The sequence below is a fragment of the Sphingomonas astragali genome (assembly GCF_051400615.1).
Taxonomy (GTDB): Bacteria; Pseudomonadota; Alphaproteobacteria; order Sphingomonadales; family Sphingomonadaceae; genus Sphingomonas.
Map to the genome: position 1 here is coordinate 976849 of NZ_JBLFFH010000002.1, position 57671 is coordinate 1034519.

The following is a 57671-nucleotide window of genomic DNA, read 5'->3' on the forward strand; positions in this document are numbered from 1 at the left end:
GGGACTCGACAACAGCGGCACCATCGACCTGCCGAGCGGCGGCACGATCGACGTCACGAACGACGTCGTGAACACCGCCGACATCACCGCCGACGCTCCGACCGTGATCGACATCGGCGGCAACCTCGACAACAGCGGCACGATCGATCCCGGTGGCGGCAGCCTCACCGTCATCGGCGAGACGGAGAACAGCGGCACGATCACCTCGGAAACCCCGGTCGATATCGCGACCGGGGGACTCGACAACAGCGGCACCATCGACCTGCCGAGCGGCGGCACGATCGACGTCACGAACGACGTCGTGAACACCGAAGAGATCACGACCGATGCCCCCGTCACGATCGACATCGGCGGCAATCTCGACAATCGCGGCACCGCTGATATCGGCGGCGGCGGCACGGTCGATGTCGGCGGCAACGTCGCCAACAGCGGCGACCTCATCGTCTCGGATGGCGGGACCGCCATCACCGTCGGCGGCAATGTCGTCAACGACGGCACCATAGATCTCAACGGCCCCGGCAACACGCTCGACGTTGGCGGCGACCTCGCCAACAACGACACGATCGACGTGACCGACAGCGATGCGGTGGTCACCGTCGACGGCACGCTCACCAACCAGGGCGTCATCGCCGGAGGCGGCGGCGCTGCCGTGATCGACGCGGGCCAGGGCCTCGTCAACAACGGCACCATCGATCTCAGCGGCGGCGGCGCGGGCGACAGCCTGACCATAGTCGGCAACGTGACCGGCAACGGCACCGTCCTCGTCGATGCCGACATCAGCGCCACAGGCGGCACCGCCGATACGGTGGTGGTCGACGGCACGCTCGGCGGCACGGTCGATACCGAGATCAACAATCTCGGCGGGCCGATCACCTCGCCACCGCAGGAAGGATCGGGGGCGACGGTCATTACGGCGACGGGCGGCTCCAACGCCACCTTCACGCTCAACGAGCCGTTCGGCTATGCCGCGATCGGCCCGTGGCGGTACGAGCTGGCGCAAAGCGGCGGCGAGGTCCGGCTGGCCCCACGCTTCGACGACGAGGACGGAACGCCTCTCGCCGCGCTTACGCCTTCGGCGGCCGGCGCCACCGTCGCGCCCGATGCGGTGCTCGGGATCACCGACATGCTGCTGCCGCACATCCGCGAGCGCGAAGGCCAGGCGCTGATCTCCAGCCACGGCATCAGCGGCTGGATGCGGATCGAGGGAAGCCGCAGCCGGCTCGACGGCAAGGACTATCGCGTGGGCTATCGGCAGCGCACCGGCATCGCCCAGATCGGCTTCGGCGTCGCCCAGCCGGCGTCCGGGGGCGACATGCTGATGTTCGGCGGCACGGCCGGTCTGGTCCGCGGCAACTGGCATCCGCGCCTGCGCAGCGCCCGCGCCGATCTCGACATCGACGGCTATGCCTTCGGCCTCTACGCCACCTGGTTCGAGAAGGCCGATCAATCCGGCGGCTGGTATGTCGATCTCGCCACCCAGATGGGGATGTTCGACTTCGACCTCGACGTCCCCGCCGCCCGCGTCGCCAAATATGACGGGAACAGCCTCGCCGCATCGCTGGAGGTCGGCTACATCCTGCAGACGGGCGGCTGGCGGATCGAGCCGAGGGCACGCTTCACCTATCTCTCCAGCGACGTCGACGGCTTCCTGGGCGCGGACGGCCTGGAGGCGCAGGCCAACCGGAACGACCGCTACCGCGGCCGCCTCGCGGTGCGCACATCGAGCGACATGCCGATGGGGAACATGGTGCTGACGCCGGCGGTCACCCTCGGCGTGTCCTACGACCTGAAGCGGGACCGCGGCGTGCTGGTCGGCTTCGACAGCTTGGAGACCAATGCTCCCCGAACAGTGGCGGAAGGCTCCGCCGGCCTCAGCCTGCGCCTCGGCAACGGCTCCATGATCTTCGCCGAAGGACAGGGGCGCCTCGGGAGCGGCTATTGGCAGGCGGGCGTACGAGGCGGCGTCAGCTTCCGCTGGTGAGGCGCGGCATGGCGGCCCGTTGATCTGGCTGACGGAGCGGCGCTGCAAGCGCGCGCCGCTCCCGGAACGCGCGCCCGTCGGCTTCATCGGCAAAAGGTCGGCAAGCGGTCGGCAAGCAGTCAGCGCCACATCCTTTCTGATGGGCGCTCCGGTGCCTTTCCTGTGCGGCGGCATCCCGAACGGGCTGCAAGCGCAAGCAGGAGGCCGCAGTGAAGACAATATTGTTTGCCGTGGGGGGAAGTTTATTCGCCATAGTTTCCCATGTCTCTGCAACGGCTCAAAGTGCAGATTCGATCATCGTCACCGACATCAACGTTCGCTACGGCGATCTCGACCTGACGAGCAAACCAGGTGCCGAGACGATGCTGGCGCGGCTGGACAAGGCGGCGGCGAAGGCCTGTGGCCGCAAGCCGATGTCGGCGATGAGCTGGGACGCAATGGCGCAGGCAAGAGCGCATGAACACCGCAGGTGCAAGGCGGCGGCTATCGAGAACGCCACGATGAAGCTCGGCGCACCGCTGGTGCGCGCGGCATGGCTGCGCAGGACGAAGGCCATCCAGTCCGCCGCCGAAACCCGCTGAGGCGAGCGCCCGGCGATCTCCGGCTCGCTCGACCTGGAGGAGGGGCGGTGCTCCTTGGCCGCCCATCCTTCAGGTCATCGGCTCTTCCCGCGGCGAATTCGAGCGCATACAGGCGCAGGTTCGCGTGTGCAGAAGTCCGGCTGACGACGCGCGATCCAGTAATCGAGCATACCCGTCCGTTCCGCGATAGCGATGAAGCGCGGATCGGATCTCATCGGCGCAGCAGCGTCGCCGAACAGGAAAGCGCGCGAATAGCCGTTGCCGCCGGTCCTCACGAACGATTCTTCGGCTTCAGCCAGGCTGCGCCGGGACCGTTCGGGATATATGCGTTCCGCCAACGCAAACGCCGCGTCCAGGTCGCCGATCGCAGACAAGCCGGTCAGGCACGCCGCTATCGCCGGCTCGCGAAACAGCCGATCCCCGTCACATTCCGACCGGGCCCGGTCGATGTCGGCCGGCGCTCGCGTGCGATGCGCGACGAGGATGGTACGGATCGGCTGCTCGCGGCCTGGCGGTTCGATGATCGGTCCCGCGACCGGATCCTGAAGCAGCCCCGCGGCCTCTTCCATCCGGCCACCCGCCACCAACCCTCTGAAACGGAGTTCGATGAATATGGGATTGCGGCGCCAGTAGAGCTGGCCGGCCCGGATCAGGGGGGCGGTGTCGGGCTGGCCGGCGCGCTGCGACAATTCCAGATGGTAGAGGTAAAGTCCCGCCTTGGCCGATTGGAACGGATCGGCAGCATGGGCGCTGGCCCTGAGCGCCCCCGCCTCATCGAGTCGGCCCGCTTCGCTGAGGAGGGTTCCCAGATGGGTCGGGAGCCAGGGCGAGCGCGAATCCGCGGCGAGCCCCTGTCGCAGCAGATCCTCGCATTGTGCGGGCGTTGCCGTTGCCGACAGAAGGCAGGCAGGCAGGTAGGATTCGCCGAAGCGCGGCAGCAACTCGCGCGCCCGTGCAGCCGCAGCGCGCGCAGGACCAATCAGTGCCCGACGTTCGAGCTCCGGCGTGTCGCGATGCGAAAAGACCTCATGGCTCCTGAGCGCGAATGCGAGCTGGGCGACTCCCGACGGAGGCACCGCAGCAAGCGTCTCGCGCGCGGCGTCCAGCCCACCACGCGCATCTTCGCTGAGAAGCGCGCGAAGCACGCCTGCCCTTGCCCTGGGATCGGCCTCGCGGTTTATGAACGGGATCGCCGGGGTGATCGCGCCGGCTACGCCTCCGGCGACATAGTCGGGAAGCCTGTGCCTTTCGGCCACGGGTATCTCGAACAGGCGCGAGTAGACCGTGATCCCTCCTTCGACCTGATCGACGCGGGCAAAGGCGCGGATGACACCCCCTTCCTGCCGAACCGTGCCGGTGACCACATAGTCGGCGCCGAGCGCTCGACCGACATCCGCGGGGTTGTTGTCCGCCCTGGCCGGGAGCGGCGCAGTCGAGGCAAGCGGCAGACCGACGCGGTTCAACGCGGCGGCCGTCGCTGCCCCGATGCTCTTGCCGAACAGATGCACCTCTTCGCCGCTGTTGAGGCTCGTGAAAGGAAGGACGGCGAAGGTCGGCGAGGAAATCCGATCGTCCCGCGGCAGCAATCTGTATCCAAAGAAGAAAATGCCGAGCGCGAGGAGGGCGAGGCCGATTCCGATCGGCCCCGCACGCTGGCTGAACCATGCCGCCATGCCGCCCTCGACCGTAACAGGCGCACCGGTCGGCACTTCGCTGAGCCGATAACCCACCCGGGGAACCGTTTCGAGCGTTATGCCCCGCATCCGCTCGGTGAGACGGCGGACCTTGGCGAGACAGCGGTTGATCGCATCCTCCCCCACCACTCGCCCTTCCCAGCAGAGATGGATCAGCTCGTCGCGGCTCACCACCTCACCGCGTCGCCTGGCAAGCGCCACCAGCACCTGCATCACGCGCGGCTCGACCATCTCCCGCGTGCCGTCCAGGACGATCTCCCGCGTCGAAGGCCGCACCTCGGCGCCGCCGAGCGTGAACTCCGGCTCGCGCGCAAGGTTGACCCGGAAACCGTCCTGCATGTCATCCATGCGCCGGAGGCCAGCATAGCTGGTGAAAAGGGGCCGCCGATCTCAACCTGAGCATCCCGCCATGGCTGCCGATCCCCGCCAGAGTCCGATGCGAGGATAGGCGCAAGCCGGATGCGCAACAACCGCGCAAACTCGGTTGCTTGCGTCAGCCGCCGCCGCCCCGCAGCACGGGCGTCAGCACAGTCTCCATCGCGGCATAGCCGGCCTCGGTCGGATGCACGCCGTCGGAGGCCAGGCCCGGCTTCATCGCCCCTGAAGCATCGGCGAGCGCCGGGTGATAGTCGACCCAGGTCGCGCCGATCCGAGCCGCATAGCTCTTGAGCCAGCGGTTGAGCGATGCGATCGGCGCCTTGACGTCCAAACCCGGCCGCCACGGGAAGGCGGCGGCGGGCGGGATCGAGGCGAGGATCACATGGATGCCGTTGGCCCTCGCCAGCGTCGTCATCGCGCGGAAATTGTCGCGCATCGCCTCCTCGGTCATCGGCCCGGTATTGCCGGCGATGTCGTTGGTGCCCGCCATGATATGAACCGCCCTGGGCTTCAGGTCGATCACGTCGGGCTGGAAACGCACCAGCATCTGCGGCGTCGTCTGGCCGCCGATGCCGCGCCCGATGCGCCCCGGGATGAAGAAGCCGGGACGCTTGTCGCGCCAGCCCTCGGTGATCGAATCGCCCATGAAGACGATATCGACCGGTCTGCCCGAGGCGAGCAGCGCCGCATTGTCGTCGCGATAGCGGAAGAGATGGCCGAAATCCTCACGCAGCAGCCGCTGCCAGCGCTCGTCCCAGCTTTCCTCCCGAGCCGGCGCGGTTTGGCCGCACGCCCCATTCGCGGCGAAGGGCAGCGCCAGTCCGCCCAGCAACAGCTTTCTACGATCGATCTCATGGCTTCTCCGGTTTGGCACGGCCCGGCGAGCTACGCAAGATTTATACAATTAGTTGACAAATACGTTTTTAGATAAAATATTCCAAATAAAATCAGAATCCATGTTGGGAGGAACGGTATGGGAGGCGGAACATTCCGGCGGTTGCTCGCGGCAAGCGCTCTCGGCGCGGCGGTCGCCGCGCCGGCTTTCGCCCAGGAGGCCGGGCCTCCGGCCGATGACGCCCAGTCCGCCGGAGCCGGCGACATCATTGTCACCGCCCAGCGTCGCGCCGAGCGGCTGCAGGACGTTCCGCTCTCGGTCGTCGCGGTCGGCCCGGAGCGGCTGGAGAACCTGCGCTACAACGATTCGAGCGACATCCAGTACCTGGTCCCCGGCGTCACCGCCGGCGCCACCGCGGGGCCGCGCAACTTCGGCTTCTTCGTACGCGGCATCGGCACCACCAGCTTCTCCTCGGAAGGGATCGAGGCGAGCACCGCCTATGTGCTCGACGGCGTCGTGCTCGGCCAGTCGGGCGCGTCGGTCACCGACCTGCCCGACGTCGAGCGGATCGAGGTGCTGCGCGGCCCCCAGGGTACGCTGTTCGGCAAGAACGCGAGCGCGGGCGTCATCAACATCGTCACCCGCCGCCCGTCCGACACCTTCGAGGTCCGCGCCAGCGCGAGCTGGGGCTGGCCCCATGACGACCAGCGCTACAGCGTCTACGTCTCCGGTCCGATCACCGAGGGGACGCGCTTCTCCCTCTCCGGTCGGCGCAACGTGCGCGGCGGCTATATCGAGAACGTCCACGACGGCCGCCGCCTCAACGACCGCGACGAATACGGCCTGCGCGGCAAGCTCGAGTTCAACCCGACCTCGGACCTGCGCGTCACGATGATCGGCGACTATTTCGAACGCAACGCCAATTGCTGCATCTGGACGCTCTACGACGTCGGCACCCCGCCGGGTATCAACGAGGCGCTGTCGCTCGCCGCCGGCATCGATCCCGGCATCGGCAACCAGCAGCAGAACGTCGACGGCGACGTCTTCTCCGACGCCAAGAGCTACGGCGCCTCGATCCAGGCCGACTGGAGCTTCGGCGGCGGCTACACGCTGACCTCGATCAGCGCGCTGAGGCACTGGCAGAGCTACGACGGGCTCGACTCGGACTCCTCGCCGCTCGACCTGCTCGACACCAATTACGCCCGGTTCAAGCAGGGCCAGTTCACCCAGGAACTGCGCCTCGCGTCCCCCACCGGCGACCTGATCGACTATGTCGTCGGCCTCTATTATTTCGAATCCGACGTCGTCTCCCAGTCGCACCAGATCTATCCGGCGATCCCGCTGCCGTTCTGGACGCGCCAGGTGCGGATCGGCTCGACGATGCGCAACGTCGCCGCGTTCGGCCAGGCCAACCTCAACCTCACCGACCGGTTCCGCCTGATCGCCGGCGCGCGCGTGCTGCGCGAGACGATCGACGTCGACAAGCGCCGCTTCGATCCGCGCTTCGGCGTCTCCGACAGCGCATCCGCGCGCAAGGAGAGCGAGGCGCTCGTCTGGCGCGGCGGCGCGCAATATGACTTCACGCCGGACATCAACGCCTTCGCCACGGTGACGCGCGGGTTCAAGGGCGGCGGCTTCGACACCAACATCGGCAGCCCGATCCTGCGCGAGGTCGCGCCGGAGCGTCCGACCAACTACGAGATCGGCCTGCGCACGTCGTGGCCGGACATCGGCCTCACCTTCAACGTCACCGGCTTCCACACCCGCATCCGCGACTATCAGGTCGCCGGGCGCGACGCGACCACCGGCACCTATCCCATCACCAACAGCGACGCGCGCACCCAGGGCGTCGAGGTCGACGTGAGCCTTAGGCCGCGCGGCACCAACCTGACGCTCACCACCAACGGCTCCTATGTCGATGCCGAATGGGGCGACTTCGCCAACGCCCCCTGCTTCGGCGGGCAGACCGCCACCGAGGGCTGCGTCGGCGGGCAGCAGGACCTGACCGGCGAGCCCCTGCCCTATTCGCCCAAATGGCAGCTCGCGTTCGGCGGCAACTATGTCGCGCCGCTCGCCAGCGGGCTCAACCTGACGTTCGACCTCGGCGTCTCCTACCGGTCGAGCCACCTCGTCTCCTTCCCCAACAACCCGCGCGCGCGGCAGGACGGCTATGCGCTGGTCAACGGCGCGATCGGGCTCGCCGGCGACAGGGATCGCTGGCGCGTCGCGGTCTACGCCCGCAACCTGTTCGACCAGGAGTTCATCTCGACGATCTTCTCGACGCCGTTCGGCAACGCCCGCAGCCTCAGTGCCTTCCGCACCTATGAATCGCGCCGGTCGGTCGGCGTCTCGCTCGATGTCAATTTCTAGGGCTTGCCCGCTTGCTGTTGAAGCATGTGCTCCCGCGCAGGCGGGAGCCCAGGAGCCACAAGCGTCGTCGCGAGAGACCCTGGGTTCCCGCCTGCGCGGGAACACGGGCTTCCGTTTCGAGAGGGCCGATCCCAGGCCCACCTCGGGGACACCGCGGCTGCTCGCCGGCATCAGCTTCGTCACCTTCGCCGAGCTGCCCGACTGGTCGAGCGGCCCCCGCGGATCGCCGGCGAAGGTCTATGCGGCGATCAAGGCGGCCGGCTATGAAGCGGTCCAGACGCTCGATCCCGCCGTCGCGCGCGAGGCGGGATTGATCCCGACCGGCCTCGCCCGAGCCTTCGGCCTGGATCAGCTCCGCGACGTCATCCGTCGCTGGCGCGATGCGGGATGCGACTGCACCACCGTCCAGCTCGGCACCGGCTTCGAGAGCGACGACGAGATGGCGCGGCTCGCGGAGGGCCTGCTCGACATCGCCGAGGCCGAGCGGCACCCGGTCTATCTCGAAACCCACCGCGCGACGATGACGCAGGACATCCGGCGCACGCTCGACCTGGTCGAACGCTTCCCGGAGCTGCGCTTCAACGGCGACTTCGGCCATTGGTACATCGGCCACGAGCTCCCCTACGGCGATCTCGACGCGAAGCTCGAGGCGATGCGCCCGATCTTCGCGCGCACGCGGTTCCTGCACCTGCGCGTCTCCTCGGGCGCTTTCGGCCAGCTCACCGCGAGCGGTGCTCCGGAGGTCCTCGACCACTACAAGCGGATGTGGCGCGCGTGCTTCGAGGGCTTCCTCGCCACGGCGCGGCCGGGCGACCATTTCGCGGTCCATCCCGAGCTGCTGCCGCCGCGCACCGGCTACCCCCGGATGATCCCCGGCCCCGACGGCGCGCTCCGCGAGGAGAGCGACCGCTGGGCCGAAGCGCGCGTCCTGATCGACGTCGCGCGCGACTGTTTCGCCGAAGCACAGGAGCTTGCGGATGCTTGATATCGGGGGCGACCGTTTCGTCGACCGTCACGGCCGGCAGGTGCTGCTGCGCGGCGTCAACCTCGGCGGCGACTGCAAGATTCCAGCGGGGATCGCCGGCACGCACCTGCCCGACGATTTCTCCGACCATCGCACGGTCAGCTTCGTCGGCCGCCCGTTCCCGCTGGCCGAGGCCGACGCGCATCTCGACCGCATCCGGCGCTGGGGCTTCAACACGCTGCGGCTGCTGACGACCTGGGAAGCGGTCGCCCACGCCGGCCCCGGCGAGCGCGACGAGGCCTATCTCGACTATCTGCGCGAGGTCTGCCGCCGCGCCGCCGCGCGCGGCCTGTTCGTCTTCATCGACTTCCACCAGGACGTGTGGTCGCGCATGACCGGCGGCGACGGCGCGCCCGGCTGGACCTTCGACCTGGTCGGGCTCGACCTCACCAGGTTCCACGCCGCCGACGCCGCCCATCTGATGCAGCCGCGCTACGATCCCGCGATCGGCGGGCGGCAGGACGCCTATCCGCAGATGAGCTGGAGCCGCAACTACCGTATGCCCGCCAACGGGATCATGTGGACGCTGTTCTTCGGCGCGCGCACCTTCCTTCCCGGCTTCAAGATCGGCGGCGAGAGCGTCCAGGACCTGCTCCAGGGCGACTATCTCGGCGCGCTCCATGCCGTCGCGGAACGGGTGGCGGACATTCCCGAGGTGATCGGCTTCGACACGCTCAACGAGCCCTCGACCGGCTTCATCGGCGAGCCGCTCGACCGGCGCCACGAGGTGCGCGACGCCGCGCATCCCGAGCCGGTCCGCGCCGGCTGGGCGATGAGCGCGCTCGACATGCTGCGCCTGGCAAGCGGCGAGGCGATCGACCTCCCCGTCTACGCCTTCACCGCGGAGCGGCTGAACATCGAGCGGATCGGCAGCAAGGTCGCCAACCCGGACCGCATCCCGATCTGGAGACCGGACGTCCGCTGCCCCTTCGCCGCCGCCGGCCTCTACGAAGGCGACCGCGCGCTGGAGCCCGATCATTTCCGCAAGGTCGACGGCCGCACGATCGACGCCGACCGCGATCACATGCTGCCCTTCTTCCACGCCGTGGCCGAGACGATGCGGGGCGTGCGCCCCGACTGGCTGCTCTTCGCCGAGCTCAACCCCTACAAGACCGGGATGGGGCACAAATTCCCCGCCGGAATGCCGCCGCGCACGGTGAACGCCAGCCATTGGTATGATCTCTACGCGCTGGTCACCAAGACCTATCCCGACGAGGTCGCCGCGGGCGCGCCCGAATGGTATGCGCAGCAGCTCGCCGTCGTGAAGGCCGCGGCCGACACGCTCGGGCCCGAGGGCGCGCCGACGCTGATCGGCGAGTTCGGCCTGCCCTTCGACCTCGACGAGGGCGCCGCCTATGCCGCCTGGGCAGCGGGCGACCGCGGACCCGGACCCTGGGCGCGGCACGTGAGGGCGCTCACCAACATGTACGACACGCTGGACCGGCTCCTGCTCAGCGCCACCCAGTGGAACTACACCGCCTCCAACCGGAACGATGCCGCGGTCGGCGACGCATGGAACCAGGAGGATCTGTCGATCTACAGCGCCGACCAGGCGACCGGCGACAATGATCCCGACAGCGGCGGCCGCGCCGTCGCCGGCTTCGCCCGTCCCTATGCGCGCGCCGTCCAGGGCCGGCTGATCGAGCAGCATTTCGATGCCGCGGCGTGCCGCTTCCGCATCGTCTTCGATGCCGATCCCGCGATCGATGCGCCGACGGAGATCGTCGTGCCGCCGGCCCGGTTTCCCGGCAGGATCGCAGTCACGGCGCCCGGCTGCGAACGGCTCGCCGATCCCGCTCCGGGCGTGATCGCCTTGCGAGCCGTCGACACGGGCCGGCGACAGATCGAGGTCGTCGCCGCCGAAAAGGCAGGCTAATGATCCGTGCCATTGCGCAAACTCGCGACATTTCTATTATTCCGACAATGAATAGATCAATTCCATCGGTTTCGACCTTCACCGACCCATCGATCGTCGCCCCCGTCGACCCGGAGAGCAACCCCACCCAGGCGGTGTATTACTGGCTGCTGCGCGACATCATCCGCGGGGTGTTCGAGCCGCTGGAGCGCCTCAAGATCGAGCAACTCGTCACCTTCTACAAGATCGGCCACAGCCCGGTGCGGGAAGCGATCCTGCTGCTGTCGACCACCGGCCTGGTGGTGCACGAGCACCAGAAGGGCCACCGCGTCGCTCCCATCTCGCGCGCCGAATACAAGGACTTGATCGGCGTCTATCGCCGCATCTACCGCCTGACCTTGGAGATGGCGCTGGAGAATGGCGACGACGCCTGGGAAGAGGCCGTCGTTATCCAGCTTCACCGTTCGCTCAAGGTGCCCAAGCTGTTCGACAGTCCCGAGCATCGCGAGATGTGGCAGCGTGCTTACGGCAACCTCCATCACACCTTGCTGTCGGGCTGCGGATCGCCGCTGATGATCCGGCTGTGGACCGATCTCGGCCATCGGCTCGAGCGTTACGTCAATCTCTTCGCCGATTTCGAGGTCGACCTGAAGCTCGACCACCACTCTATGCACCGCGAGATCGTCGATGCGCTGATGCACCGCGACGCGACGCGGCTGGAGACGCTGGTCAGCGAATATTTCGCGATGGGCGAGAGCTTCCACAAGACGATCGCCACCGCGCTGGCCGCGAGGGAAGCCAAGCCGCGAGGCGTGAGCCCGGTCGACCCGCAGGCACCGCGCAAGCGCGGCCGCCCGCGCAAAGCGCAGACCAATATTTGATATTTTTATAGATTTTTAGAAAAAATCTATCTATCTCTCCCCAAAAATATCGGGGAGAGAATGATGTCGCGCGAGGACGCCAGGCCGCTGCAAAAGCTCGGCTTCAAGGGCATGGTCGGTTTCACGGTCGGCGACTATGCCTTCAATCTCTACTGGCAGAGTGTCTCGCTCTTCCTCCTCTTCTACTACACCGATGCGGTCGGGCTGAGCGCCGGGGTCGCGGGCCTCATCTACATGATCGCCTCGATCTTCGACGCCGTGATCGATCCGGTGATGGGCGCGATCGCCGACCGCACGCGCACGCGCTGGGGCCGCTACCGGCCTTATATCCTGTTCGGCGGCCCCTTCATCGGCCTCGCCTTCCTGCTGCTCTACTACAGGCCGCCGCTGGAGGGCGCCGGGCTCGCGATCTGGATGCTCGCCGCGCACATCATCTTCCGCATCGCCTACACCGTCTCGTCGATCCCCTACACGTCGATGTCGGCACGGATCACCACCAGCTCGGCCGAGCGCAACTCGATCGCGGGCGGGCGCATCATCTTCGCGACGCTCGGCGGATTGACCGTCGCCGGCCTCACCCAGCCGCTCGCGCGCTATTTCGGCAACGGCGATCTCGCCCACGGCTTCCTGATGGCGGCCGGCGTGTTCGCGGTGATCGCGACGCTGGTCATGCCGATCGTCTTCTTCGCGACCCGCGAGCCGCCCGAGACCGGCACGGAGGTCGTGCCGCACGGCATCTCCGGCTATTGGCGGGCCCTCGCCCACAATCGGGCGCTCTGGACGATGCTGATCGGCGTCTGCACCGGCACCATCTGCGCGACGGCGCTGGGCAAGTCGGTCCTCTATTACTTCAAATACTACATCGGCAACGAAGGGGCGGCTGCGACCTCGCTCGCGATCTGCACCGCGGCGGGATTGGTCATCGTGCCCGTCTGGATGGCGGTGACCCGGCGGATCGGCAAGCGCAACGCCTGGTTCGCCGCGATCGTCTGGGGGCTGGTCGGCCTCGCCGGCTTCGCGCTGATCGACATCCGCACCGTTCCGATGGCGATCGGCTTCTTCCTGTGGATGCAGGTGACGGCGTTGGGGCTCGCGCTCGGCTTCTGGTCGATCCTGCCCGATACGGTCGAATATGGCGAGCTCAAGACCGGGAGCCGCGCCGAATCCTTCGTGTTCGGGCTCGGCCAGTTCTTCCTCAAGGTAGCGCTGGGGCTGGGCGCCGGCCTCTACGGCTGGCTGCTCGGGCTGGTCGGCTACCGCGCCAACGTGCCGCAGACCGTCGAGACGCTGGCGAACCTCAAGCTGCTGATGATCGTGCTTCCCACGCTGGGCCTGATCGCGGCGGGCGCGGCGATGATCCTCTATCCGATCCGCGGACGGATGCATGACGAGATCGTCGAGGAATTGGCGCGGCGGCGGTTGTCTTCGGAGACGGTCGCCTGAGCCGGCACGCACTGTCCCTCTCCCTCTGGGAGAGGGAAGGAGCCGCCGAAGGCGGCGGGAGGGTGAGGGGGACTGCGGCCCGCGACGGGTCGCCCTCACCCTCCCACCCGGCTGCGCCGAGCGGACCCCTCCCTCTCCCAAAGGGAGGGAGGCGAATACCTCCGCCTACGCCCCGCTCGTAATCAAAAACTGCCGCTCGGGATCGTCCTGCGGCACCGCATCCCCGGCCGGGCCATAGGTCCGCGCGCCGTCAGGGGCGTATTGCAGGATATAGGCCTTGCGCACCGTCCCCGGCCTCAGGTTCGGACCCGTCCGATGCGGCGTGAGCGAGGAGAAGAGGATGATGTCCCCCGCCTTCCCCGGAACCGGCACCGCCTCCGTCGCCTCCTCCAGGCATTTGAGCCCGATCGGCGTCAGCCAATGCTCCAGCGTGCCGAGCCGGTGCAGTCCCGGGGCGATCCACGGGCAGCCGTTCTCCTCGTCGACATCGACCAGCGGGATCCAGAAGGTCAGATACTGCTGCGGCTCGATGAAGGTGTAGCCGTTGTCCTGATGCCAGGGGAATTCCTGCACCTTGCCGGTCTTCTTGTAGACCGACTGGTCCCAATAGAGGCGGACATCGGGCCCGATCAGGTCGCGGCAGATGTCGGCGATCACCGGATGCGCCGCGAACGCGCGCAGCACCGGCGACTGCCGCACGACATGCGCGGTGAAGGTGATCGTGCCGACGTCGGTCAGCCGGTAGCTGCCGCCCTGCTGCTCGGCGACAAAGGCCTCGTAGGCCGCCTCGATCGGGTCGATCGCCGCAACCACCTCGGCGAGCTCGGCAGGCGAGAAGGCCTGCTCGATGCGAATGAAGCCGTCGCGGTCGAACGCCTCGGCCTGCTCGCGGGTCAGCCGCCTGAGCGGCCGGTCGGCAGGCACGTCGACCCAGGTGAAACCGGTGCTGCGCGGATGCGGCTTGGGCATGTGGTCGGTCTGCATGAAGTCTCTCCGGGTCAGGCGGGAAGAAGGTTGGCGCTGCGCCGCGCGGGCACCCAGCGGTTGACCGGCGCGAGCCGCGCCTCGGCCTCCGCGTTGACGGGCCGAGTGCCGGCCTGAGCATAGTGGTAGACCATCGCCGAGCGGCGATAGTCGGCGACATTGTCGGTCGAGCGGTGCATCAGGAAGCTGTGGAAGAACAGCACGTCGCCGGGCTCCATCAGCGCGCATTGCTCGGCCGACGTGTCCTCGGAGACGATCTCGAGATAGCCCTGCAGTGTCTCCGGCCGGCGATCGGGCACATGCTCGAAGATCGCGCCCGTCCGGTGCGACCCCGGCAGCACCCACAGGCAGCCGTTCTCCACCGTCGCCCGGCTGAGCGCGACCCACACGCCGACCTGCGGCTGCCGGTCGAAGCGGAAGTAGAAGCCGTCCTGATGCCAGGGCTGGCCGATCACGCCGGGGTTCTTGAAGATGAACTGGCTCTGGAAACAGTCGATGTCCTCGCCGAGCAGCGCCGCCACCCGATCGGTGATCAGCGGATCGAGCGCCAGCGCCCGTGCGGCGCCGACGGCGTGGCAGTTGAAGACCTTGGCGATATAGTCCTCGGGATCGCGCGCGACCGGGCTCGGCGCCGTCTCCGGATAGATCAGCAGGCCGTCGCCCGTGACGTAGATGCGCTCGCCTTCGTGCGCCGCCGGCGGATCGGCCGCGATCGCGGCGATCGTCTCCCGCTCGATCTCCTCGACGCGTGCTCTGGGGATCAGGCCGCGCTGGAAGAAGAAGCCTTGCTCGCGCCAGGCCCGAAGGGATGCGGGCTCAGCCATAATTCCTCTCCTATTTTATCGAATCATTTATATTTTATCTCTTTCTATATATTTTCAGAAGAGGGCACAACGGCGAATTGCGCCACCCTCTCGCGAAAGGCGGCGCGACGACAGGATCACGATTAACGGATGAGGGGCCGCCCCCCTCCCGGCCTGGAGTCCGTCCGCTTTAAGCGGATTTAAGCGGAAACGATGGGGCTCCTGCGAAGGCAGGAGTCCTGGATCACGGGCGTATCGCGTGCCGCCCGAGCTCCTGCCTTCGCAGGAGCACTGACGCTACATCGATCCGAATTGGGGAGAGTCTAATAGGCGAAGCTAAGCGTGGCGATGACACTGCGCGGTGGGGCATGGAAAGCCTGACCCCACATCAGGCTGGCGAGATATTTGTGGTCGGTGACGTTGCGGACGTTCACCGTCGCACGCACGTGATCGACCAAACGGATGCCCGCCATCAGGTCGACCACCGCATAGTCCTTCTGCTTCAGGACGACGTCGCCCGTGACGATTCCGACGCCCTGCACGCCGGAGTCGGCATAGCTGATCGCGTTCTGCCAGCGCAGCTGGGCGCCGAGCTTCAGGTCCCTGAGCTCGGGAACCGCATAGGTGGTCGCGAGCTTGAACGTCTGCGTCGGCAGCCAGGTCCGCGCGGGATCGCCGTTCCCGTCATCGAGGTCGAGATAGGTGTAGCCGCCGCTCAGCGTCCAGCGATCGGTGACGCGTCCGGCGACCTCGATCTCGAAGCCCTTCGATGTGGTGTCGACGCCGACATAGTAGCTGTCGCCGACCTGGCCAGGCCCGTTCGGATCGGTGAACTGGCCGGCGATCTCGGCCAGGCCCTTCTGCTTCGCCCGAAACACCGCCGCGGTGGCGTAGAGCCGCTTGTCGAACCACTCGCTCTTGATGCCAGCCTCGATGCTGCTGCCCTTGGCCGGGTCGAGCTTGCGGTTGCCGGCGTCCACCTCGACCTGCGGGTTGAAGATGTCGGTATAGCTCGCATAGAGCGAGACGTTGGGGGTGAGGTCGAGGACAGCGCCGATGTAGGGGCTGACGGCACTGTCGTCGCGCGACTGGTCGACGCCGTAGGAGTCACCGGTCGTCTTCAGCCACATCGCACTGGCGCCGACCACAGCCTTCAGATTGTCGGCCAGGTTGAGGTGCGCGGCGCCATAGACGCGGGTCAGCCGGTCGCTGTAGTCGGCAGCGAGATAGGGCGCGTCATAGTTGGGCTCCGCCACCTGCACCCGGCCCCAGTCCTGCACCGCGGGAAAGGCGATCTCGTCAAGCGCGGAGGCCTCATATTCGAGCGCATCGGACCGCGCGGTCGACACCCCGAAGGCGAGCTTGTGCTCCCGGCCGAACAGCGTGACCGGGCCCGACGCGTAGAAATCGCCGAGATAGCGATCATAGGTGGAGGGATAGAGGCCCGACGATCCGCCGACATCGAGGCCCGTCGTCCGGTCGGGATAGCCGAAGGCGTAGAGCAGCTTCGCACTCTCCTCGAAGCGCTTGTAGGTGAAGATGCCCTTCGCCGACCAGCCGCCGGCGAATTGATAGCCGAGCTCGGCAAAGGCAGTCTGGTCGGTCACGTTCCAATAGGTCCAGTCTGCCGAGGTCGAGGCGGACCGCCGATAGTCGATCCGCGTCCCGTCCGAATAGGTGAGCGGCAGCGCCCCCCACAGCACGCCGTCGGCGTCATTGTCCTGACGGGTATAGCCGACCGTCGCGGTGAGCCGCGGAGTCACGTTCCACGAGACGATCGCGCCGTAGACGTCGCGGTCGACATGATTGTAGTCGAGGTACGAATCCTTGTCCTCATGCGCGAAGATCAGCCGCGCCTTCAGCGTGCCGGCCTCGTTCAATGGGCCGGAGATATCCGCCTCGACACGCTTCCGGTCCCAGGAACCGAGCATCGCCGACGCGCTCGCCTGGAAGCTATCGGTCGGCCGCTTGCGCACATAGTTGATCGTGGCGGAGGGATTGCCGACCCCGGTCATGATCGCGTTGGCGCCGCGGATCGCCTCCACCCGCTCGAACAGCGCGGTGTCGAGATCGCCGAACTGGATTCCCCAGATCAGCGGCAGGCCGATGCCGTCGACCTGGAAGTTGGTGATGTCGAACCCGCGCGCGTTGAAATAGGTGCGATCGGTCTCGACGCGCTCGACGTTGATGCCGACCGTCTGGTCCAACAGGTCGTTGACGTTGGTCAGCGCGAAATCCTCGATGCGCTGACGGTCGACGACGGTGACCGATTGCGGCGTTTCCCTGAGCGACAGCGACAGGCCGGTCGCCGAGCTGCTCTGCGCCTGCGCGGTACCGGTCACGATGATGTCGGTCCTGAGCTGTTCGTCCCCATCCTCTGCGGGATCGGCGGCCGAGGCATGGGCCGCGGCAGGCAGGATCAGCGTCGATGCCAGGAGGATGGAACCGAACCAATGCTTCATCTGCGCTAATCCCTCGCTCGACCGCGGCATCCGCACCGCGGGCGCGTCGCTAGGGGATTGCACTAATGCAAGTCAATATCATTATCATTAGAGGCTTTGGCTGGATATCCCCTCTTCCATTGGGAGAGGGACAGTGGGACCCCCAACAAATCGCTTCCCTAATAGGATTTGCTCTGCTTGACGCGGGCGGCTGCCGCAGCGCGGCCGCGGAGATGAGTGGACCAAAGTGAACGAATGAACCGCGACTCCCTTCACTTTGACGCCACGGCCGAGCCGTACCTGGAGCCGCAATCGCGCGATCTCGCGGCGCTGGCCGAGCGTGGCCGCGGCCGGCATCTGATCGGGCGCACCGGCCGGGATTTCTCGTCCAACGACTACCTCGCCCTCGCCGCTTCCCCTGCCCTGGCGGTTGCCGCCACGGAGGCGCTGGAGCGGGGCGTGCCGCTCGGCTCGGGCGGATCGCGGCTGCTGCGCGGCAACCATCCCGAGCATGAAGCGCTGGAGGAGGAGGCGGCGCGCTTCTTCGGCAGCGAGGCGGCGTTGTTCTTCTCGAGCGGTTACGCCGCCAACGCCGCATTGCTGGCGACGCTGCCGCAACGCGGCGACCTCGTCGTCCACGACGCGCTGGTCCATGCCAGCGCCCATGAAGGAATGCGTCTCGGCCGGGCCGAGGTGCGCATCGCCGCCCACAACGACGTCGACGCCTTCGCCGACGCGATCGCCGCCTGGCGCCGCGACGGCGGCACCGGCCGCGTCTGGATCGCGGTCGAGAGCCTCTACAGCATGGACGGCGACCGGGCGCCGCTCGACGCGCTCGCCGAGCTGGCGGACATGCACGAGGCGATGCTGCTGATCGACGAGGCTCATGCCACCGGCGTGTTCGGGCCCGACGGACGCGGGCTCGCCGCGCATCTCGACGGACACGACAACGTCATCGCGCTCCGCACCTGCGGCAAGGCGCTCGGCTGCGAGGGGGCGCTGCTGTGCGGCCCCCGGATCATGCGCGACTTCCTGATCAACCGGGGCCGGGCCTTCATCTTCTCGACCGCTCCCTCGCCGCTGATCGCGGCCTCGGTCCGCGCGGCATTGCGCCTGCTCGCCGCCGAGCCCGAGCGCCGCGAGCGGCTGCACGCGCTGGTCGCCCATGCCCATGACGCGCTGGTGCCGCTCGGCGCGGTCGGCAGCGGCGCGCAGATCCTGCCGGTGATCCTCGGCGACGACGCCCGCGCGATGGAGGTCGCGGCGGCGGTGCAGGCGGCGGGCTTCGACGTGCGCGGCATCCGCCCGCCGACCGTCCCCGCCGGCACCGCGCGGCTGCGCGTCTCGCTGACGCTCAACGTGACAAGCGAGGACGTGACCGCCCTCGCCGCCGTGCTCGCACAGGCGCTGCGATGAACCGCGCGATCGTCGTCACCGGCACCGACACCGACGTCGGCAAGACCGTGCTCGCCGCCGCGCTCGCCGGCGCGCTGGGCGCCGCCTATTGGAAGCCGGTGCAGGCGGGGCTCGACGGCGGCAGCGACGCCGAACGGGTGGCCGCGCTCGCCGGCCTGCCGCCCGAGCGCATCCTTCCCGAATCCTATCGTCTCGCCACCCCATGCTCCCCGCATCGCTCGGCCGAGATCGACGGCATCGAGATCGACGCCGCCCGCCTCGATCCGCCGGGCGACCGTCCACTCGTGATCGAAGGTGCCGGCGGCGTGCTGGTGCCGGTCACCCGCAACCTGCTCTACGCCGACCTGTTCGCGCGCTGGGCATTGCCGACGGTGCTGGTCGCGCGGACCGCGCTCGGCACGATCAACCACAGTCTGCTCTCGCTGGAGGCGCTGCGGGCACGCCGGGTCCCGGTGCTCGGCATCGCCTTCGTCGGCGAGGCGAACGAGGACAGCGAGGCGACCATCGCCGCGATCGGCAAAGTGCGCCGCCTCGGCCGCCTGCCCCTCCTCGACCCGCTCGACCGCGCCTCCCTCGCCTCCGCCTTCGCCGCCAACTTCGACCTTGCGGACTTCACGGCATGAGCTCGCCCGTCTGGCATCCCTTCACCCAGCACGGCCTCGGCGAGCCGATCCCCCTGGTGGAGCGCGCCGAAGGGGCGGCGCTCCACACCCGCGACGGCCGGCGCGTGATCGACGCCATCTCGTCCTGGTGGGTGACGACGCACGGCCATGGCCATCCGCGCATCATGGCCGCGATCGCCGAGCAGGCGGGGAAGCTCGACCAGATCATCTTCGCCGGCTGGACGCACGAGCCGGCCGAGACGCTGGCGCACGGCCTCACGGCGATCATGCCGGCCGAGCTCCGCTACGTCTTCTTCTCCGACAGCGGCTCGACCAGCGTCGAGGTGGCGCTCAAGATGGCGCTCGGCTTCTGGGCCAACACCGGCCACCCACGCCATCGCATCGTGGTGATGGAGCATAGCTATCACGGCGATACGATCGGCACGATGTCGGTCGGCGCGCGCGGCGTGTTCAACCAGCCCTATCAGCCGCTGCTGTTCGACGTCGCCACCGTCCCCTTCCCCGAAGCCGGCCGCGAACAGATCACGCTCGACGCGCTGGAGGCGCATTGCCGCGAGCAGCCGGCCGCCTTCATCGTCGAACCGCTGATCCTCGGCGCCGGCGGGATGAAGACCTATTCCCCCGCCCTCCTCGCCGAGATGCGCGCGATCTGTGCCCGGTACGACGTCCTGTTCATCGCCGACGAGGTGATGACCGGCTGGGGCCGTACCGGCACGCTGCTCGCCTGCGAGCAGGCCGGCGTGGTGCCGGACATCCTGTGCCTGTCGAAGGGCCTCACCGGTGGCGCGCTGCCGCTGGCGGTGACGCTCGCCACCGCACCGATCTTCGAGGCGCATCGCTCGACCGATCGCGCGCGGATGTTCTTCCACTCCTCCAGCTACACCGCCAACCCGATCGCCTGCGCCGCCGCCAACGCCAACCTCGCGATCTGGCGCGAGGAGCCGGTGCTGGAGCGCGTCGCCGGCCTGGGCGGGCGTCAGCAGGCAAGGCTCGACCGGCTCGCCGGCCACCCGCTGGTGCAGAACCCGCGCCGCCGCGGCACCATCGCCGCCTTGGAGATCGCGGACCGGACCGGCAACTATCTCTCGGCGATCGCGCCGCGCCTGCTGGCCTTCGCCCGCGAGCGCGACGTGCTGCTGCGCCCGCTCGGCAACACGCTCTACGTGATGCCGCCCTATTGCATCGACGACGCCGACCTCGATGCCATCTATTCGGTGGCGGAGGAGTTTCTCGCCTCCGCACTCTAACCGTCACCCCCGGCGACGGCCGGGGTCAGGCGGCAAGCTCAGCGTTCGAGCTTCTTGTCCAGCACATGCGACACGGTGGACCCGCCCTTCGCCGGGGTGACGGGACGGGAGGCTAGGCCGCCGCCCGCGTGAAGCGGAAGCGGTCGCGGATGCGGCGGTTGAAGAAGCCGCCCTTGGACGAGGCGCGCCGCATCGCCTCCACCACCGACGGCGGCACCCCGTGATAGCTGTAGCGCCGCCCGCTCACGAACTCGATGTCGAGCCGGTGCGCGGCGGCATCATAGTCGAAGTGGCGGATCACGCTCGACGGCATGTGCCAAAAACGCGCGCGAAGGCGCCGTGTTTCGGCACCCTCCTGCCGCTTGGGAGTTGGGATTGCTCGGCAGCCGGACAGCGTAGCTTTTCATGGTCTCCCTGCTTCCCCAGCCCGACGTCAGCGAAGCCGAGCGCGAGCGCGGGCTGCGCCTGCGTTTCCTCAGGCGCCGCGCCCGCGAAAAATCGCGTCGCGCCCCCCTCCGTTCAGCGCCGGTCAACCTTTGATTTGCGAGGGCGATCAAGCCGTTCGGACCGGACCCCAACGCGGTTTCGGAACGTTTCGACGCTTGCACGGCCGATCATGTTCTGTCTTAGTCGGCCGTCCGGAGGATAATATGAACCAGACTCCTACTCGTCGCCGCGGCAAGGTGGTCGCCGCGGTCCTTGCCAGTGCTGTCCTGCTCGCTTCCTGCGCGACCGCGACGACCTATCATCCCGCGACGGGCAGCGGCTTCTCGCGCACCGGCTTCAGCGACATGCAGATCGAGCCGAACCGGTTCCGCGTGACCTTCGCCGGAAACAGCTATACTTCGCGCGAGACCGTCGAGCGCTACCTGCTCTATCGCGCCGCCGAGCTGACGCTCGACCAGGGCTACGATTATTTCATCGTCTCCGATCGCGATACCGACAAGCAGACCCGTACCTATACGACGCCGAGCTACGGCGGCTGGGCCGGCTTCGGTTATTGGGGTCCGCGTTGGCGCTACTACGGCCGCGGCTTCGGCTGGCGTTCGTGGGATCCGTGGTGGGGTGACCCCTTCTGGGACCGTACGATCGACGTGAATACCGTCGAGCGCTACGAGGCGACCGCAGAGATCGTGCTGGGCCGCGGCCGCAAGCCCGCCGACAACATTCGTGCCTTCGACGCCCATGCCGTCATGGAACGGCTCGGTCCGACGATCAAATTCCCCGAACAGCGCAAGTAATCGGGGCGAGCAGCACTAAAATGAAGGGCCGGGAGGAGAACTCCCGGCCCTTTTTTCTCGATCCTCCCCGGCACGGGGAGGGGGACCAGCCGAAGGCTGGTGGAGGGGGAGCGCGGCAGACGATCCACTCGCGGCGAGCCCCCTCCACCACCGCCTTCGGCGGCGGTCCCCCTCCCCGTGCCGGGGAGGATTTAACTTATAGCGCTCCGTGGCAGTGCTTGTACTTGCGCCCCGACCCGCAGGGGCACGGCGCATTGCGGCTGACCACGCCCTTCCAGCTCTCCGGATCCTCGCCCAGCACCGTCTCGGCCTGCGGCTGCGGGACGGCAAGCGGCGGCAGCGTCGCCGCGATCAGCCCGGCGCTGCCCGCATCCCAGTCGGCCGAATTGTCCTCGCCGGTGAAGGGATCGAGGTGGCTGGTGATGAAGTCCGGCAGCTCGGGCAGGTCAGGCGGCGGCTGCAGGCGGAACTGGGCGTGCGCCAGCGTGCGCGTCACGTCCTCGCGGATGTTGCCGAGCATCCGCTCGAACATCGCGAAGGCCTCCTGCTTGTATTCGTTGATCGGCGTCTTCTGCGCGTAGGCGCGCAGGTGCACCACCTGCCGCAACGCGTCGAGCATCGCGAGATGCTCCTTCCAGTGATGGTCGAGATGCTGGAGCAGGATCGATTTCTCGACCCCGATCCAGGTCTGCTCGTCGAGCTCGGCCGCCTTCGCGTTGACGTGCGCGTCGGCCATCTCGCGGATGCGCTCCTCGATCATCTCGGGATCGACCGTATCCTCCTTCAGCCAGTCGTCGACCGGCACCTCGATGCCGAGCGTGTCGCGCACCTGCGCCTTCAGCCCCTCGACGTCCCACTGCTCGGGATAGCTGCCGACCGGACACGCCTCGCCGACGATCGCATTGACCGTCTCGGCGCGCATGTCGACGACCACCTCGTCGACCGTTTCCGCATCCATGATGTCGGCGCGCTGCTCGTAGATGACCTTGCGCTGGTCGTTCATCACGTCGTCGTATTCGACGACCTGCTTGCGGATGTCGTAGTTGCGCGCCTCGACCTTCTTCTGCGCGGTCTCGATCGCCTTGGTCAGCCACTTGGAGCCGATCGCCTCGCCCTCGGCCATGTTCGACCGCATCATCCGCGCGAACAAGGTGTCGGGGCCGAAGATGCGCAGCAGGTCGTCGTCGAGGCTGAGGTAGAAGCGGCTGAGCCCCGGGTCGCCCTGGCGGCCCGAACGGCCGCGCAGCTGGTTGTCGATGCGGCGGCTCTCGTGGCGCTCGGTGCCGAGCACGAACAGCCCGCCCGCGGCGAGCACCTGCTCCTTCTCGGCCGCGACCTCAGCCTTGATCCGCTCGATCGCCGCATCGCGTTCCGGCCCCTCCGGCATCCCGGCAAGCTCGTCGTTGATGCGGAACTCGACGTTGCCGCCCAGCTGGATGTCGGTGCCGCGCCCGGCCATGTTGGTCGAGACGGTCACCGCGCCGAGCCGGCCCGCCTGCGCCACGATATGCGCTTCGCTCTCATGGAAGCGGGCGTTCAGCACCTCGTGCTTCACCTTCTCCTGGCGGAGGAACTCGCTGAGCAGCTCGGACTTCTCGATCGAGACCGTGCCGACCAGCACCGGCTGGCCCTTTTCGGCATGTTCCTTGATCCTCTTCGCAATCGCTTTGAACTTGTCCTGCGTATCCTTGTAGAACTCGTCCTCCTCGTCGATGCGCTGGACCGGCACGTTGGTGGGGATCGTCACCACGTTCATCTTGTAGATGTCATAGAACTCCGCCGCCTCGGTCGCCGCGGTGCCGGTCATGCCCGACAGCTTCGGATACATGCGGAAGTAGTTCTGGAAGGTGATCGAGGCGAGCGTCTGGTTCTCGGGCTCGATGTTGACGCCTTCCTTGGCCTCCACCGCCTGGTGCAGGCCGTCCGACCAGCGCCGGCCATCCATCATGCGGCCGGTGAACTCGTCGATGATGATGACCTTGCCGTCCTTGACGATGTAATCGGTATCGCGCTTGAACATCATGTTCGCGCGCAGCGCCTGGTTGAGGTGGTGCACCACCTGCGTGTTCTCGAAATCGTAGAGGTTGGCGCCCTGGAGCAGCCCGGCGGCCTCGAGCATCCGCTCGGCCTTCTCGGTGCCGTCCTCGGTGAGGATGATCGACTTCTGCTTCTCGTCCTTCTCGTAATCGTCGGACGTGAGCTGCTTCACGATCGCATCGACCGAGATGTAGAGCTCGGACTTGTCGTCGGTGGGGCCCGAGATGATCAGCGGGGTGCGCGCCTCGTCGATCAGGATCGAGTCCACCTCGTCGACGATTCCGTAGTTGAACGGCCGCTGCACCATCGCCTCGCGGTCGTACTTCATGTTGTCGCGCAGGTAATCGAAGCCGAACTCGTTGTTGGTGCCGTAGGTGATGTCGGAGTGATAAGCCTCGCGCCGCTCATGGTCGCTGAGGTTGGGCACGATCACGCCGACGCTGAGCCCCAGGAAGCGGTAGATCTGTCCCATCCATTCGGCGTCGCGGCGGGCGAGATAGTCGTTGACGGTGACGACGTGCACGCCGGTCTGCGGCAGCGCGTTGAGATAGGTCGCCAGCGTCGCCACCAGCGTCTTGCCCTCGCCGGTGCGCATCTCGGCGATCTCGCCGCGGTGGAGCACGATGCCGCCGATCATCTGCACGTCGAAGTGGCGCATCCCCAGCACGCGCACGCTCGCCTCGCGCACCGTGGCGAAGGCCTCGGGCAGGATGGCGTCGAGCTTCTCGCCATTCTCCAGCCGCTCGCGGAAGCGCGCGGTCTGCTGGGCGAGCTCCTCGTCCGACATCGCCTGCATCGCCGGCTCGAAGCCGTTGATCTTGTCGACGGTGCCGCGCAGCGACTTGACGTAACGGTCGTTGGACGACCCGAACAGGGACTTGGCAATACCGCCGAACATGAGCGTAGACCTCTGAAATATGAGGCGCTGCCCCGCTAAGGGCGCGCCAGGATCAAGCCGAATTGGAAAAGCCGGCGCCGATGCGCCCGCCTGGAGCTATTCGCGCCGGCGCTCCGGCACGAGGCGGCTGAAGGAAACCAGCGGCCGCTTCGTCAGCACCAGCGCTGCCGGCGCAACATAGCCGCGCGGACGCGGCGCCACGACGCGGTTCATCGCCAGTGCATAGGCCCGCACCGCCGCAGCGCGCGTACCGCCGACCGCGACATCGGCGACCTGCGAGGCGACCACCATCTCCGGCGCGCGCACGACAGCGGTCCGGACGGTACCGGTGATGCCGCAGATCAGCGCGCTCAGGAGAAGGAACAATTCCGTCATCTCAAGTCAGCGCGACATAGTGACGCTCCAGCGTATCGTCCAATCTTTTGTCAGTATCATGACTCCCAATCGCGAGGACGGCCGGCACTCGAATGCATCGCCCGGCCGCGTGAAAGCGAAGGAGTCGCACTCTATTCGTTCACTTTGCTCCACTGACCCCGCAGCCGCGTTCTGGGGCGGCTGCCGGCGAACCCAAGCAAGGCAAATCCTATTAGGAAAGCGATTTGTCGGAGCGGGAAACGACATGTCTTGAGGCAATCCAAATCGGCTGTAGGGGAACGGACATGACTCGCTCGCCCCTCGCCCCTGCCTCGATCCCCGAGCCCGCCCCGATTCCCGGCGTCACCGTCCGCGTCGCCCGCGCGCGCTACAAGGTGTGGGACCGCTGCGACCTCACCTTCGTCACGCTCGACGAGGGCACCGCCGTCGCCGGGGTGCTGACGCAGAGCCGCTGTCCCTCGCCCGAGGTCGAATGGTGCCGCAAGGCGCTGGTGCTGGGCCGGGCGCGGGCGCTGGTGGTGAACGCGGGCAATTCCAACGCCTTCACCGGCAACCGCGGCCGCGCCGCGGTCGAGGCGATCGCGGCGCGCGCCGCGGCGCATCTCGGCTGCGCGCCGTCGGACGTGTTCGTCGCCTCGACCGGCGTGATCGGCGTGCCGCTCCCCGTCGACAAGGCGGAATCGGGCCTCGACGCCGCCTTCGCCGCAGAGCCCTGCTCCTGGGGCGCGGCCGCCGAGACGATCATGACCACCGACACCTTCGCCAAAGTCGCCGAGCGGCGCGCGACCATCGGCGGCCAGGACGTGCGGCTGGTCGGCGTCATCAAGGGCTCGGGCATGATCGCGCCGGACATGGCGACGATGCTCGGCTTCATCTTCACCGACGCCGCGGTGGAGCCAGCCTTCCTCCAGGCGGCGCTGTCGGCGGCGAATCGCAAGACCTTCTCGTGCATCACCGTCGACAGCGACACCTCGACCAGCGACACCGTGCTCGCCTTCGCCACCGGCAAGGCCGGCAACGCGCCGCTGGCCAGCGAGGAGGACGAAGACGCTTCCGCCTTCGTCGCCGTGCTGTCGGAGCTGTGCATGGAGCTCGCCCAGCTCGTCGTCCGCGACGGTGAAGGCGCATCGAAGCTGATCGAAATCACCGTCGAGGGCGCCGAAAGCGACCGCTCCGCCCACCGCATCGCGATGAGCATCGCCAACTCGCCGCTGGTCAAGACCGCGATCGCCGGCGAGGACGCCAACTGGGGCCGCGTGGTGATGGCCGTCGGCAAGGCCGGCGAGCCCGCCGAGCGCGATCGGCTCGCCATCCGCTTCGGCGACACCCAGGTGGCGAAGAACGGCCTCGCGCTCGAAGGCTATGACGAGGCCCCCGTCGCCGCGCATCTCAAGGGCCGGGAGATCAGCATCGGCGTCGACCTGGGTCTCGGCGAAGGCCGCGCCACGGTTTGGACGTGCGACCTGACCCACGGCTACATCTCGATCAATGCCGACTACCGGAGCTGAGCGCCATGCTGACGATCTGGGGCCGGCTCAACTCGCACAATGTGAAGAAGGTGGTGTGGCTCGCGGAGGAGCTCGGCCTCGACTATGTCCGCCACGACGTCGGCGGGCAGTTCGGCATGGACGACGCCTATCGCGCCAAGAACCCCAACGCGCTGATCCCGACGATCGAGGACGGTGAGGTCGTGCTGTGGGAATCGAACGCGATCCTCCGCTACCTCGCCGCGCGCTACGGCGGCGAGCGGTGGTGGCCGGCCGATCCGGCGGCGCGCGCCATGGCCGACCGCTGGATGGACTGGCAGTTCGGCTATGCTCCCGCCCAGCTTCCGGCGTTCGTCAATCTGATCCGCCGGCCGGAGAGCGAGCGCGACATGGCCGCCGTGGCGCAATCGGCCGAAGCCTCCGCGCGGCTGATGCGGATCGTCGACGCGCAGCTTGCCGTGGCGCCGTGGCTATCGGGCGCCGAGTTCGGGATCGGCGACATCCCGATGGGCGTTTACGCCTACACTTGGTTCAACCTGGCGATCGCGCGGCCGGAGATGCCGCACGTCGCCGATTGGTATCGCCGGCTCCAGTCGCGGCCCGGCTATGCCGAGCAGGTGATGATCCCGCTGACCTGAGGAAAGTCGCCGCCCGGCGTGAACCTTGTGGCGCCGGGCGCGGTTGTATGGCTCGCCTGACGCATATCGGAGCCGAGCGATGGAAGGCGGCTGTTCCTGCGGTACGATACGCTACCGGCTGGCGAGCGCACCGTTCGACACCGGCTGGTGCCATTGCCGCATCTGCCAGCAGATCTCGGGTGCGCCGGCGGTGGTGTTCACCAGCGTGCCCGCCGACGACCTGGTGATCGAGTCGGGCGGCGACGCGCTCGGGACGATCAGGACGACCGATTTCGGCGAACGCCGCTTCTGCACCCGCTGCGGCACTCCGATCAGCATCCGCGTGGATTTCCAGCCAGAGACGATCGACATCCCCGTCGCGACACTGGACGAGCCCGATCGGGTGCCGCCGGGCTTCCACATCTTCTACGACAGCCGCATCGCCTGGGCCGGCGCCGGCGACGGCCTCCCCCGCCACGCCCGCTTCCGACCGGACACGCGCGGCCTGGAGCCGGGACAGACGGAATCTTGATCCTCCGCCGTCATCCGGGCTTTCGCCCGGATGACGGGGAAAACTTTACGCCAGCTCGCCCTCGAGCCAGGCCCTGATCCGCCCTTTGGGCTCGGCACCGACCTTGGTCGCAACAGGCTGGCCGTTCTTGAACAGGATCATCGTCGGGATGCCGCGCACGCCGTAGCTGCCCGGCGTCTCGGGATTCTCGTCGATGTTGAGCTTGGTGATCGTCACCTGCTCGCCGAGCTCGTCGGACAGCTCCTCCAGGCTCGGGCCGATCATCTTGCAGGGGCCGCACCATTCCGCCCAGAAATCGACCAGCACCGCGCCCTCCGCGTTGAGCACGTCGCTCTGGAAGCTGTCGTCGGTGATCGCCTTGGTCGCCATTGCCGAAGTCTCCTTGGGGATTGGTCCGTAATCTATGCGCGGGACCCGCGGCGCTCAAGCGTCCGGGGACAAGCTTTGCTCCGTGGCCGGCAACTCCGGCTTGTGCGCCGCAAGCTGCCGCGGCGTCAGCTCGAACAGCTCCGGCCCGGCGGTATAGAGCAGCGCCGCATCCACCCGGTGTCCTGGAAAGATCACTCCCAGCGCCGCCGCATAGGCCGCCATCTGCTTCAGATGATGCAGCGGGATCTCCGCCGCCGAGGCCGGCACCCGCCGCCCGGTCTTGAAATCGGCCACCCGCACCGCCCGATCGGTCACCACCAGCCGGTCGACCGTGCCCGCGACCACCAATCCGCCGACCGTCGCCGCGATCGGCGCCTCGGCGAGGGAATCCGGTCCGAACAGCTCGGCGAAGCGCGGATCGTCGATCACCGCGAGCGCCGCGCGCGCGATCTCAGTCCGCACCGCGCCGTCCTCGACGCCGCCCGAACGCAGGAGCCACCGCTCCGCCGCCGCGGCGCGACCGCCCGGCGCGACCGCCGGCAGCCGCTCGAACAGCGCATGAAGCAAACGCCCGCGCTCGGCGGCGGCGCGCGTCGCCGACGTCGGCGGCGGGTCCGCCACCACGTCGTCGCCGATCGCGGACGGCGCCAGCGGCCGCGGCGGGCGCGCTTCCTCCGGTGCCGGCCGCCGGGTCCAGGCGGGCAGCGCCGCCACCACCTCCACGCTCTCGGCAGCTGCTCCTCGATCCCCGATCGGCGGCTGAGGTTCGATCCCGTCGAACACCCGCTCGCCCGCCGCTTCCGCTACCCCGAGCGCATCGAGCGCACGCGCCGTCGCCGCGTACCAGCTGTTCGCCGGCGCCTGCCCCTTCCTGCGCGGACTCAACGCACCCGCGACGACGAGCTGCTCCTCCGCCCGCGTCGCCGCGACGTAGAACAGCCGCCAATGCTCCGCCAGCTCGTCGGCATCGACCCGATCCAGTACCGGTTCCAGGGGGCTGCCCGGGCGCTCCTCCTTGCGTGGCCGGAAGATCGGCAGCGCATGGTCGAACCCCTCCGGCGCCCATTTGACCAGCGAACGCGGCGAATCCCCCGGATCGGCGGCGGCATCGGCCAGGATCACCAGCGGCGCCTGCAACCCCTTGGCGCCATGCGCGGTCATCACCCGCACGGCGTCGAGCGGCTGCGAGGGATCGCGCACGATCTCCACCTCGCCGCGATCGAACCAGTCGAGGAAGCGCTGCAGCGACGGTGTCGCCGTACCCTCGAACGCCAGCGCCGCGTTGAGCAGCTCCTCGATCGGATCGCGCGCCTCCTCGCCCAAGCGTCGGAGCAGCTTGCGTCGCCCGTCGAGCGGCCCTGACAGCAGCTCCTCCAGGAAACGATGGGGCGTGGTGAAGTCCGCGCGGTTGAGGATCGCCGTCAGCGGCGCCAACCGATCCTCGCCCTGCGTCGCACGCAGGTGCCGCCACAGGCTCCCCCGCTCGCGCAGCGCTGCCGTCGACAATTCGTCTTGGCTCCAGCCGATCAGCGGCGAGACCAGCAGGCTGGCGAGGCTGAGGTCGTCATCCGACTGCAACGCGAAACGCACTGCCGCGAGCAGGTCCTGGACGGCCAGCGGCGCCGTCAGCCGCAACCGGTCGACACCCGCCACCGGCACGCCTTCGGCATAGAGCCGCGCGACGATCAGCGAGGCGAGCTCGCCGCGGCTCCTGACCAGGATCATCACGTCCTCGGGCCGCAGTACCCTGCCTTTGCTGTCGAGCCGCAGCTTGCCCACCCAAGACTTCACCGCCCGCGCGATCCGCCCGGCATGTTTGCGGGTGGCGTCGTCGATCCAGCCCTCCTCGTCATCGTCCTCGCCGCCGGCTTCGGTCGGCGCCCACAAGGTCACGCGGCCCGGCCCTGCCACCTCGCTCGCATGGCCGCCGTCGACCTCGGTTCCCATACCGGGCGGCGGCAGCGCGTCGATCGCGGCGTCGACGAACTCCAGCACCGGCCGCGTCGAGCGGAAGCTGTGGCTCAAGGACAATGTGTCGAGCCGCCGCGCATCGGCATCGAACTCGGGCGCTACCTTCGATTCCCGATCGAAATAGTGATGCGCCGCCCGAAAATAGATCGGGCTGGTTCCCTGGAAGCCGAAGATCGCCTGCTTGTAGTCGCCGACCGTGAACAGCGTGCGCTGCACCCCCGCCCGCGCCCCTTCGCCCGCGAAGAACTCGTCGGCCAGCGCGCGCACGATCGCCCATTGCTCCGGATTGGTGTCCTGCGCCTCGTCGATCAGGATATGGTCGGTCGCCTGGTCGAGCTTGTAGCGCACCCAGTCGCCCATGCCCGGCCGCTGCAGCAGCGCGACCGTCGCCCGGATCAGGTCGTCGAAATCGACCGCCCCCCGCTGCCGCTTGGCACGGAGATAGGCGTCGGCATAGGCCCGCCCCGCCTCCAGCCCGCCGGCAAGCAGATCGGCATAGGCGGCGCGGTCGAGCAATCCCAGCAGCCGGGCACAATCGCCACGTAATCCCTCCGCGAGCGCGGCATAGCCGACGATCTGCGGAGCCCAGCCCTTGGCGGTGGAAAAAGCACCGGCCAGCTCGCGCAGCCCCTCCGCCCGGCCGGCGGCATCGGCTCCGATCCAGCGCTCGACCAGCTCGACCCGCGTCATTCCCCGCGGCGTTCCCCAGGCGCGGTTGTGCTCGACCAGCGCGCGCAGGGAATCGCAATCGAACGCCGCGCAGCACCGCTCCACCTCCGCGGCGATATCGCCCTCGGGCAGGTCGAGCGCGCGCCTCAGGAACGGCTGCACCCCGCTCGGCAGCGCCGCCATCGCTTCCGGCGCGCGCGCGCAGGCGAGCAGGAACTTCTCCGCATCCCCCTCGCCGAGTCTCAGGCTCAGCGCTCCCACCGCCTCGACCAGCCGGCGCCGACCATTCCGCTCCTCCTCGGCCAGCACCTCGGCGAGCGTCTCGCGCGCCAGCACCGCCTCCTCGCGTGCCTCGAGCGGGCGAAATCCCGCCGCGAGCCCCGCCTCGACAGGAAAGGCGGCGAGCAGCGACTGGCAGAAGCTGTGGATGGTCTGGATGCGGATACCGCCCCCCGTCGCATCGAGCACCCGCGCGAACAGCTTGCGCGCCCGCTCGCGAGTCGCCGGATCGCCGCTTTCGCCCAGCGCCTCCAGATCGCGCGCCAGGTCGGCGTCGGGCATCCGCACCCAGGCGGCAAGCCGCGCCCCGATCCGCCCCGCCATCTCCGCGGCGCCGGCCTTGGTGAAGGTGAGGCACAGGATCGCGGAGGGATCGACCCCGCGCAGCAGCAGCCGATAGACGCGCGCCGCCAGCACCTGGGTCTTTCCGGTCCCCGCAGAGGCGGACAGCCACACATGCGCCCGCGGGTCGCTGGCGGCACGTTGGTTGCCCTTGAGCGGCGGGAGGGGGCCTTCAACCAAGGCGACCCTCCAAAAATCCGTTCGGGCTGAGCCCGTCGAAGCCCGCCCCTCGACCGCGAGCCCGCCCTTCGACAAGCTCAGGGCGAATGGAGATATCGAGCCTATTCCCGCCCATACCACTCGTCCCGCCGCATGAGCTGGTCGTAATCCGTATAGGGGGCGAACTCCGGCCGGAGCTTCGCGGTGAACGGCTCCTCCCCGGTCAGCCACCGTCCCGCCGCCTCGACGAAATGCCCACGCGCCACGCTCACGAACTCGTCGGTGCGGAGCTTGTCCCGCGCGCCCGTCGGATCGACCGGCGAGCTGATCTTGCCGAACGCCCCGCGGTCCTTCGCCAGCGACCAATATTCGAAGACGCCCGCGCGCCCTTCGATCCCCTCGAACCCGCGTTCTTCCGCGATCAGCCCGAGCAGCCCCAGCTGCAGGCTGAACCCCGCCTTCACCGTCGCGACGGAGGGTGCCTTGCCGGTCTTGTAATCGACGATGCCGAGCGTCCCGTCCGGCATCCGGTCGAGCCGATCGAAGGTGCCGCGCAGCTCGACCCCAGCGATATCGATCGCCCCCTGGCGCTCGACCGCGATCACCCGCCGCCCGTCCGCCATCATCGCCGCGATCCGGCCGGCGATCCAGTCGACCGCCTCGTAGAGCCGCGGCGCCCACAGCGCCCGCATCAGCGGGTGCGCACCCGTCAGCATCGCCTCCGCGCGCGGGCGCAGCTTCTCGGGCGCGCAATCGTCCTCCTCGGCCCAGGCGCGCAGCACCGCATGGACCTCGGTTCCTCGCCACGCAGCGGTGGCGTCGGCATCGACCGGCTCCAACGGCATCAGCCGCAGCATCCGCCGCGCATAGAAGGCGTAGGGATCGGCCTTGAGCCGGTCGACCTCGGTCACCGAGATCCGCTTCGGTCGGATCGCCGCCGGCGGCGCCGGCTCGGGCCGTGGGCTCGGTGCGAAGCTGCCCGGATCGTCGAGCGCGCGCGCCCAGCCGGCGAGTTCCTCGGCCGCCGCCCACCCTTCGCCGGCCAGCGCCTGGAGCCGCAGCCAGAAGCGTGAGGCGATCGTCGGCGACTTGGCATCGCGCCGCGCGCGGGTCAGCAGCACCTCGGGCGCGCCGAGCCCCATCGCGAAGTCGTGCGCGGTGAGGCCGATCCGCGCCTCCAGCCCCGGCAGCCCGAGCTCCGCACGGATGCGCGGCGCCAGCCACGGATCGGGCGCCGGCCGTCCCGGCCACACACCTTCGTTGAGCCCGCCCAGGATCATCAGGTCCGCCGCCTGCAACCGCGCCTCGAGCAGGCCGTAGATGGCCAGCCGCGGATGCCCGCCCTGCGGCGGCCGCACCGCCACCTCGTCCATCAGCGCGCGCAGCAGAGCGGCGAGCGCCGCCGGCTCGACCACGGGCGGCCCGAGCGCCGCACGCTCCTCCAGCTCGGCGAGCAACTCCGCCGCCGCCCGCCCCTCGGCGCGCGACCAGACCGCATCGCCCGCCAGCGCCGTCGCCGCCTCGCGGAGGCAGCCGAGCAGGTCCGGCAGCGACTGTGCCCGTTCGCCAAAGGTCGCCTCGATCCCCTCCAGCGACGACCGCACCTCCGTCCACCAGCTTGCCGCCAGCCCGCCGGCCTCGCCGAGATGCCGGTCGAGCCCGTCCAATCCCACGGCCGGCCGCGGACCGCGCAGCGCCCGGTCGACCGCCCTCGCTCCCTCTAGCCACGCCGCGCGCGCCTCGCCGCTGCGCACCAGCGGATGCTTGAGCAGCGCCAGCAGCGGCACCGGTGCGAAGCGTTGCGTCCCCGCCTCGGCGATCGCGAGCAGCAAGGTCCCCGGCGGCGTCTGCGAGAGCGGCCGTCCCGCCGAATCGTCGACCGCGACGCCCCAGCGTGCGCAATGCGCCGCCACGCGCCGCGCTAGGCCCCGATCCGGCGTCACCAACGCCGCCGTCCGTCCCGGCGTCTCCAGCGCCTCGCGCAGCTTGAGCGCGATCGCCTGCGCCTCCTCCGCCGGCGTCGCCACCTCCAGCGCGCTGACGCCGCCGAGGTTGCGCTCCCCCGGCTTCAACCCGATCCAGCGGTGCGTCAGCTCCGCCGGCGCCAGCGCCGTCGTGATCGCCCGGCTGCGGGCCGGCGGCGCGTCGACCTCGCTCGCCGCCTGCCATGTCCGGAACTCGCCCCGCCGCACGCCCATCCGCTCGAGCAGCAGCTTGAGGTGATATTGCGGATGCGTCTCCTCCGCGCGCGGCCGGCGGCCGGTGATGGGATCGGGCGCGAACGGCCCCAGCGCTTCCCAGCCCTCCTCGTCCATTGCCAGGTCCAGCCCCGGCAGTACCACCATGCCCAGCGGCAGCGCCGCAACGCTGCGCAGCACGCGCGCGATCGCCGGCGCGGCGGAGGTCACGCCCGCCGCGCACACGAACCCAGCCGGCGGCGTCCCGCGCCACGTCTTCGCCACCCGATCGAGCAGCCGCCCCCGCCGCTCGGCCAGCTCGATCCGCCCGAGCCGCGCCAGCTCGGCCGGCCAGCGGTCGAGCACCACCGCGAAGGTCGCCAGCGCCCGCTCCCAATGCACGCTGAGCGGCTCGAACAGGCTGATCTCGCGTAGGCGCCCGGGCGGCACCTCCTCCACCAGCAGCTGATCGAGCGTCCGCGCGAGGTCGCCCGCCAGTCGCACCGCCTCGGCGCTGTCGATCGTCGGGTCAGCCTCCTGCACCAGCCGCGCCAGGATCATCCGCCGCGTCATCGGCGCCACCGCGGGCGGCACCGGCTCCTCGGCATCGGCGGGATCAAACAGCGGCCCCACCGCCTCGTCGATCTCGGGATCGCCGATCGCGACCAGCCGCGGCAGCAGGAGCCCGCTCCCGCTCGCCCGCACGAAGGCGTCGGTAATCGCCCGCTTCGACCGGTTGGTCGGCACCAGCACGATGCCGCGCGCAAGTCCGGTCGGCTCGCCGCCGAAGCGCCGGATCAGCCCGGCCGCCAGCGCGTCGGCGAAGGCACGGTGAGGCGGGATCGTGTAGAGATTGAGGCGCCGGGCAGCCGCCTCAGCCATGGGCCAGGATCGCCTCCGCCTCGCCGATCGCCGCCGGCTCGCCGATCTCGAACCACAGCCCCTGGTGCACCAGCCCCCAGGCGCGCCCGGCCTCGATCGCCCGCTGCCAGAACACATTGGTCGAGAACGGCCCCTCGGGTGCGTCGGCGATGATGCGCGGATGCAGCATCTGCACGCCGACATAGACGAACGGCGCCACCCGCCCGCGCTTGCGCCGCCCGGTGATGCGGCCGAGCGCGTCGAGGTGGAAATCCCCCTGCGCCCGGTAGCCGTGCGCACGCGCATAGGGCACCATCAGCAGCAACGCATCCATCCGCTCGTCGTCCCACGCGGCGGCGAGCGCGCGGATCGCATCGGTCGGCCCGTCGATCCACAGGCTGTCGGCGTTGACCACCAGGATCGGCCCGTCGCCCAGCAGCGGCCTGGCCTTCACCAGCCCGCCGCCCGTCTCCAAGAGTTGGCCGCGCTCGTCGGAGATGACGACCTCGATATCCTTCGCCCGTGCCTTGAGGTGCGCCTCCAGCGCGTCGGCGAGATAATGAACGTTGACCACCGCGCGCCTGACCCCTGCCGAGCGCAGCCGGTCGAAGACATGGTCGATCAGCGGCTTGCCCGCCACCTCGACCAGCGGCTTGGGCCGCGTCGCGGTGAGCGGCCGCATCCGCTTGCCGAGCCCCGCCGCCATCACCATCGCCGTCTCCGGCACATGGCCGCCCGGATCGGGTCTCAGCGCCAGCGTGCGCGCGTTGCTCATAGATGCCCGCCCACCACGATCGGATCGCCCCGCATCTCGGCGGGAATGTTCGCGTCGAACCACGCCCGCACCGGCGCCAGCACCGGCTGCTCGAGGTCGCGGTTGAGATAGCCCCACACGCGCGGGCAGAGGCCGGGATAGCGCGGCTTGCCGTCGCGCTGCCACAGCCGCGTGAAGATGCCGACGATCTTTGCATTCCGCTGCGCGCCGAGCACATGATAGGCGTCGACGAAGTTCTGCCCGGCGCCGGTGGTACGCAGGTAGCGGTCGAGCAGCGCCTTCTCCAGCGCCGGATGCACGTCGCGCCGGGCGTCCTGCAGCAGCGAAACGAGGTCGTAAGCCGGATGCCCCGCCAGCGCATCCTGGAAATCGAGCAACCCCATGAAGCCTTTGCGCGGCCCATGCTCGATCAGCATGATGTTCTCGGCATGATAGTCGCGCAGCACCGTCACCTTGGGCCCGCCGAGCGCGAGGTGGAACACCTCGTCCCACGCCGCATGATAGCCTTCCGCATCCGCCTCGATACCGACCGCCAGGCAATACCATTCGGTCAGCAGCCCCACCTCGCGATGCAGCACCGCCTCGTCATAGGGCGACAGCTCCGCGGCGCCGTGTCCGGCAAGCGCGATCAGCAGGTCCACCGCCTGCTCGTAGAGCCGGAGCTCGCTCTCGGGCGCGGCGTCGGCGGTCTCGCGCATCCGCGCGTCGCCGAAGTCCTCGAGCAGCACCAGGCCCCGGTCAAGGTCGCGCGCATAGATCTCCGGGGCCGCGAAGCCGCGCACGCTCAACCATTCGGCAACGTTGATGAACGGCCGCGGGTCCTCGTGCGGCGGTGGCGCGTCCATCAGCACGGCGCTGCGCCCGGGCGCCACCGCGCGGAAATAGCGGCGGAACGAAGCGTCCCCGGCGAGCGGCAGCAGTTCGGCGTCGCCCCATCCCGCGCGTGCGAGGAAATCCGGGGCCGCGGCGGGCGGGTTCATGTCGGCGGCGGCCATCGTCCCTTCCATGCCGCAGGCACTTTCGCTGTCAAGACGCGCGTGCCGTCCACTGCGACGGAGAGCGTCAGCCACAAGGCATCGTCCCATGCGCTCGTCCCCAGCCGCTCGGGCCACTCGACGATCAGCAGCGAATCCGTGCGCGCCTCGTCGAACCCGAGCTCCCCGGCCTCGCCCGGATCCTCGATGCGGTAGAGATCGACGTGCAGCACCGGAAAGGGGACCTCCGGCGGGTCATAAGGCTGTACGATCGCAAAGCTCGGCGACGGCGCCTCGCCCTGCAGTCCGAGTCCGGCAAGCAGCCCCCGCGCGATGCTGGTCTTGCCCGCGCCGAGCGGGCCCGACAATGCGATCACGTCGCCGGGCCGCACGACGCTGGCGAGGGCACGTCCCAATGCCTCGCTCGATTCGAGAGAGGCGAGGATCAAAAGCTCCTCCCCGGCACGGGGAGGGGGACCGCTCGCAAAGCGAGTGGTGGAGGGGCTGGCGGAGTACGGCCCCTCCACCACGCGACTGCGTCGCGCGCGCGCCCTCCCGGTGCCTGGGAGGAGCTCGGGATCGCGATACCCCTCACCGCGGCAGCTCCACGGTGACCAGCGTACCCTCCCCCGGCTCGCTGATCAGCGAGATCGTCCCGCCATGCGCCTCGACGAACTGCTTGGCGAGCGGCAGCCCCAGCCCCAGCGCCCGCTCCCCGCTCTGCGTGATTCCCGGCCGGGCGAAGCGGTCGAACGCGCGTGCGACCGCCGCCTTGTCCATGCCGGGCCCATCGTCCGACACCACGATCCGCGCCCTGTCCTCATCACCGTCGAGATGCAGCAGCACCCGTCCGCCCTCGTGCGTGCACGAGATGGCATGGTGCAGCAGATGCTCGATCGTCTGACGCAACCGCTCGGGATCGCCGGTGACGCTGCCCGCCGATCCCAGCACGTCGAGCGCAAGTCCGATCCGCTTCGCCCGCGCCGACGCCGCCACCGTCTCGGCCGCGGCATTAGCGGTGAGCTCCAGGTCGACCGTCACCCGCTCGCCGGCCTTCGGGTCCTGCGTCAGGTCGAGCACGTCGTCGACCAGCGCGGACAGCCGCTCGACCGATTCGAGGATCGCCTGGACATAGCCGGTGCCGTTCTCGCTGAGTTCGCCGGCATAGCCGCCATGGAGCAGCTCGGCGAACCCCTTGATCGAGGTGAGCGGCGTGCGCAGCTCGTAGCTCATGTTGGCGACGAATTGGGTCTTGACCCGGTCCGCCTCCTCCAGCGCCTCGTTGCGGTCGGTGAGCGCGCGCTCGATCCGGCGGCTGTCGGTGATGTCGAGCATCGTCAGCAGCGCGTTGCCGTCGGGCAGCGGCACCGCCGCGAACTCGAAGTGCCGTCCGTCGGCGAAGCTCACGCGCCCGCCGCGCTGCTGCCGCTCGGCGGTGGCGGAGCGCACCAGCTCGCCGATCAGCGTCGCACGGGCTGGATTCTCCAGCTTCTCGCTCGCGCGCTTCGCCAGCTCGTCGACGCGGGGGTGCTTGTTGAGCAACGACTCCTCGAAACCCCACAGCAGCCGGAACTTCTGGTTCCAGATCTGCAGCCGCCCGTCGGAGGCGAACACCCCCAGCGCCTCGAACAGATTGTCGAAGGTCGCGGTCCGGACACGCAGCAGCGTGTCGCGCGCACTCGCCAACTGGACCTGCTCGGTGCGGTCCTCGAAGATCAGCAGCAGCCCGCCGTCGGGCAGCGGTTGCGCCACCACGCGCAGGTGCGTGCCGCCCGGCAGGTGCCATGGTTCCTCGATCGCCTCTTGGTTGGCGCTCAGGAACCAGTCGCGCCGCTCGGCCTTCCAGCCAGGGAAGTCTCGCACCTCGGGCAGCCGCCCCGCCTCGCGCATCCGTTCGAGCACGCGCTCGAACTCGGGCCGATCCTTTACCCATTCCTCGCGCATCGCGAAGATGCGGCGGAACGGCTGGTTGCAGAAGCTGAGTCCCCGGTCCGGCCCGAACTGCGCCACGCCGGCCGAGAGCCGGTCGAGCATCGCCCGCTGCGCATCGGCGAAGCGTTTGATGCCCCCGCGCGCCTGCTCCAGCTCCTCGATGTCGACCGCGAAGCCCGCCACGCCGCCCGACGGCAGCGGCACGTCGTGAATGCGCAGCATCCGCCGCGCGCCGCCGATCGTCGCCGGCACCGCCGCCACCTGCGGCTCCCTGGTATCGCGCGCGATCGCGGCATTGGCGAGCGGCCCGCCGATGGTGTCCCCCTCGACCAGCTCGAGCCCGCGGTCGATCACGTCGCGCGCATCCTCGCCCTCCACCGCGCGCACATAGGCGGTGTTGACCATCGTGAGCGCGAGGTTGCGGTCGCGATACCACATCGGCATCGGCGCGGCCTCGATCAGGCCCGCGAGCGCATCGAAGGCGCCGTGGAGCCGCTCGCTCTCCTGCGCGAGCCGTGCGATCTCTTCCTCGCTCTCGGTGGCGTCGAAGAACCACAGCACCACGCCGCCCGGCGCCAACGCCGCCTCGGGCGCGCGCGCGCCGCTGACGATGAGCTTGCGCGCCGACCCGCGCGTCGCGAGGGAAAGCCGGAACGGCCGCCCCGCCTTGGCCGCGGCGGCCACCTCGGCGGCGAGGATCTCGGCGTCGGCCGGATCGAGGCCGGTATCGGCGGCCGACAGATCGGTGAGGTACTTGGGCGCCGTCTCCAGCCCGAGCCAGTCGGCGACGCGCTGCGGCAGCTCGATCCGCCCGTCCGCGCGCACCAGCGCAGCCTGCGCCGGCCCGCTCGCCAGCAGCGCGGCATCGCGCCGGGCGAGGTCCTTCAGGCGCGCGCTGCTGCGCCGCCCCGCGAGACCGACGTAGAGGGCCACGGCGGCACCGACGACGAGCACCGCCAGCACCGCGCCTGCGATCATGGCGACGGTGGTCGAGATCGTGATCATGTCGGCAGGCACGAGCCCTCGCCCGCCCCGCATCGCGTGGCCTTCATCCGACTGTCCTTAAGCGCTCCCGTCGCCAAAGGAAAAGGGCGGAGCGCCGAGGCGCCCCGCCCTTCCACGTGATCGATGGAGATCAGAGTTTCGGCATCTTCACGCGGGCGCCGAAGAAAATATAGCGTCCGATCGAGTCCACCGGATAGGTGCTGGTACCGATATCGGGCTTCTGTCCGAAAACATTGTTGACGCCGCCGTAGAACTGGAAGCGGTCCGTGACGTCGACGCTGGCATAGATGTCGTGCTGCCAACGCTCCTTGAGAAAGGTATACTCCGGCGCATACCGATCCGGATTCGACTGATAGGACTGGTTCGTGTCCCGCAGCGTCTTGTCGAACCAGGTAAGCCCATAATTCAGCGTGACGTTGCCCATCGACCACGTCAGATCGGCGTTGACGGTATACTTTGGAGCCAGCGCTTCCATCCGATCATTGTCGACCGGCGCCCCCGGCGTCGGAATGAATTCGAGCCGGTCCAAGTAATTGGCGATCACGTTCAGGTTGAAGCGCCCGATCGACTTGGTGCGCACGCTATAATTGAGGTTGATATCGAGGCCGGACGTGCGGAACTGCGCGACATTGAACGGCTGGACCGTGAATCCGACGATATTGCCCGCGTCGGCGGTACCCGCTGTACCGCTCTGACGCGTGATCAGCGGGCAATATTGATTGTCGATCGTCGGCTGGTCGACGCACAGTTCAGCGATCTCTTCGGCGGTCGCCTGGTTGATCGCCTGCTTGATGCGGATGTCGTACCAGTCGCCACGCAAGGTCAGGCCAGGAACGAAACGCGGCTGCAGGATCACACCCGCCGTCCAGGTCTTCGCGGACTCTTCGCTCAGATTATCATTGCCGACCGAGATGCCCGAAATGTTGGTGGAACGAGGGTCGCGATAGGTGCCGGGATCGGCGACACCCAGCGAGGTCAGCAGAGCTTGGCAATTGGCGGCACGATAGGTGGTGCCGTTCTGCACCTGGTTGGTGTTGCAGGGGTCGGTGATGAACTCGAAAGTCTGCGACCGCCCGCCGAACAGCTCGCCAATGTTGGGAGCGCGCACGGCCTTGGAGTAGGTGCCGGTAAAGGTGATGTCCCGCACCGGTGCCCAGGTGCCGTCGAACTTCCACGCGGTCGTGTTGCCGATCGTCGAGTAATCCGAAAAGCGGATGGCGGCGCCGAAGTTCAGCCGGTGGAAGAACGGCCGGTCCTTGAGCACCGGAACGCTCAACTCGGCGAATTCCTCGGTCACGTCGAATTCGCCCTTGTCCACGGCGAGCGCATTCGTGAAGGTCAGCCCCTGCGCCGCGATCGGATCGGGGGTGAAGCTCGATTCCTCCTTGCGATACTCGGCGCCCAACGCGAAGCCGATCGGACCGCCCGGCAACTCGAAGAACTGGCCGAAGTCACCCGACAGCGAAGCTGAGATCACCTGCTGCCGCAATCGGGCCCGGTCGGTTGTATCGGTGCGAACGAAATTTTTCGCCGCGTCGCTCATCGCGTTCTCGCCGAAGATGTTCATCGGCACGCAGGCGCTCGGATTGAACGTCGTCGGGGCAAAGATATCGCGTGTATAATTGAACGGCTGGTCCGGCATGTAGTCCGGGGTGATCGCCGCACGGCAGACGATATTGCCGCTGGCGTCGCGCACTGCATCGATCGCCGCGTAGAAGCGGTCGTCGAGAATATCGCCGATATAATGGTTGGTTACGTCCGTCTGGCCGAAAGTGTACGAGATTTCGTAGTTTGCATGCTCGCTCAGGTCGCCGCGAAGGCCACCGACGAAGCGATAGGTCTCGCGCGTTATATCCTCGCCGCGCTGGCCAAGATCGAAATTGTCGCGGTTGACCAGCACGCCGCCGTTGCCCGCGGCAGCGATCGCCGGCCGGAGAGCATCCGGAATGTACGGATTGTCCTCCGGGATCAAGAGATAATAGTCGAACGACGGCTGCCCGAGCGAGAAGCTCTTGGTGCGCGCATACTTGCCCTCGGCAAAGATCTCGACGGCCGGCGCCACCTCGAAGTGTGCGATTGCGTTGACGACATGGCGCTTAATCTCGGGGAGCAGATCGTTGCCATAGTCGCCGACCAATGTCGCATTGCCGCCCCGCTGATAAAAGTCAGGGACGAAGCTACCTGGATCAAATGGCGTCAAGGCACCGCTGCCGTTGACTATATAATCGGGGAATCCGTCGAAATCGAGATCGATGCCGCCCTCGCGATTGGTATCGAAATAGCGGATGTTGTTGAGAGGCACATAGTCCGGAATGCCGTTGTCGACCGGGCCGTCGTAGTTGCCTTGGTTCTCCGGGTCGTCCGGGTTGAGATAGAAGCCTGTGGCGTTCGCACCGCGCAGCCGCTTGCGATCACGCGTTTCGAGCCGGTCCTCCTCCGCATACTCGTACGCCAGCGCAATATTGCCCCGCCCGCCGGCAAAATTCTTGCCCACGGTAATATCGAACAGTCGCTTGCTGGCGTCACCGTGATCGGAGAGTCCCGCCTGGCCCCGCGCCGTGATCCCCTCGAAATTCTTCTTCATGATGAAGTTGACGACACCCGAAACGCCGTCGGCGCCGTAGATCGCCGAGACGCCGCCGGTCAGGATGTCGACCCGCTCGACGAGGTCGGTCGGAATGGTGTTGATGTCGACTGATTGGCTGCCGGGAACCGCCGCCACATGACGGCGCCCGTCAACAAGCACCAGCGTCCGCTCGGTGCCGAGATTGCGCAGATTGAGCAGATTGAGGCCGGTCGCGCCGATCCCGGCGCCGCTGCCCGAGTTGTCGGCTGAATTCGACGAGCCCTGCAACGCAGGATAGCCGGTCAGGAAGTCGGTAAGATTGGTCGTGCCCGAAGCCTGCAGCGTCTGCTGACCGAGCGAGATCACCGGGTTCGGCGTCTCGAAGTCAGGTCGGCGGATACGCGATCCGGTTACGATGATTTCCTGCCCCTGATCCTCCGGTTCTTGCGCAGCCGGCACTGTCGGAGGTGGTACATTGTCGCTGCTCTGTCCGGGCGAGGCGGTCTGCGCCAGGGTTGGCGTGGCGAGCGCAACCGCGATGACGGAGGCGGTAGCGGCGAGCACCCGATGGACATTGCGAATTTTGGACATGGAACCCCCTGAGATGTGACTAGATTTTGTCTCTGAGGCCATTCCTGCGCCCGGCGCTGGCAGTTCTCAACCCATCTAAGAAAAATGCAACGAACAGTGACCAAAAAACAACACCGTGCCCGGCAGAGGCGCCGGACACGGTGTCTTGATTAACAGAAGGTTACGGCCGACTTGAGATCAATAGCGATAGTGATCCGGCTTGAACGGCCCCTCCACCGGCACGCCGATGTAGGCCGCCTGCTTCTCGGTGAGCTTCGACAGCTTCACGCCCAGCTTCTCGAGGTGCAGCGCCGCCACCTTCTCGTCGAGGTGCTTCGGCAGGACATACACTTCGTTCTTGTACTTGTCGGCGCCGGTCCACAGCTCGATCTGCGCGAGCACCTGATTGGTGAAGCTTGAGCTCATCACGAACGACGGATGCCCCGTCGCATTGCCCAGGTTCACCAGCCGCCCCTTCGACAGCACGATGATCTTCTTGCCGTCGGGGAACTCGACCTCGTCGACCTGCGGCTTGATCTCGGTCCACTTGTAGTTGCTGAGCGCCGCGATCTGGATCTCGCTGTCGAAGTGGCCGATGTTGCACACGATCGCCATGTTCTTCATCTCGCGCATGTGGTCGAGCGTGATGACGTCGGCGTTGCCGGTGGCGGTGACGAAGATGTCGGCGCGCTTGGCCGCCTCCTCCATCGTCACGACCTCATAGCCCTCCATCGCCGCCTGCAGCGCGCAGATCGGGTCGATCTCGGTCACCAGCACGCGCGCGCCGCCGTTGCGCAGCGACGCGGCCGAGCCCTTGCCGACGTCGCCGAAGCCGGCGACCGCGGCGACCTTGCCCGCCAGCATCACGTCGGTGCCGCGGCGGATCGCATCGACCAGCGATTCCTTGCAGCCGTAGAGGTTGTCGAACTTCGACTTGGTGACGCTGTCGTTGACGTTGATCGCCGGGAAGGGAAGCTTGCCGCTCTTGGCGAGCTCGTAGAGGCGATGGACGCCGGTGGTGGTCTCCTCGGAGACGCCCTTGATCGTCTCGACGGTCCTGGTGAGGTAGCCCGGCCGCTCGGCGAGGAAGCGCTTCAGCGTCGCGACGAAGATCTCCTCCTCCTCGTTGGTCGGCGTGAACAGCGCCTCGCCCGCCTCGACGCGCGCGCCCCACAGCGCGAACATGGTGGCGTCGCCGCCGTCGTCGAGGATCATGTTGGCGGTCTGATCGGTCCCCCAGTCGAAGATGCGGATGACGTAATCCCAATATTCCTCGAGCGTCTCGCCCTTCACCGCGAACACCGGCACGCCCGAGGCGGCGATGGCGGCGGCGGCGTGGTCCTGCGTCGAGAAGATGTTGCACGACGCCCAGCGCACGTCGGCGCCGAGCGCGGTCAGCGTCTCGATCAGCACCGCGGTCTGGATCGTCATGTGCAGCGATCCGGTGATGCGCGCGCCCTTGAGCGGCTTCGACGCGCCATATTCGGCTCTGAGCGCCATCAGGCCGGGCATCTCGGTCTCGGCGATCTCGATCTCCTTGCGGCCGAAATCGGCGAGCGCGATATCCTTGATGACGTAGTCGTTCGTGTCGGCGGCAAGAGCGGTGGCCACGGGCAATCTCCGAATGAATGAATGCCGCTGCCCTAGCCGCAGCACCGCCCGGAATCAAATATAAAGATATCTTTATATGCTCTGGGCAACCCAGCCGACCGGCGCGCTCGGCTGATCCAGACCCGCCACCGTTCCGTCACGTCGCCGGGAACCTCGGCGCTCCGCGTCCGTAGCCCAGATGCGCGTCGGCGCCTCCCGAAAGGAATCGACGCCGCCCAATCCGATCCAGGAGGAGGATGATCATGAAGGTGAACGAATGCATGACGCGCGAGGTGCGGATCGTCGATCCCGACCAGACGCTCGAGCAGGCCGCGCGCACGATGGCGGACATCGACGCCGGCATCTTGCCGGTCGGCGAGAACGACCGGCTGGTCGGGATCGTCACCGACCGCGACATCGCGATCCGCGGCGTCGCGCGCGGATGCCAGCCCAGCGCAAAGGTCCGCGAGGTGATGAGCCCCGAGATCCTCTATTGCTTCGAGGATGACGACATCGAGGATGTGCTCAACAACATGGCGCAGATCCAGGTCCGACGCCTCCCCGTGCTCGACCGCAACAAACGGCTGGTCGGCGTGGTCTCGATCACCGACTTGGCCGACAGCGGCGACGAGACGCACGCCGGCGAAGTGCTGTGCGAGATCGCCCGGCCGAGCGGATTGCATTCGCAGACGGCTTGATCGCGTCGGAGAGAGATGGGTGATCTTGAGACGGAGCGACACTTCAATCCTCCCCCGCCAGAGGAGGGTGTCAGCCGCAGGCTGGCGGAGGAGGAGGAACGGCGACCCACTAGCGGCGTGCCTCCTCCCCCTCACGGGTGAGGATTGAAAGGGGCCGCACGTCCCACTGATCTGAATGCCTCCGTTCCAGGCGATCGGAACCTCATTCCGCCCGCACCAGCACGCTCGCCGTCACCTCCCCGTCGACCCGGAACCCCAGGCTCTCGTACAAGGTAATCGCGCCGGCGTTGGTCGCATAGGCGTGGAGGAACGGCGTCTCGCCCCGCGCGAGCATCCGTTGCGCGACCGTCCGCATCAGCGCGCCGGCATAGCCGCGGCCGCGGAACTCGGGATGGGTGCACACCCCGCTCACCTCGGCGAGGCCCGGCATCCGCATCCGCTCGCCTGCCATCGCGACCAGCCGTCCGTCCTGCCTGACGCCGACGAACGCGCCGAGCCGGTTGGTGTGTGCGGCATAGGGACCGGGCTCGGTCAGCGTCGCCAGTGCGAACATCTCCGGCGCGTCGCCCTCGCCGAGCGGCACGATCTCGAACGGAGGCTTGGGCGCTCCGGTGATCACCTCCGCCACCATCTGCACGCACGCCGCCGAGCGATCCACCCGCGTCCCCGGCGGGGTGGGCCATGGCTCTTTCTCGACCATCCACAGCTCGCCGCCCGCCGGCACCAGCGCCGCCAGCGCGGCGAGGCTCTCCGGCGACCGGTCCGGCGCCGCGCCGAACACGCCATAATTGCGCTTCAGCCGCCACGCCCGCGCATCTCCTTCGGCGAGCGCCGCCCAGCCGCTCGTCAAGGCATTCCACACCGGCCGGTCGAGCAACCTCAACTTGGGCGCTTTCCTACACGGGACGTCCACGCATATCCCCCTCTTGTTCTCACGGGCGAATTTCGTGACTTTCGTGACTTTCGGCCATGCTCACGCGGTGCCGGTCGAGTTTGCCAGCAGCCGCGGGTCGATCCCCGCCGCGGCGAATCCCGCTTCCCAGCGATGATGCGCGGCGGTGTCGAACAGCAGCCTTTCGTCGCCGCTCGTGTTGAACCAGCCGTGCCGCGTCATCTCGTCGTCGAGCTGCCCGGCACCCCAGCCGGCATAGCCGAGCGCCACCAGCCAGCGCTCCGGTCCGGCGCCCTCGGCGATCGCGCGCAGCACGTCGATCGTGCCCGACAAGGCCCAGCGCCCCGCGACGTCGATCGTGTCGCCGCCCGTCCAGTCGCGCGAGTGCAGCACAAAGCCGCGCCGCGGCTCGACCGGCCCGCCGAACAACACCGGCCGGTCCTCGGCCTTCCCAGGATCGATCTCCAGCTGCCGCAGCACGTCATGGAAGCTCAGCGACTCGATCAGCGTCCCCACCCCGATTCCCAGCGCGCCGTCGGCATCGTGCGCGCACATCGCGATCACGGCGCGTTCGAAGCGCGGATCGCCGATGCCCGGCATCGCGAGCAGGAACTGGCCGGTCAGGAACGGAGTCGACTCCATCCCGTCACCATAAAGGTCCGGCCGGACACGCACCACGCTTGAAAAATCCGCCGATCGGTCCAACTGACCGGTCGACCGGCCACTCCGGCGCGGGCATGTCTGAAAGGAAGCGCGAATGACGATCAAGGTTGGCGACCGCCTGCCCAGCACCCAGCTTGTCAGGGCGACCGAGAACGGGCCCGAGGCGGTCAGCACCGACGAGTTCTTCAAGGGCCGCAAGGTCGCGCTGGTCGCTGTGCCCGGCGCCTTCACCCCGACCTGCTCGGCGCGCCACCTGCCCGGCTTTCTCGACAAGGCCGAGGAGCTGAAGGCCAAGGGGGTCGACGAGATCGCCTTCACCGCGGTCAACGACGCCTTCGTGATGGGCGCGTGGAGCAAAGCCAGCGACGCCGCCGGCAAGGTGACGATGCTCGCCGACGGCAACGGCGAGTTCGCGCGCCAGCTCGGCCTCACCATGGACGGCTCCAAGTTCGGCATGGGCGAGCGCAGCCAGCGCTACTCGATGCTGGTCGACGACGGCGTGGTCGCCGCGCTCAACGTCGAACAGCCCGGCGCCTTCGAAGTGAGTTCGGCCGAGCATCTGCTGGGACAGCTGTAGACCCGCACCGTTCCGGGGGCGGAACCGGTGAGGGGTCCAACGGGTTGAATCCGCGTCATTGCCGAAGGGATTGAGACGATGCCTAGCCAGACCGATTTCGCCAACCCGGAAACAGGCGCGAGCGAGCGCAAGACCTTCTTCACCCAGGCGCAGGAGACTGCTTCCAGCGCCCTCAGCAGCACTACCTCGGCGGCGCGGGACCATCCCGTCGCCGCGGCGGCAGTGGTCGCGGGTGCCGCGGCCGCGGTCGCCGGCGCCGCCTATGGGGCGTCGAAGCTGATGAGCAACGGCAGCGGCAAGAACGCGTCGCGGAAGAAGTAGGAGACCCCCTCGCCCGTTCGCCCTGAGCCTGTCTAAGGGCGAACGGGGTTGGGAGGTCGCGACTTGCCAGCGTCATCTTCACGGCTTAACCGCTGAAGATGACCCAAGCCGCTGACATCGTCGCCGAGCTCGACCGCCTCTACCAGGCTTCGATCGAGCGCCTCAAGGCCGCCCTCAACCGCTATCTCACCGACGGCACGCCGCCCGCGCCGGCGAGTCGCTTCGACGGCAGCTTCGCCTATCCGGAAATTCGCCTCACCTACCGCCCCGGGGCCGACCGCCCGACCCCGCTGCGCTCGTTCGGCCGGCTGGTCGATCCCGGCGACTACGGCATCAGCGTCACCAAGCCGGCGATGTTCGCCGACTATCTCACCGAGCAGCTCACCCTGCTGATCGAGGACTATGACGTCGAGGTCCGCGCGGTCGAGGGCCGCCAGGAGATCCCCTTTCCCTACGTCCTCGATCCCGGTCATGCGCTGAGCCTCGACGAGGTCTCCGCCGCCGAGCTCGCCCGCCACTTCCCGGCAACCGAGCTCGCCCACATCGGCGACGAGATCGCCGACGGCCTTTGGGCCAGCATCGATCAGACCCGTCCGTTGGCGCTGTTCGACGCGCTGCGCACCGATTTCAGCCTCGCGCGCCTGCGCCACTACACCGGTACCCCGCCCGAGCACGTCCAGCGCTACATCCTGTTCACCAACTACCATCGTTACGTCGACGAGTTCGTACGCTGGGCGGCGTCGCAATTGGGTGACGGCAGCCGCTTCACCGCCCTCTCCGGCGCCGGCGGGGTGATGATCGAATCGCCCGGGGACGTCGACATCATCGTCAGCGACAGCGCGTGGCGGCGCCACCAGATGCCGGCCTATCACCTGATCGCGCCCGACCGCACCGGCATCACGCTGGTCAACATCGGCGTCGGCCCGTCGAACGCCAAGACGATCTGCGACCATCTCGCGGTGATGCGGCCGGAGGCGTGGCTGATGATCGGCCATTGCGGCGGCCTCAGGCCCAGCCAGCGCATCGGCGACTATGTCCTCGCCCACGCGTACCTGCGCGACGACCATGTCCTCGACGATGTGCTGCCGCCCGAGATCCCCGTCCCCGCCATCGCCGAGATCCAGCAGGCGCTCGCGCGCGCCGCCGAGACCGTTTCCGGCCAGTCGGGCGACGAGCTCAAGCGGCGCCTCAGGACCGGTACCATCGTCACCACCGACGACCGCAACTGGGAGCTGCGCTTCTCCCGCTCAGCACTTCGCTTCTCCTTGAGCCGTGCCGTCGGAATCGACATGGAATCGGCGACGATCGCCGCGCAGGGCTATCGCTTCCGCGTCCCCTACGGCACTTTGCTCTGCGTCTCGGACAAGCCGCTCCACGGCGAGCTCAAGCTGCCGGGCCAGGCCAACCGCTTCTACGAGCGCGCGATCAACGAGCATATGCGCATCGGCATCGAGACCTGCGAGGAGCTCCGCCGCGAGGGCGCCAAGCTCCACAGCCGCAAGCTCCGCGCGTTCAGCGAACCGCCCTTCCGTTGATCGATGGAAACCGGCTAGGAGTTGGGCGTTAGGCCGTAACGACAACAGGGAGCGACTGCGATGGCCAGACCGCCGAAGGACCCGACCGCCACCCCCACCCCGACGCGCCGCAAGACGACCGCGCGCAAGACCACGCGCAAGGCGAGCGCGTCCAAGCCGTCGGATGGCGGCAGCGAGGAGAGCAGTGGCACGCCGAGCCCGGCGCCCAAGCCGCCCGCATCCAGGGCCGCCGCACCGCGCACCCGCAGCCGCAAGACCGGGACCGGCGCCACCTCGCGCAGCTCAGCCGGCGCACGCAACGCTCCCGCCGCCCGCAAGTCAGGTCCGGTCGCGGCTGCCGCCAAGACGGTGACCGCCGCCGCCTCCGACGCCGCGAAGACCGTCACCACCGCCGCCACGGACGCAGGCAAGGCGATCGCCGCCTCGCCGCCGGGCAAGCTGGTGTCCGAAACCCGCGAGAAGGTCGGCGACAAGACCTTCTTCGGCGCGCTGATCGGCGGCGCCCTGGCGATCGGCGCGACCGTCGCCGGCATCTTCCTCGCGCGCCGGCCCAAGGCCGAGAGCGACAAGAAGACGAAATAGCCAAGCACGGCTGCCGACCAGGATCTCATGAGATTGTGGTAGGACGGCTGCCTGAGATCCGGCCTTCGCCGGGATGACGGAGTTCCCGATTCTGACCTTGGAAAATAAGGGGGAAGACCTGATGAACCTACGCTTCGTCCACTTGGTGTTCGCGAGCAGCCTCATCGCCTTGACCGGCGCGAATGCGGCAACCCCGGCCCAGCCTCAAGGCAAGCCGGCCTCGCAACAGGATCAAGCCGCACAGACCGGCATCCGGGCGACGATCGGTGATTACTTCAAGGCCCACGCCACCGGCGATCCCTCTTATCTGCGGAGGGCTTTCCTTCCGACCGCAAGGATCGAAGGAATACGCGACGGCAGGCTCATATCGAGGACGCTCGACGAATACAGCCCCGCCTTCCGAGGAACGCCGGCGAGCGACGAGAGCACACGAGTCCGCACCATCGACTTCATCGACGTGTCGGGGCCCGCGGCAACGGCCAAGGCGACGCTCGACCACGGCGCGACCGTGTTCACCGACTATTTCATTTTGTTGAAGATCGGCGAGGACTGGAAGATCGCGAACAAGGTCTATTCAGCCCGAGCAAAGGACGGCGCGCCGCGCTGAGCGAGCCCTTGACCGGCTCCGATCAATCCTCCCCCAGGAACGCCGCGATCGCCTGCCCCAGCTCGGGCTTGGTCACCGCGCTCATGTGGTTGCCCGGCACCTCGGCATAGCGCGCATCGGCCAGCATGTCCGCGAGCGCCTGCCCTGATCCGTTGTCGTCGTCGTCCGCCCCGTTCACCACCAACGCCGGCACGTCGATCGCCGCCAGTTCCGCCTCGCTCGTGTCGACGAAGGTATTAAGGATCAGCAGCAGCGCCTCGGGATCGCCCCTGGTGGTCTTGAGGAACGCCTCGGTCATCCATTCGGACGTGCCGCGCTCGAAGCTGCCGAGGTTGGTAAGGACCCGGCGGAAATAGCCGCCCCGCCCCTCGGTATGGACGATGCCCCGCAACCCCATGCCCGACAGCACCACCCGCCGCGGCCGCGCGCCATGGACCAGCATCCGGACGCTCGTCCGCCCGCCCAGCGAATAGCCGACCAGGTCGTAGTCACTGAGCCCCAGTTGCTCGATGAGCGCGAAGCCGTCGCGCATCAGTACGTCGGGCGGATAGGCGGCGGGATCATGCGGCTTGTCGCTGTCGCCGTGCGCGCGCAGGTCCGGCATGATCACCCGGAAGCCCTCGGCCGCGATCGCCGCCGCGTGGCCGTAGCGGATCCAGTTGACCTCCGCGTTCGAGAAATAGCCGTGGATCATCACCACCGGCCGCCCCTCTCCCAACTCGCGCCAGGCGAGGCGGACGCCGTCGAAGCTCTCGAAATAGTCAGGGGACTCGGCCAAGGCTTTCCATCCAGCGGGCGGCGATGCGCGGGTTGTCCTCGGTCCGTTCGGTCGGCAGGTGGCTGGTGTCAAGCCATTGGGGATGCCAGCTCTCGACCCCCGAATGGCTGACCGGGCGGAAGCGCGACGGGTCGTCGAAGCTGCCGACGGTCAGGTCCATGCGGTCGTGGCCGTCGGACTCATAGGTGAGCGGCGTCCCGCACCTGGCGCAGAAGCCCCGCTTGGCGAACGAGGAGGAGGCGTAGCGGTCCGGCTCCTCGCCCGTCCATTCGACATCCGCCTTCATCACGTTCTTGAACGCGATCGAGACGCCGCCGGTCGCACGCTGGCACATGCGGCAATGGCAAAGATAGGCCTCGTCGTCGTCGATCATCGCACGATAGCGCTTGGCGCCGCACTGGCAGCCGCCGGTCACCGGTTCGCTCATCTCCTCATCCTTCCGTGCAATCGTGGTTGCGCATTCTGCATGTTGCATGTGCTAGCTAAATATAAGCAGGCTTATTATATGCCGGCCCATGGGTGACAGCGGACTGGGATTCCTCATCAGCGACGTCTCGCGCCTGATGCGCAGGCGCTTCGACGAGCGCGCACGCAGCTTCGGCGCCACGCGCGCGCAATGGAAGACGCTGGCCCTGGTGTCCCGTCATCAGGGCATCAACCAAGGCGGGCTCGCGGAGTTGCTCGAGGTCGAGCCGATCACCCTGTCCCGTATGCTCGACCGGCTGGAGCAATCCGGCCTGGTCGAGCGCCGCCGCGATCCCGCCGACCGCCGCGCCTGGCGCATCCACCTGACCGATGCCGCCCGGCCGGTGATCGACCAGGCCCACAGCTGCGGTGCAGAACTGATGGAGGCCGCGCTGCTCGGTGTCGACGCGCGCGAGAGCGCCGCGGTCACCGCCACGCTCCAGAAGATCCGCGACAATCTCGCCCAGCTCGATCCCGACACGACCATAGAAGAGACCGCCCATGGCTGACGCCGATCCCAAGATCGAGACCTCCGCGGGGACGGAGGTGACCATCGAACCCCCGGCGGCCGCGAGGAAACGCCGCAGCCTGCTGCGCCCGATCCTGATGTTCGGCGTGCCGCTGATCGTCATCGCCATAGCCGGCTATTTCTGGGCGGTCTCGGGCCGATCGGTCTCGACCGACAACGCCTATGTCCATCAGGACAAGACCTCGGTCTCGACCGACGTCGCGGGCAAGATCGTGTCGGTCGACGTGCGCGAGAACCAGCACGTCAACGCCGGCGACGTGCTGTTCCGCATCGATCCCGAACCCTATCGCATCGCCATCGCCCAGGCGAACGCGGCGATCGCAGATGCGCAGGTCGAGCTCCAGACGCTCCAGACGAGCTACGCCGGCACCGGCGCCGACATCCAGGCGGCGAGGGATCGGATCAAGCAGGCGCAGGAGGACTACGATCGCCAGGCAGCGCTGATGAAGCAGGGCTTCACCACCCGCGCCAATTTCCAGGCGGCCGAGCACGCGCTCGAGCAGGCGCGCGCCGCCTATCAGAGCGCGCTCGCCGACGCGGCCGAGGCGCGGTCGAAGCTCGCCACCGGCTCTGCGGTACCGGGCCAGAATCCCGCGATCGCCGCCGCCATCGCCCAGCGCAACAAGGCGATGCTCGACCTCCAGCGTTCGGTCGTGCGCGCGCCGATCGGCGGCCAGGTCAGCCAGACCGACCGGCTGGTGCTTGGGCAATATATGATGGCCGGCCTGCCGGCGGTGACGATCGTCGCCGACGAGAATTCCTGGATCGAGGCCAATTTCAAGGAGACGGACCTCAACCACATGCGCGTCGGCCAACCGGCGGAGGTCAGCTTCGACGCCTATCCGGGCCTGAAGCTCAGGGGCCACGTCCAGTCGATCGGCGCCGGAACCGGCAGCGAGTTCTCGGTGCTTCCCGCGCAGAACGCCAACGGCAACTGGGTGAAGGTCACCCAGCGCGTGCCGGTGCGCATCGCCATCGACGAGAAGAGCCCGCGCCAGCTCATCGCCGGCCTGTCGGCGGACGTCACGGTCGACCTTCGCGGCGGGAAGTAAGCACTCCCGTGGCGACCACCGCACCCTCGGCAGCGCGGGCATCGTCCTCGGCTCCGGTCCCAGACGGTGCCGCGCTCTACACGCGCAACCGTCCGCTGCTCACCGTCGGGGTGATGCTGGCGACGATCATGCAGATCCTCGATTCGACCATCGCCAACGTCGCGCTCCCCCACATGCAGGCGACGCTGAGCGCCACCGCCGACACCATCACCTGGGTGCTGACCAGCTACATCGTCGCTTCGGCGATCGCGATCCCGATCACCGGCTGGCTCGCCGACCGCATCGGTTCGCGCAACCTGTTCCTGTGGTCGGTGGCGGGCTTCATCGTCTCCTCGGCGCTGTGCGGCATGGCGACCGGGCTGACGGAGATGGTGGCGTTCCGCCTGCTCCAGGGCATCAGCGCCGCCTTCATGAACCCCTTGAGCCAGACGGTGCTGCTCGACATCAACCCGCCCGAGAAGCAGGCCAAGGCGATGTCGATCTGGGGCATGGGCATCATGGTCGGCCCGATCCTGGGGCCCGTGATCGGCGGCTGGCTCACCGACAACTACAACTGGCGCTGGGTCTTCTACGTCAACCTGCCGCTCGGGGTATTCTGCTTCGCGGTGCTGTGGTGGCTGCTCCCTTCCCGCCCCGTCCGCAAGCGCGCGTTCGACATCACCGGCTTCGCGCTGCTCTCGCTCGGCATCGCGTCGCTGCAGCTCATGCTCGACCGCGGCCAGAACCAGGACTGGTTCTCCTCGACCGAGGTGGTGATCGAGGCGCTGATCGCCGGCATCGCGCTGTGGATGGCGATCGTCCACATGTTCACCGCGAAGAAGCCGATGTTCGACCGCGAGCTGTGGAAGAACCGCAATCTCGTGACGGCCATCCTGTTCATGCTGGTCATCGGCGTGGTGATGATGGCGACGATGGCGCTGCTGCCGCCGATGCTGCAGAACCTCTACGGCTATCCGGTGCTCGATACCGGCGTGCTGCTGATGCCGCGCGGCTTCGGCATCGTGTTCAGCATGTTCCTCGCCGCCAACCTCACGCAGCGCGGCTTCGACCCGCGCATCCTGGTCGGCATCGGCTTCACCATCGCCGCCTTCTCGCTGTGGCAGATGACCGAATGGACGATCGTGATGAGCTCGACGCCGTTCATCGTCTCGGGCGTCATCCAGGGGCTCGGCCTAGGCCTCATCTTCATGCCGCTGCAGAGCATGGCCTTCGCGACGCTGCCGCCGCACTACCGCACCGAAGGGTCGAGCCTGATGAACCTGATGCGCAACGTCGGCGCGTCGGTCGGCATCTCGGGGGTGACCGCGCTGCTCGCGCAGAACATCCAGGTCAGCCATTCCGAGGTGGGCCAGCATGTCACCGCCGAGACGCTGGGCACGCTCGATCCCTCGCTGCTCGGCATGGGCGGCAGCGTCGGCGATTCGGTGATGGCGATGATCGACGCCGAGGTGAACCGCCAGGCGGCGATGATCGCCTATCTGGACGACTTCAAGGCGATGATGATCGTCACCGCCCTGTCGATCCCGCTGGTGCTGTTCCTCAAGAAGCCGCCACGGCCGAAGGCGAGCGAGAAGGCGGCGCCGGTCGATCTTCACTAATCGCTGCAGCCGCCCTAGATCGCTCCCAACTTTCAGGAGCCATCTCATGTCCGCCGATCCGATCGTCATCGCTTCCTACGCCCGCACGCCGATGGGGAGCTTCCAGGGCTCGCTGACCGAGGCGTCGGCGACCGACCTCGGCGCGGTCGCGGTCGGCGCCGCGGTCGAGCGCGCGGGGCTCAGGGGCGAGGCGATCGAGCGCATCTACATGGGCTGCGTGCTCCCCGCCGGCCTCGGCCAGGCACCGGCGCGGCAAGCGGCGCTCAAGGCCGGGCTGCCCGACCATATCGAGGCGACCACGGTCAACAAGATGTGCGGCAGCGGGATGCAGGCCACGATCCTCGCCGCCGACGCGCTCGCCGCCGGCTCGGTCGACCTGCTGATCGCCGGCGGCATGGAGAGCATGACCAACGCGCCCTACCTCTCGCTTCGCCACCGCGGCGGCGCGCGCATCGGCCACGACGTGCTCAAGGACCATATGTACCTCGACGGCCTCGAGGACGCCTATGAGCCCGGCAAGCTGATGGGCAATTTCGCCGAGGAGGTCGCGGTCGAATACCAGTTCACCCGCGAGGCGCAGGACGCCTATGCGATCGAGTCGCTCACGCGCGCGCAGAAGGCGCAGCAGTCAGGCGCGTTCGACCGCGAGATCGTGCCGGTCGAGGTCAAGACGCGCAAGGGCGTGGTCACCGTCGCGCTCGACGAGCAGCCGGCCAAGGCCGACCCCGCCAAGATTCCGACGCTCAAGCCCGCCTTCTCCAGGGACGGCACCATCACCGCCGCCAACGCCTCGTCGATCTCGGACGGCGCCGCCGCGCTGGTGATGACCCGCGCCTCGATCGCGGAGAAATACGGGCTCGATCCGGTCGCCCGCATCGTCGCCCATGCCGCGCACGCCCATGCTCCCTCGCGCTTCACCACCGCGCCGGTGTTCGCGATGCGGAAGGCGCTGGAGAAGGCCGGCTGGGACGTGAAGGACGTCGAGCTGTTCGAGGTCAACGAAGCCTTCGCCACCGTCGCGATGATCGCGATGCGCGACCTCGGCATCCCGCACGACCTGCTCAACGTCCATGGCGGCGCCTGCGCGCTCGGCCACCCGATCGGCGCGAGCGGCGCCCGCATCCTCGCGACGCTGATGTCCGCACTGGAGACCACCGGCCAGAAGCGCGGCCTCGCCTCCCTGTGCATCGGCGGCGGCGAGGCGACTGCCGTGGCGGTGGAGATGCTGAACTAGCCCCGTTCGTCGCCGCTGCTTGCAATGTAGGATTTCGCCTGCTTGGCTCGCCCGGTCCGAGCCGCGCGAGCGCCGGGCCGCTCTTTGACCCGATCCAGCGCCAGCGAATAGCAGCGGTTGAACTCGGTCAGCTCATAGTCGCCGAACGGCCCGCAAGGGGTGAAGCCCGCCGCTTCGTACATTGCCCGCGCCGGGGCGAAGGCGTCGTTGGTGCCGGTCTCCAGGCTCACCCGCCGATAGCCGCGCGAGCTTGCCTCGGCGAGAAGGTGGCCGAGCATTGCCTTGGCGACGCCCTTGCGGAGCTGGTCGGGGGCAGTGCGCATCGACTTGAGCTCACCATGGTCGGGCGCCAGCTCCTTGAGCGCACCGAGACCGAGCAAATTCTCGCCTTCCCATGCGGCGAAGACCGACAGCGCCGGGTCACGCAAGCCGCTGACGTCGAGCGCAAAGGCGCTGCCCGGCGGCGAGTTGCGATGCGCGTCGCGCAGATGATGCTCGATCAGCCCGAGGACCGCGGGGTGGTCGAGGTCCGCCGGCACGATCCTCACGGCACGTCCTCGCCCGGATCGACGCCCCACAGGTGGATCGCCTCGACATAGCCGGCGCGGCCCTTGACGTCGAAGAGGCACCACCCGCGGCTGCACTTGCTGATCCTGCCGACCACGCCCGGCGCCGCGCGCCACTGGATCGATGCATTTGCTTCCGGCGCTGAGCGCATCGCCACGATCGTGTCGGTAACATAGCCCGTCCGCGTGTCGGTCAGCAGATTGACCAGCATCCAACCCTGGGTGCCGCCCGGATCCTCGACCTTGCGCCATTCCTTGTAGACGTCGATCACCTTCACCGGCAGCCCGGCACGCTGATAGAGCCAGTTCGCCGGATAGTTGCGTCCCGGCCCGGTGCGCATCCGCGCCTGCCCCGCGCTGATCGAGGCATAATAGGGCACCTTGCGGGTCTGTGCCTCGATCGAGGCGGCAAGTCCGGCAGCAATCGCCGCCATGACCAGCAGCTTTGCGATGCGCATCGTCGACCCTCCGCTCATCGCTTGATCTAGACAGCCCGACGGGTCCGGTTCAACCGTTGACTGGTTCCCTGAGGCTCGCCAATTCGGGACTCGATGGCTAGTCGCCCCGCCCGTCCCAAGGTCGTCGTCACCCGCGAGCTGCCCGCCGCGGTGATGGATCGGCTCGAAACGCTGTTCGACGCGACGCTGAACCGCGGCGACGTGCCGGTCGATCTCGCCGCGGCGATGGCCGATACCGACGTGCTGGTGCCGACCGTCACCGACCAGATCACGGCCGAGCTGATCGCCGGCGCCGGCGAGCGGCTGAAACTGATCGCCAACTTCGGCGCCGGTGTGAACCATATCGATCTCAAGGCCGCCCGCGCCCGCGGGATCATCGTCACCAACACCCCCGGCGTACTGACCGAGGATACCGCCGACATGACGATGGCGTTGATCGTCGCGGTACCGCGCCGGCTGGTCGAGGGCGAGAAGCTGGTGCGATCGGGCGGGTGGAAAGGCTGGTCGCCCGGCGGCGTGCTCGGCCATCGTATCGGCGGAAAGGCGCTCGGCATCCTCGGCATGGGGCGGATCGGCCAGGCGGTTGCCCGCCGTGCCAGCGCCTTCGGCCTCTCGATCCACTACCACAACCGCCACCGCCTGCCCGCCGTCGTCGAGCAGACGCTGGGCGCCACCTGGCATCCCGATCTCGACGAGATGCTGGGGATGATCGACATCCTGACGATCCACACCCCGCGCAACCCGGACAGCGAGAACCTGGTCGACGGCCGCCGCGTCGCGCTGATGCGGCCGCACGTCTATCTCATCAACACCTCGCGCGGCGGCATCGTAGACGAAGATGCCCTGATCGACGCGCTGGAGGCGGGCCGCCTTGCCGGCGCCGGCCTCGACGTCTGGAAGCACGAGCCCGCGATCGATCCGCGCCTGCTGGCGCTGCCCAACGTGGTGATGACCCCACACATGGGTTCGGCGACCTTCGAGGGCCGGCTCGCGACCGGCGAGAAGGTGATCGCCAACATCCGTGCCTGGGCCGACGGCCACCGCCCGCCCGATCAGGTGCTCGAAGGTTGGGCCTGAAGGAGCCGCCGCAACCAATTGGCAAGGGTTGTCGTTTCGCCTCTGTGTCATTCCGGT

At 68.1% G+C, this 57671-nt stretch carries 48 protein-coding genes; 25 read left to right on the plus strand and 23 right to left on the minus strand.

The genetic code is table 11. The annotated features are described in order from the left end of the window. Both ACMGER_RS12855 and ACMGER_RS12860 read left to right on the plus strand, forming a co-directional pair. The coding region (locus tag ACMGER_RS12855; protein ID WP_436812530.1) for an autotransporter outer membrane beta-barrel domain-containing protein at positions 1-1981 on the plus strand (1981 nt) is incomplete at its 5' end. 209 nt (positions 1982-2190) lie between these two features. Then, positions 2191-2562 carry a UrcA family protein gene (locus tag ACMGER_RS12860; protein ID WP_436812531.1) on the plus strand — a complete coding sequence of 124 codons (372 nt, stop codon included), beginning with the start codon at positions 2191-2193 and terminating at the stop codon, positions 2560-2562. Positions 2563-2636: 74 nt separating this feature from the next. Here ACMGER_RS12860 and ACMGER_RS12865 read toward each other — a convergent pair whose 3' ends face one another. Together ACMGER_RS12865 and ACMGER_RS12870 are read right to left on the minus strand one after the other, a co-directional pair. After that, entirely contained in the window at positions 2637-4604 is a 1968-nt protein-coding gene (locus ACMGER_RS12865; protein WP_436812532.1) for a winged helix-turn-helix domain-containing protein, read from the minus strand. Positions 4605-4749: 145 nt separating this feature from the next. Further along, entirely contained in the window at positions 4750-5466 is a 717-nt protein-coding gene (locus ACMGER_RS12870; protein WP_436812533.1) for a GDSL-type esterase/lipase family protein, read from the minus strand. Positions 5467-5607: 141 nt separating this feature from the next. On the opposite strand from ACMGER_RS12870, the gene ACMGER_RS12875 reads away from it, so the two are divergent. The 5 genes from ACMGER_RS12875 (at position 5608) to ACMGER_RS12895 (ending at position 13042) form a co-directional block, all read left to right on the plus strand. Next, a complete protein-coding gene (locus tag ACMGER_RS12875; protein ID WP_436812534.1) occupies positions 5608-7839 on the plus strand; it encodes a TonB-dependent receptor in 2232 nt (743 codons plus the stop codon). Beyond that, positions 7826-8824: a sugar phosphate isomerase/epimerase family protein gene (locus tag ACMGER_RS12880; protein WP_436812535.1), complete on the plus strand. Its 999-nt coding sequence runs from the start codon at positions 7826-7828 to the stop codon at positions 8822-8824. Before ACMGER_RS12875 ends, ACMGER_RS12880 begins: the two co-directional genes overlap by 14 nt. Beyond that, positions 8817-10739 (plus strand): cellulase family glycosylhydrolase, encoded by a 1923-nt coding sequence (locus ACMGER_RS12885; RefSeq protein ID WP_436812536.1) that lies wholly within the window; start codon positions 8817-8819, stop codon positions 10737-10739. Before ACMGER_RS12880 ends, ACMGER_RS12885 begins: the two co-directional genes overlap by 8 nt. Positions 10740-10786: 47 nt before the next feature. After that, on the plus strand, positions 10787-11599 hold the full coding sequence (locus tag ACMGER_RS12890; protein ID WP_436812537.1) for a GntR family transcriptional regulator: 813 nt from the start codon (positions 10787-10789) through the stop codon (positions 11597-11599). 63 nt (positions 11600-11662) lie between these two features. After that, a complete protein-coding gene (locus tag ACMGER_RS12895; protein WP_436812538.1) occupies positions 11663-13042 on the plus strand; it encodes an MFS transporter in 1380 nt (459 codons plus the stop codon). Positions 13043-13207: 165 nt separating this feature from the next. Here ACMGER_RS12895 and ACMGER_RS12900 read toward each other — a convergent pair whose 3' ends face one another. The 3 genes from ACMGER_RS12900 to ACMGER_RS12910 all read right to left on the minus strand — a co-directional run bounded on the left by ACMGER_RS12900 (position 13208) and on the right by ACMGER_RS12910 (position 17291). Continuing rightward, the gene (locus tag ACMGER_RS12900; protein WP_436812539.1) at positions 13208-14026 is read right to left on the minus strand and encodes a phytanoyl-CoA dioxygenase family protein; all 819 of its coding nucleotides are present in this window, start codon (positions 14024-14026) and stop codon (positions 13208-13210) included. A 14-nt stretch (positions 14027-14040) separates the two neighbouring features. Continuing rightward, the gene (locus tag ACMGER_RS12905) at positions 14041-14850 is read right to left on the minus strand and encodes a phytanoyl-CoA dioxygenase family protein (protein WP_436812540.1); all 810 of its coding nucleotides are present in this window, start codon (positions 14848-14850) and stop codon (positions 14041-14043) included. A 302-nt stretch (positions 14851-15152) separates the two neighbouring features. Then, on the minus strand, positions 15153-17291 hold the full coding sequence (locus ACMGER_RS12910; RefSeq protein ID WP_436812541.1) for a TonB-dependent siderophore receptor: 2139 nt from the start codon (positions 17289-17291) through the stop codon (positions 15153-15155). Positions 17292-17525: 234 nt separating this feature from the next. On the opposite strand from ACMGER_RS12910, the gene ACMGER_RS12915 reads away from it, so the two are divergent. From ACMGER_RS12915 to ACMGER_RS12925, 3 genes are read left to right on the plus strand one after another with little or no spacing between them, the layout of a single operon-like run. Beyond that, positions 17526-18686 (plus strand): 8-amino-7-oxononanoate synthase, encoded by a 1161-nt coding sequence (locus ACMGER_RS12915; protein WP_436812542.1) that lies wholly within the window; start codon positions 17526-17528, stop codon positions 18684-18686. After that, on the plus strand, positions 18683-19309 hold the full coding sequence (bioD, locus tag ACMGER_RS12920; protein ID WP_436812543.1) for a dethiobiotin synthase: 627 nt from the start codon (positions 18683-18685) through the stop codon (positions 19307-19309). Before ACMGER_RS12915 ends, bioD begins: the two co-directional genes overlap by 4 nt. Continuing rightward, on the plus strand, positions 19306-20556 hold the full coding sequence (locus ACMGER_RS12925; RefSeq protein ID WP_436812544.1) for an adenosylmethionine--8-amino-7-oxononanoate transaminase: 1251 nt from the start codon (positions 19306-19308) through the stop codon (positions 20554-20556). The genes bioD and ACMGER_RS12925 overlap by 4 nt, the downstream gene beginning before the upstream one ends. Before the next feature lie 112 nt (positions 20557-20668). Here ACMGER_RS12925 and ACMGER_RS12930 read toward each other — a convergent pair whose 3' ends face one another. Continuing rightward, positions 20669-20857, minus strand: a complete 189-nt coding sequence (locus ACMGER_RS12930) for a KTSC domain-containing protein (RefSeq protein ID WP_436812545.1) — start codon at positions 20855-20857, stop codon at positions 20669-20671. A gap of 349 nt (positions 20858-21206) precedes the next feature. Between ACMGER_RS12930 and ACMGER_RS12935 the strand changes: the two genes are divergently transcribed. Further along, positions 21207-21797, plus strand: a complete 591-nt coding sequence (locus ACMGER_RS12935; protein WP_436812546.1) for a CC0125/CC1285 family lipoprotein — start codon at positions 21207-21209, stop codon at positions 21795-21797. A 196-nt stretch (positions 21798-21993) separates the two neighbouring features. Here ACMGER_RS12935 and secA read toward each other — a convergent pair whose 3' ends face one another. Together secA and ACMGER_RS12945 are read right to left on the minus strand one after the other, a co-directional pair. After that, on the minus strand, positions 21994-24732 hold the full coding sequence (gene secA / locus ACMGER_RS12940; RefSeq protein WP_436812547.1) for a preprotein translocase subunit SecA: 2739 nt from the start codon (positions 24730-24732) through the stop codon (positions 21994-21996). 96 nt (positions 24733-24828) lie between these two features. Continuing rightward, positions 24829-25098: a hypothetical protein gene (locus tag ACMGER_RS12945; RefSeq protein ID WP_436812548.1), complete on the minus strand. Its 270-nt coding sequence runs from the start codon at positions 25096-25098 to the stop codon at positions 24829-24831. Between the two features lie 293 nt (positions 25099-25391). Between ACMGER_RS12945 and argJ the strand changes: the two genes are divergently transcribed. The 3 genes from argJ (at position 25392) to ACMGER_RS12960 (ending at position 27743) form a co-directional block, all read left to right on the plus strand. Continuing rightward, positions 25392-26615, plus strand: a complete 1224-nt coding sequence (gene argJ, locus ACMGER_RS12950) for a bifunctional glutamate N-acetyltransferase/amino-acid acetyltransferase ArgJ (RefSeq protein WP_436812549.1) — start codon at positions 25392-25394, stop codon at positions 26613-26615. Between the two features lie 5 nt (positions 26616-26620). After that, positions 26621-27232, plus strand: coding sequence for a glutathione S-transferase family protein (locus ACMGER_RS12955; RefSeq protein ID WP_436812550.1), 612 nt, complete (start codon positions 26621-26623; stop codon positions 27230-27232). 79 nt (positions 27233-27311) lie between these two features. Beyond that, on the plus strand, positions 27312-27743 hold the full coding sequence (locus tag ACMGER_RS12960) for a GFA family protein (protein WP_436812551.1): 432 nt from the start codon (positions 27312-27314) through the stop codon (positions 27741-27743). A gap of 45 nt (positions 27744-27788) precedes the next feature. Here the strand turns inward: ACMGER_RS12960 and trxA are convergent, their stop codons facing one another. The 9 genes from trxA to ahcY form a co-directional block, all read right to left on the minus strand. Continuing rightward, entirely contained in the window at positions 27789-28112 is a 324-nt protein-coding gene (trxA, locus tag ACMGER_RS12965) for a thioredoxin TrxA (protein WP_436812552.1), read from the minus strand. A gap of 54 nt (positions 28113-28166) precedes the next feature. Next, positions 28167-31553: a double-strand break repair helicase AddA gene (addA, locus tag ACMGER_RS12970; RefSeq protein WP_436812553.1), complete on the minus strand. Its 3387-nt coding sequence runs from the start codon at positions 31551-31553 to the stop codon at positions 28167-28169. A 101-nt stretch (positions 31554-31654) separates the two neighbouring features. After that, positions 31655-34591: a double-strand break repair protein AddB gene (gene addB, locus ACMGER_RS12975; RefSeq protein WP_436812554.1), complete on the minus strand. Its 2937-nt coding sequence runs from the start codon at positions 34589-34591 to the stop codon at positions 31655-31657. Next, positions 34584-35345: a nucleotidyltransferase family protein gene (locus ACMGER_RS12980; RefSeq protein WP_436812555.1), complete on the minus strand. Its 762-nt coding sequence runs from the start codon at positions 35343-35345 to the stop codon at positions 34584-34586. The genes addB and ACMGER_RS12980 overlap by 8 nt, the downstream gene beginning before the upstream one ends. Then, complete coding sequence (locus ACMGER_RS12985; RefSeq protein ID WP_436812878.1) at positions 35342-36325, minus strand: aminoglycoside phosphotransferase family protein; 984 nt, start codon at positions 36323-36325, stop codon at positions 35342-35344. The genes ACMGER_RS12980 and ACMGER_RS12985 overlap by 4 nt, the downstream gene beginning before the upstream one ends. Next, positions 36322-36768, minus strand: a complete 447-nt coding sequence (tsaE, locus tag ACMGER_RS12990) for a tRNA (adenosine(37)-N6)-threonylcarbamoyltransferase complex ATPase subunit type 1 TsaE (RefSeq protein WP_436812556.1) — start codon at positions 36766-36768, stop codon at positions 36322-36324. The genes ACMGER_RS12985 and tsaE overlap by 4 nt, the downstream gene beginning before the upstream one ends. Before the next feature lie 142 nt (positions 36769-36910). Continuing rightward, on the minus strand, positions 36911-39256 hold the full coding sequence (locus ACMGER_RS12995) for a sensor histidine kinase (protein ID WP_436812879.1): 2346 nt from the start codon (positions 39254-39256) through the stop codon (positions 36911-36913). Between the two features lie 130 nt (positions 39257-39386). After that, positions 39387-42413, minus strand: a complete 3027-nt coding sequence (locus ACMGER_RS13000; RefSeq protein ID WP_436812557.1) for a TonB-dependent receptor plug domain-containing protein — start codon at positions 42411-42413, stop codon at positions 39387-39389. Between the two features lie 177 nt (positions 42414-42590). Beyond that, entirely contained in the window at positions 42591-44003 is a 1413-nt protein-coding gene (gene ahcY / locus ACMGER_RS13005) for an adenosylhomocysteinase (RefSeq protein WP_436812558.1), read from the minus strand. 242 nt (positions 44004-44245) lie between these two features. Between ahcY and ACMGER_RS13010 the strand changes: the two genes are divergently transcribed. Then, complete coding sequence (locus tag ACMGER_RS13010; protein ID WP_436812559.1) at positions 44246-44680, plus strand: CBS domain-containing protein; 435 nt, start codon at positions 44246-44248, stop codon at positions 44678-44680. A 202-nt stretch (positions 44681-44882) separates the two neighbouring features. Here ACMGER_RS13010 and ACMGER_RS13015 read toward each other — a convergent pair whose 3' ends face one another. Both ACMGER_RS13015 and ACMGER_RS13020 read right to left on the minus strand, forming a co-directional pair. After that, positions 44883-45563 (minus strand): GNAT family N-acetyltransferase, encoded by a 681-nt coding sequence (locus ACMGER_RS13015; RefSeq protein ID WP_436812560.1) that lies wholly within the window; start codon positions 45561-45563, stop codon positions 44883-44885. 90 nt (positions 45564-45653) lie between these two features. After that, complete coding sequence (locus ACMGER_RS13020) at positions 45654-46214, minus strand: YqgE/AlgH family protein (protein WP_436812561.1); 561 nt, start codon at positions 46212-46214, stop codon at positions 45654-45656. A 115-nt stretch (positions 46215-46329) separates the two neighbouring features. Here ACMGER_RS13020 and ACMGER_RS13025 point away from each other — a divergent pair, with 115 nt between their 5' ends. From ACMGER_RS13025 to ACMGER_RS13045, 5 genes are all read left to right on the plus strand, one after another. Next, positions 46330-46812 carry a peroxiredoxin gene (locus tag ACMGER_RS13025; protein WP_436812562.1) on the plus strand — a complete coding sequence of 161 codons (483 nt, stop codon included), beginning with the start codon at positions 46330-46332 and terminating at the stop codon, positions 46810-46812. Positions 46813-46890: 78 nt separating this feature from the next. Continuing rightward, entirely contained in the window at positions 46891-47133 is a 243-nt protein-coding gene (locus ACMGER_RS13030; RefSeq protein ID WP_436812563.1) for a hypothetical protein, read from the plus strand. Positions 47134-47231: 98 nt separating this feature from the next. Next, positions 47232-48668: an AMP nucleosidase gene (locus ACMGER_RS13035; RefSeq protein ID WP_436812564.1), complete on the plus strand. Its 1437-nt coding sequence runs from the start codon at positions 47232-47234 to the stop codon at positions 48666-48668. A 60-nt stretch (positions 48669-48728) separates the two neighbouring features. Then, positions 48729-49250 (plus strand): hypothetical protein, encoded by a 522-nt coding sequence (locus ACMGER_RS13040; protein ID WP_436812565.1) that lies wholly within the window; start codon positions 48729-48731, stop codon positions 49248-49250. 121 nt (positions 49251-49371) lie between these two features. Then, positions 49372-49857 (plus strand): nuclear transport factor 2 family protein, encoded by a 486-nt coding sequence (locus tag ACMGER_RS13045; RefSeq protein WP_436812566.1) that lies wholly within the window; start codon positions 49372-49374, stop codon positions 49855-49857. Positions 49858-49879: 22 nt separating this feature from the next. Here ACMGER_RS13045 and ACMGER_RS13050 read toward each other — a convergent pair whose 3' ends face one another. Further along, complete coding sequence (locus ACMGER_RS13050) at positions 49880-50551, minus strand: alpha/beta fold hydrolase (RefSeq protein ID WP_436812880.1); 672 nt, start codon at positions 50549-50551, stop codon at positions 49880-49882. A gap of 67 nt (positions 50552-50618) precedes the next feature. Continuing rightward, positions 50619-51062 carry a GFA family protein gene (locus ACMGER_RS13055; RefSeq protein WP_436812567.1) on the minus strand — a complete coding sequence of 148 codons (444 nt, stop codon included), beginning with the start codon at positions 51060-51062 and terminating at the stop codon, positions 50619-50621. An 88-nt stretch (positions 51063-51150) separates the two neighbouring features. On the opposite strand from ACMGER_RS13055, the gene ACMGER_RS13060 reads away from it, so the two are divergent. The 4 genes from ACMGER_RS13060 to ACMGER_RS13075 are packed head-to-tail and all read left to right on the plus strand — an operon-like array spanning position 51151 to position 55513. After that, positions 51151-51609, plus strand: coding sequence for a MarR family winged helix-turn-helix transcriptional regulator (locus tag ACMGER_RS13060; protein ID WP_436812568.1), 459 nt, complete (start codon positions 51151-51153; stop codon positions 51607-51609). Continuing rightward, complete coding sequence (locus ACMGER_RS13065) at positions 51602-52681, plus strand: HlyD family secretion protein (protein ID WP_436812569.1); 1080 nt, start codon at positions 51602-51604, stop codon at positions 52679-52681. The genes ACMGER_RS13060 and ACMGER_RS13065 overlap by 8 nt, the downstream gene beginning before the upstream one ends. An 8-nt stretch (positions 52682-52689) precedes the next feature. After that, positions 52690-54279, plus strand: a complete 1590-nt coding sequence (locus ACMGER_RS13070; protein ID WP_436812570.1) for a DHA2 family efflux MFS transporter permease subunit — start codon at positions 52690-52692, stop codon at positions 54277-54279. A gap of 46 nt (positions 54280-54325) precedes the next feature. Beyond that, complete coding sequence (locus ACMGER_RS13075; RefSeq protein ID WP_436812571.1) at positions 54326-55513, plus strand: acetyl-CoA C-acyltransferase; 1188 nt, start codon at positions 54326-54328, stop codon at positions 55511-55513. Here the strand turns inward: ACMGER_RS13075 and ACMGER_RS13080 are convergent. Together ACMGER_RS13080 and ACMGER_RS13085 are read right to left on the minus strand one after the other, a co-directional pair. Then, positions 55510-56061, minus strand: a complete 552-nt coding sequence (locus ACMGER_RS13080) for a GNAT family N-acetyltransferase (RefSeq protein ID WP_436812572.1) — start codon at positions 56059-56061, stop codon at positions 55510-55512. The two genes, ACMGER_RS13075 and ACMGER_RS13080, sit on opposite strands and share 4 nt — an antisense overlap. Continuing rightward, positions 56058-56537 carry an SH3 domain-containing protein gene (locus ACMGER_RS13085; RefSeq protein ID WP_436812573.1) on the minus strand — a complete coding sequence of 160 codons (480 nt, stop codon included), beginning with the start codon at positions 56535-56537 and terminating at the stop codon, positions 56058-56060. The genes ACMGER_RS13080 and ACMGER_RS13085 overlap by 4 nt, the downstream gene beginning before the upstream one ends. Positions 56538-56630: 93 nt before the next feature. Here ACMGER_RS13085 and ACMGER_RS13090 point away from each other — a divergent pair, with 93 nt between their 5' ends. After that, entirely contained in the window at positions 56631-57614 is a 984-nt protein-coding gene (locus ACMGER_RS13090) for a 2-hydroxyacid dehydrogenase (protein WP_436812574.1), read from the plus strand. The last annotated feature ends 57 nt before the right edge of the window (positions 57615-57671 follow it).

What these genes read in the sequence shown, in the direction of transcription:
- ACMGER_RS13055 (WP_436812567.1), bottom strand. Translation starts at nt 51,062, where the DNA reads ATGAGCGAACCGGTGACCGGCGGCTGCCAGTGCGGCGCCAAGCGCTAT.
- ACMGER_RS12900 (WP_436812539.1), bottom strand. Translation starts at nt 14,026, where the DNA reads ATGCAGACCGACCACATGCCCAAGCCGCATCCGCGCAGCACCGGTTTC.
- ACMGER_RS12880 (WP_436812535.1), top strand. Translation starts at nt 7,826, where the DNA reads ATGTCAATTTCTAGGGCTTGCCCGCTTGCTGTTGAAGCATGTGCTCCC.
- ACMGER_RS12895 (WP_436812538.1), top strand. Translation starts at nt 11,663, where the DNA reads ATGTCGCGCGAGGACGCCAGGCCGCTGCAAAAGCTCGGCTTCAAGGGC.
- ACMGER_RS12960 (WP_436812551.1), top strand. Translation starts at nt 27,312, where the DNA reads ATGGAAGGCGGCTGTTCCTGCGGTACGATACGCTACCGGCTGGCGAGC.
- trxA (WP_436812552.1), bottom strand. Translation starts at nt 28,112, where the DNA reads ATGGCGACCAAGGCGATCACCGACGACAGCTTCCAGAGCGACGTGCTC.
- ACMGER_RS13030 (WP_436812563.1), top strand. Translation starts at nt 46,891, where the DNA reads ATGCCTAGCCAGACCGATTTCGCCAACCCGGAAACAGGCGCGAGCGAG.
- ACMGER_RS12890 (WP_436812537.1), top strand. Translation starts at nt 10,787, where the DNA reads ATGAATAGATCAATTCCATCGGTTTCGACCTTCACCGACCCATCGATC.
- ACMGER_RS12910 (WP_436812541.1), bottom strand. Translation starts at nt 17,291, where the DNA reads ATGAAGCATTGGTTCGGTTCCATCCTCCTGGCATCGACGCTGATCCTG.
- ACMGER_RS13045 (WP_436812566.1), top strand. Translation starts at nt 49,372, where the DNA reads ATGAACCTACGCTTCGTCCACTTGGTGTTCGCGAGCAGCCTCATCGCC.
- secA (WP_436812547.1), bottom strand. Translation starts at nt 24,732, where the DNA reads ATGTTCGGCGGTATTGCCAAGTCCCTGTTCGGGTCGTCCAACGACCGT.
- ACMGER_RS13035 (WP_436812564.1), top strand. Translation starts at nt 47,232, where the DNA reads ATGACCCAAGCCGCTGACATCGTCGCCGAGCTCGACCGCCTCTACCAG.
- ACMGER_RS13025 (WP_436812562.1), top strand. Translation starts at nt 46,330, where the DNA reads ATGACGATCAAGGTTGGCGACCGCCTGCCCAGCACCCAGCTTGTCAGG.
- ACMGER_RS12955 (WP_436812550.1), top strand. Translation starts at nt 26,621, where the DNA reads ATGCTGACGATCTGGGGCCGGCTCAACTCGCACAATGTGAAGAAGGTG.
- ACMGER_RS13065 (WP_436812569.1), top strand. Translation starts at nt 51,602, where the DNA reads ATGGCTGACGCCGATCCCAAGATCGAGACCTCCGCGGGGACGGAGGTG.
- ACMGER_RS13040 (WP_436812565.1), top strand. Translation starts at nt 48,729, where the DNA reads ATGGCCAGACCGCCGAAGGACCCGACCGCCACCCCCACCCCGACGCGC.
- ACMGER_RS13000 (WP_436812557.1), bottom strand. Translation starts at nt 42,413, where the DNA reads ATGTCCAAAATTCGCAATGTCCATCGGGTGCTCGCCGCTACCGCCTCC.
- ACMGER_RS13090 (WP_436812574.1), top strand. Translation starts at nt 56,631, where the DNA reads ATGGCTAGTCGCCCCGCCCGTCCCAAGGTCGTCGTCACCCGCGAGCTG.
- ACMGER_RS12995 (WP_436812879.1), bottom strand. Translation starts at nt 39,256, where the DNA reads ATGATCACGATCTCGACCACCGTCGCCATGATCGCAGGCGCGGTGCTG.
- ACMGER_RS12980 (WP_436812555.1), bottom strand. Translation starts at nt 35,345, where the DNA reads ATGAGCAACGCGCGCACGCTGGCGCTGAGACCCGATCCGGGCGGCCAT.
- ACMGER_RS13050 (WP_436812880.1), bottom strand. Translation starts at nt 50,551, where the DNA reads ATGATCCACGGCTATTTCTCGAACGCGGAGGTCAACTGGATCCGCTAC.
- ACMGER_RS13075 (WP_436812571.1), top strand. Translation starts at nt 54,326, where the DNA reads ATGTCCGCCGATCCGATCGTCATCGCTTCCTACGCCCGCACGCCGATG.
- ACMGER_RS12865 (WP_436812532.1), bottom strand. Translation starts at nt 4,604, where the DNA reads ATGGATGACATGCAGGACGGTTTCCGGGTCAACCTTGCGCGCGAGCCG.
- ACMGER_RS12935 (WP_436812546.1), top strand. Translation starts at nt 21,207, where the DNA reads ATGAACCAGACTCCTACTCGTCGCCGCGGCAAGGTGGTCGCCGCGGTC.
- ACMGER_RS12915 (WP_436812542.1), top strand. Translation starts at nt 17,526, where the DNA reads ATGAACCGCGACTCCCTTCACTTTGACGCCACGGCCGAGCCGTACCTG.
- ACMGER_RS13085 (WP_436812573.1), bottom strand. Translation starts at nt 56,537, where the DNA reads ATGCGCATCGCAAAGCTGCTGGTCATGGCGGCGATTGCTGCCGGACTT.
- ACMGER_RS12925 (WP_436812544.1), top strand. Translation starts at nt 19,306, where the DNA reads ATGAGCTCGCCCGTCTGGCATCCCTTCACCCAGCACGGCCTCGGCGAG.
- argJ (WP_436812549.1), top strand. Translation starts at nt 25,392, where the DNA reads ATGACTCGCTCGCCCCTCGCCCCTGCCTCGATCCCCGAGCCCGCCCCG.
- ACMGER_RS13010 (WP_436812559.1), top strand. Translation starts at nt 44,246, where the DNA reads ATGAAGGTGAACGAATGCATGACGCGCGAGGTGCGGATCGTCGATCCC.
- ACMGER_RS12875 (WP_436812534.1), top strand. Translation starts at nt 5,608, where the DNA reads ATGGGAGGCGGAACATTCCGGCGGTTGCTCGCGGCAAGCGCTCTCGGC.
- ACMGER_RS12905 (WP_436812540.1), bottom strand. Translation starts at nt 14,850, where the DNA reads ATGGCTGAGCCCGCATCCCTTCGGGCCTGGCGCGAGCAAGGCTTCTTC.
- addB (WP_436812554.1), bottom strand. Translation starts at nt 34,591, where the DNA reads ATGGCTGAGGCGGCTGCCCGGCGCCTCAATCTCTACACGATCCCGCCT.
- ACMGER_RS12885 (WP_436812536.1), top strand. Translation starts at nt 8,817, where the DNA reads ATGCTTGATATCGGGGGCGACCGTTTCGTCGACCGTCACGGCCGGCAG.
- bioD (WP_436812543.1), top strand. Translation starts at nt 18,683, where the DNA reads ATGAACCGCGCGATCGTCGTCACCGGCACCGACACCGACGTCGGCAAG.
- ACMGER_RS12985 (WP_436812878.1), bottom strand. Translation starts at nt 36,325, where the DNA reads ATGAACCCGCCCGCCGCGGCCCCGGATTTCCTCGCACGCGCGGGATGG.
- ACMGER_RS13020 (WP_436812561.1), bottom strand. Translation starts at nt 46,214, where the DNA reads ATGGAGTCGACTCCGTTCCTGACCGGCCAGTTCCTGCTCGCGATGCCG.
- ACMGER_RS13060 (WP_436812568.1), top strand. Translation starts at nt 51,151, where the DNA reads ATGGGTGACAGCGGACTGGGATTCCTCATCAGCGACGTCTCGCGCCTG.